The sequence below is a fragment of the Jatrophihabitans sp. YIM 134969 genome, from assembly GCF_054456675.1.
Genome location: NZ_JBTJEQ010000013.1, coordinates 1 through 57,671 on the forward strand (window position 1 = coordinate 1; position 57,671 = coordinate 57,671).

Here is a 57,671-nt window from a genome sequence, read left to right on the forward strand (position 1 = left end):
GCGCAGGCGCGACGGCTGCGGGCCGTGCTCGACCTCGCGGTCGCCGACCCGGCCGGCGGCGCCGTCGACCGGCTCGGGATGGCCACGCGGCAGGCCGCGCTGCGACCCCTGCTCACGGCGGTCCGGCGCGCGCGGATGGCCGCCTGCAACGCGCTCGTCGAACCGGCGCCGGACGCCTGACGGCTGCGGGACCGACCCCGGACAGAGAGGAGAGGTGTCGCCAGATCCACGGGGGAAGACCAGGCGACACCTCTCACCCCGGACCCTGACAGGTCCGTGGTCCCCGTGCAAGCCGGACCCACCACACCACCCCACGATCGCTCGCGATTTCGTCAGGAACCGGACAAACTCGCGCACGGGTGTGACGAGACCGTCCGGGCGCGCGGAGTGGTCGGCGCCGAACGGCGTCGGTCAGACCGGTCGCAACGGCCGGGCGGAGCCCACCCGCGTGGCGTCGAACCGCCGACGGGTCGACGCCAACCGCAGCGCGACCAGCGTGCGGTCGTCCCGCGCGCGGCGCTCGAAACCGGCGACGTCGGAGAACACCGCGTCGACCGCGGCCGCCAGCGTGTCGCCCTCCCGCAGGCGCGCGCCGACCCGGCCGACGATGCGGCCGGTCCCGAACTCGAGGTCGTCAGCAGGGTCGCGGGCCTCGATGACACCGTCGGTTGCGGCGATCAGCAGGTCGTTCGGGGCGAACCGGTGCCGTCGTTCGGTCCAGATCCGGTCGGCGAGCAGCGCCGACAGCATCGGACCGGTCGGCGGGAGGTCGACGCTGTCCCACTGGTACGGCGGCACCGGGTCGGAGCCGGCCGCTGCGACCGCCCGCATGACGACGGCGTCGAGGTGGCCCGCGCTCGCGTAGACCAGCGACCCCACCTCGCGGTCGGCCACCGCGAGGAACACGGTGGCGAACAGCTCGCCGCTTGCCACCCGCGCGTTGTCGGGGAACTCGGCGATGATCGCGGCGACGGTGGACAGCGCGGTCGCGGGCGACTGGCCCGCGAGCAGGGCGCCGCGCAGCATCCCCTTCAGCCGCAGGGCGTACACGCCCGACGCCGCGCCGTGCCCGGCGACGTCGCCGAGCACGATGCCGACCCGGTGGTCGCCGAGGGTGACGACGTCGTACCAGTCGCCCGCGAGCAGGCCCTCGACCGGGTCGAGCCGCCCCGCTCCCTCGAAGCCGTCCTGCTGCCAGGGTGCCGGCGCGAGTGCGTCGCGCAGGGCGAGCACCGCGGGACCCTGCTGGTCGAGCGCCTCGGCCGCCCGGCGTTCGGCCTCGAGCGCGTGGACCAGCGCCCGCCGCATCCGGTCGACGTCGGCGGCGACCGCCACCACCTCGGCCGGGCCGTGCACGTGGACGGAGTCGTCCCAGGCACCGTCGGCCACCCGCCGCGACGCCACCTGCACCCGGCGCAGCGGGACGATCACCGAACGCCGGAGGATGAGAGCTGCGCCCAGCAGCGACAGCAGCAGCACCACCAGGACCCCGATGATCAGGCCGGTGAGGCGCGCGCGCAGGTCCAGCGAGGCCGCCACGGACGTGCGGTACGCGGCGTCGAGGTGCGCCCACAGCGCCCGGGCGCTGGCCCCGACCGCGAGCTGGGTCGTCCGGGAGGCCGGGGACGCGACGATCGCCTCCGCCGCCTCGTCGCGGCCGTCGGCGGCCGCGGCCGTCGCGGGCACCGCGACCGTCGCGTTCCACCGGTCGGCCGCACCGACCAGGTCCGCGACCAGGGGTTCGGCCGTCGTGCCGGCGAGTTCGGCGCGCAGGGTCGCGACCCCCGACCCGAACGCGGCCCGCGCGCCGTCCGCGCCGGCGCGCTCAGCGGGATCGGCCGTGACGACGAACGAGAGCACGGCGTTCTGCTGCTGCAACACCGACGCCACGGTGGTCGCGGCGTCCGCCCGGGCCTTGCTGGCGGCACGCGTGGCGACGCCCTGGTGGTTCCACTGCACGAGGGTCACCACGAGGACGATCGCCGCGGCCACGACGATCACGCCCTGCACCGCGACAAGCGTCAGCAGCTGCCCGGTGACGGAGCGGAGGACAGCGCGCTGCCGCCTCATGTCGGGGGACATGACCGGACCGTAGTGCAGTGGGACCGCCGACGCGCGGCGGCGGACCGTGGTCCCTCAGGCGGCGCGGCGCCGCGGCGCCGGGCAGCAGCCCGCCGGACAGTCGATGCCGGTGCGGCCCAACGGGCTGCAGCCGACCGCGGGCACCTCGCCGGTGCGCTCGGTCACGAGCTCGCGCACCATCGTCACGAACTCGGGGTGCACGCCCGGTGTGGCCGCGCGGGCGAACGCGAGCCCGAGCTCGGCGGCGGTCTCGCGGGCCTCCTCGTCGAGGTCCCAGAGCACCTCGAGGTGGTCGGAGACGAACCCCGTGGGGGCGACGACAACCGCCGTCGCGCCCTCGGCGGCGAGGGCGCGCAGGTGGTCGCTGATGTCGGGTTCGAGCCACGGCACCTGCGGCGGGCCGGAGCGCGACTGCCACACCAGGTCGAACGGGGCACCCTCCCCGCGGACGGTCTCGGCGACCAACCGGGCGGTCTCGTGCTGCTGGCGCGAGTAGAGGTGGCCCGCGTCGGTCCAGGCCAGACCGGCCTGCTCGTCCATCGACGACGGGATCGAGTGGGCGGTGAACACCAGCCGGGCGGCGTCGCGCCGGTCTTCCGGCAGCTCGGCCAGCGCGGCCCGCAGGCCGTCGGCGTGCGCCGCGACGTAGCGGGGGTGGTCGTAGAAGTGCCGCAGCTTGACCAGCTCCGGTGCGGTCTCCCCCACCTCGGCCCGGGCACCCGCGAGGTCCTCGCGGTACTGCCGGCAGCCCGAGTAGGAGCCGGTGGCGCTGGTCGCGAGCACCAGGGCGCGCCGCACGCCGTCGTCGCGCATCCGGCGCACGGTGTCGGCCACGAGCGGGTCCCAGTTGCGGTTGCCCCAGTACAGCGGCAGGTCGATGCCGTGCGCGGCGAACTCGGTGCGCAGCGCGTCGAGCAGGGCGCGGTTCTGGTCGTTGATCGGCGAGACCCCGCCGAAGTGGTGGTAGTGCTCGGCGACGTCGGCGAGCCGCTCGTCGGGCACACCGCGTCCCGCGGTCACGCGGCGCAGGAACGGCATGACGTCGTCGGGGCCTTCAGGACCGCCGAACGACAGCAGCAGGAAGGCGTCGTAGGCGTGGTGCGGGGAGGTCACCCCTCCTGTCTACACACCCGGTTCCCTCACACGCCCATGGCGTGGAAGCCGCCGTCGACGTGGACGACCTCGCCGGTGGTGGCGGGCAGCCAGTCCGACATCAACGCGGCGATGCTGCGCCCGACCGGCAGGGCGTCGGCGATGTCCCAGCCGAGCGGTGCGCGGGGCCCCCACGCGTCCTCGAAGGCGGCGAAGCCGGGGATCGACCGCGCGGCCATCGTGCGGACCGGCCCGGCGGAGACGAGGTTGACGCGGATGCCACGGGGACCGAGTTCGCGCGCGAGGTACCGGTTGGTCGACTCCAGCCCCGCCTTGGCCACGCCCATCCAGTCGTAGGCCGGCCACGCGACGGTGGCGTCGAAGGTCAGCCCGACGATCGACCCCCCGCTGTCGGGGAACAGCGGGAGCGTTGCCTTGGCCAACGATGCGTACGAGTACGCCGAGACCTGCACCGCGGTCGCGACGTCGGACCACGGCGCCTCGAGGAAGTCGCCGCCGAGGCAGCTCGCGGGCGCGAAGCCGATGGAGTGCAGCACACCGTCGACGTGGTCGACGTGCTCGCGGACCCGATCGGCGAGGCTCGCGAGGTGTTCGTCGTTCTGGACGTCGAGCTCCACCACCGGCGCCGGCTGCGGCAGCTTCCGCGCGACGCGTTCCACCAGCGACATCCGCCCGAAGCCGGTGAGCACGACCGTCGCGCCCTGTTCCTGCGCGACCTGCGCCGCCGCGAACGCGATGGACGCGTCGGTGATCACCCCGGTGAGGAGGAGGGTCTTGCCGTCGAGCAGTCCCATGTCGAGAGCCTTTCTCTAGATGCCCATGCTGACGCCGCCGTCGACCGGCAGCACCACACCGGTGACGTACGAGGCGCCCGGGGACGCCAGGAACACCGCGGCGGCCGCGATGTCGTCGACCTGACCCATGCGCGCGAGCGGGACCGAGCCGAGGACCTCGCGGGTGCGGTCCTCGGTCATGGCGGCGGTCATGGCCGTCTCGACGAAGCCGGGGGCGATGACGTTCGCGGTGATCGAGCGGCTGCCGAGTTCGCGGGCGATCGAACGGGCGAAGCCGACCAAGCCGGCCTTGCTGGCGGCGTAGTTGGCCTGACCGGGCGCGCCCATGAGACCGACGACGCTCGAGACGTAGATGAGCCGTCCGCGGCGCAGCCGCAGCATCTTCGACGCGGCCCGCTTGGTCACCCGGTAGGCGCCGGTGAGGTTCGCGTCGACGACCTTCGTGAAGCTCGCCTCGTCCATGCGCAACAGCAGGGTGTCGTCGGTGATCCCGGCGTTGCTGACGAGGATCTCCACCGGGCCCTGCTCGGCCTCGACCGCGGTGAACGCGGCGTCGACCTGCTCGGTGTCGGTGACGTCGCAGCTGACCGCGAACGCACCCTCGGGGCCCCCGGAGCCGCGGTGGGTGACGGCCACCTTGTCGCCCTGCGCGAGGAAGGCCTGGGCGATCGCGAGCCCGATCCCCCGGTTGCCACCGGTGACCAGGACCGACCGCGGTTCAGCTTCGCTCACGGCCCCGAACCTAGCCGATCTGCCGGGCGCGACCCCACACGCACGGTCGGCTACGTTCGGCGGCGTGCGAGGCGTCCAGATCACCGAGTTCGGCGGCCCCGAGGTCGTCACCGTGGCCGAGTTGCCCGAACCCGAGGCCGGTGCGGGCGAGCACGTGCTCGACGTCCTCGCGTCCGGTGTCAACTACGCCGACACCCACCAGACCGAGGACAGCTACCTCGCCAAGCAGCAGTTGCCGTTGATCCCCGGCAGCGAGGTGGTGGTGCGCGGTGCCGACGGCCGCCGGCTGCTGGGCTTCGTGTCCGGCGGCGGGTACGCGGAGCGCATCGCGGTCGACCCCCGCCGGTTGTTCCCGATCCCCGACCCGGTCGACGACGCCGCGGCGCTGACGACACTGGTGCAGGGTGCAACGGCGTGGCACCTGCTGCGGACCTCGTCGCATCTCGCCCCGGGTGAGAGCGTGGTCGTGCACGCCGGCGCGGGCGGTGTCGGCACGGTGGCGATCCAGCTGGCCAAGGCCTGGGGTGCGGGGCGGGTCATCGCGACCGTGTCGTCGGACGCCAAGGCCGAGCTCGCCACCTCGCTCGGCGCGGACGCCGTGGTCGACTCCCGCTCGAGCGACCTCACCGCCGCGTTGCGCGAGGCCAACGGTGGCAAGCGGGTGGACATCGTGCTGGAGATGACGGGCGGGCCGGTGTTCGACGCCTCGCTCGCGGCCCTCGCGCCGCTCGGTCGGCTGGTCGCGTACGGCCAGGCGTCGCGGCAGCAGCCCACGCCCGTGGCGCCCGGTGCGCTCATGGCCCGGAGCCACGCCGTCATCGGGTTCTGGTTGGTGCACGTCAAGCCGCCAGCGATGGCCGAGGCCGTCACCGGGTTGCTGGACATGATCGCGGCGGGCGAGCTGCGGCCGGTCATCGGCGCGACCTACCCGTTGGCCGAGGCCGCCGCGGCCCACCGCGCGCTGCTCGACCGCAGCTCGGTCGGCAAGCTCGTGCTCGACCCGGCGCGGTAGGGCGTCCTAGTCGAGGTCGAAGACGGCCACGACCGGCCGGTGGTCGGACGGTGCGGGCGTGACGCGCGGCGCCACCCGCGGGCGCACCCCCACGCTCGGGACCTCGAGCGGGACCGTCCGTGCACTCTGCAACGATCCGACCAGGGCGTGCGAGACCAGCACGTGGTCGATGAGTTCCTTCCGGCCCTCGTTGACACGGGAGAAGTCGTCGGGCGGGGTCATGGCGTAGCCGGTGTCCCAGAGCCGCTGGGTGTCACCCCGGTCGGGGTGGTCGAACCCGCCGGTGCCGATCTGCGAACCGGGCGGGCCGAAGATCAGCTGGGTGGTGGCCGCCTCGGAGGTGTCGTTGAGGTCGCCGCACACGACGACGCGACCGCCGGCGTCGCCGGCCTCCAGGGTGGCTGTCGTCCAGGCCCGCAGGGTGGCGGCCTCCGCGGCTCGACGGTCCAGGGCGTACACCGCGTACCGGGCCCGTTCGCCTTCGTCGCGCGTGTCGAACCGCCCGCCGGGGAAGCTCAGCAGCTTGGACTTCAGGTGCGCGGTGAGCGCGCGGACCGGCGTGCCGCCCGTGGTGGTGGCGGTGACGGCGAGCGCGCCGCGGGGCATGGCGTCGATGCGGGTGCCGTCGTCGTCGACCTGCACGTTCCGCAGGTGCACGGGCAGACGGGCGACCTGCTCGACGTCGGAGAGAGCCCGCGGCGACAGCCACCCGACCCGGATGGCGTGGTCGGCCTCGAAACGGGTCGAGAGCGTGCCGTGCCAGTCGTCGCCCGATCCACCCGCGGCCAGCGCCGCCCGGAGCGCCTCGAAGCTCTCCGGGTCGCCGATCTCCTGCACGCCGAGCAGATCCGGCGCGGCGTCGTGCACGACCGCCGCCAGCGCCGCGATCTTGGCCTCGTACGCCTCGCGTTCGTCCGCCTGGGGCACGAAGAGGTTCTCGACGTTCCACGACATCACGGTGAACATGCGTCGAGCGTGGCACCGGGGTGTGACAGTTCCGGGTCCTCCGGGTGGACCGTGCCCCAACAGGCGGATCAGGAGGCGAGCGAGGCGCCCGACGTGTCGGCGGGGTCCGCGATCTCGGCCCAGACGGCGTCGAGCGAGAGCCCGACGACCCCGGCGACCGCGGCGATGGTGGAGAAGGCCGGCGTGGCGACACGGCCCGACTCGATCTTGCGCAGGGTCTCGGGCGAGATGCCGGCGTCGAGGGCGGTCTGGAGCATCGACCGATCACCACGCGCGCGGCGCAGCGCGGCACCGAGCCGTCGGCCGCGTTCGACCTCGGCGACGGTGAGGGGCAACCGGACCATGCACCGATACTAATACCGGGATAACCTGGCCGGGACAACAATCCCGAACGGAGATCCGATGATCGAGGTCCTCAGCCCGACCGCCCTGCCGCGGGCCCGCGCGGTCGGTGCACTGGTCGGTCGCATCCTGCAGACGGTCCGCGACCGCACCGTCGTCGGCACGAACCTGCTCGAGATCGACGCCTGGACCCGCGCCATGATCGACGACGCCGGAGCGGAGTCCTGCTACGTCGACTACGCGCCGTCCTTCGGCCGGGGACCGTTCGCCCACCACATCTGCACCTCGGTCAACGACGCCGTCCTGCACGGCCTGCCCCACGACCAGACCCTCGCCGACGGCGACCTGCTCACCCTCGACCTCGCCGTCTCCCTCGACGGCGTGGTGGCCGACTCGGCGCTGAGCTTCGTGGTCGGCGACACCGCACGGCCCGAGGACCTGACGATGATCGCGGCCACCGAACGCGCGCTGGCCGCAGGCATCGCCGCGGCCGTCCCGGGCGCGCACGTCGGCGACATCTCCCACGCGATCGGGACCTCCCTGCGCGCGGCGGGCTACCGGGTCAACACCGAGTTCGGCGGCCACGGGGTCGGCTCGACCATGCACCAGGACCCGCACGTCTCCAACGACGGCCGTCCGGGCCGCGGCTACCGGCTGCGCCCGGGCTTGCTGCTCGCCCTCGAACCGTGGGTCATGGCGGGCACCGACCGTCTGGTCACCGACCCCGATGGCTGGACCCTCCGCAGCGCCGACGGCTCCCGCACCGCGCACAGCGAGCACACGGTCGCGATCACCGAGCACGGCGCGGAGATCATGACGGTGCGCCCCTAGGCGACCGCGGCGAGCGGGGTTTCTCTTCGCCGGGACGGGCTCCTGTCAGATGCGCGGTGGGTTCTCGTCCGGGGTTGGTTGGCGCTTGCGGGTGGCGATTGCCCTCGACAAGGACTGGCTCCTAGGAGATGCGCGGTGGGTTCTCGTTCGGGGTGCTCGCGCTTGCGGGCGGCGGTTGCCCTCGGCAAGAACTGGCTCCTAGGAGATGCGCGGTGGGTTCTCGTTCGGGGGGCTCGCGCTTGCGGGTGGCGGTTCTCGCTTCGCAAGGACGGGCTCCTACGTGATGCGCGGAGGGTGCTCGTCCGGAGCCGGTTGCGCTCGCGGGTGGCGGTTGTTCTCGGCAAGAACGGGCTCCTAGGAGAAGCGCGTGCCGTCGCCGTCCGGAGCCGGTTGCGCTCGCGGGTGGCGGTTGTTCTCGGCAAGAACGGGCTCCTCGGAGAAGCGCGTACCGTCGCCGTCCGGACCGACTTCCGCTCGCGGGTCGCAGCTGCGCTTGTTCGAGAAAAGCTCGTGCTCGTCGAGTGATTCTCTTGTCTCGCCCGCTTGTTCGATATAGACTGAGGGCATGGTCGCGGTCGACGAGATGGTTCCCTCGCCCGACCTGCTGCGTGAACTCCTCGCCTTGGATCCCGCTGCTCTGGACGACGAGGAACGGGTCGCGTCGGTGGCCGGGTGGGAGCGGATGATCGCGTTCTGCACCGCCCACCAGAACGACGTCATGGTCGCCGCCTACCGCGACCACGCCGCCCCCGCCGACGGCGGTGAGCCTGACGGTGACGCCGGCAAGTGGTGGGCCGAGCAGCTCGGACTGGCTTTGGGCGTTTCGGGGACGTCGGCCTATCACCGGATGATGCAGGCGGTGACCCTGGTCGAGGTCGCGCCGGCGATCTCCGCGCAGTTGCGGATCGGGGCGATCGGGGTGCACCACGCGCGGGTCGCGGCCAACACGTTGCGCGTGGTGGAACCTGAGGTGGCGCGCACCGTCGAGCGGGAGGTTGTCGACGACCCGGGCTGGCGCACCCCGTCCCAACTGGAGCGGACGTTGCAGGCCGCGATCATCAAGCACGACCCCGAAGGGGCGAAGGCCCGCAACCGGGAACGGCGTCGCGAACGGGACGTGCGGGTGCGGGCCGAGGCGGACGGGATGTGCTCACTGTGGGCTCTGCTCCCCGCCGAGCAGGGTCATGCGGTGGCGAAGACGATCGACGCGCACGCTCGTTCGTCGAAGGCCCGCAACGCCCCCGGCGACGACCGCACCTTGGCCAACTGTCGCGCCGACGCCTTGGTGGAGCTCACGCTGCGGCCGGTGCGCCCCGCCACCGTCGAACCCGACACCGGACCCAGCACCGAACCCGGCACTGACCTCGCGACCGCACCGCGTATGCACGGGCAGCGCCCGGAGATCCAGGTCGTCGTCGGCTGGACCACCCTGATGGGGTTGGACGACCTGCCCGGCTTCCTGCACGGCCACGGCGTGATCGACGCCGCCACCGTCCGCCGCATCGCCTACGACGAGTGCGCGACCTGGCGACGCATCCTCACCGACCCGGCTAGCGGCCAACTGCTGGACTACGGGCGGAAGACCTACAGCCCGCCGCGGAACCTCGAAGACTTCGTCATCGCCCGCGACCAGTACTGCCGCTTCCCCACCTGCGACCGACCCGCTGTGACCTGCGACCTCGACCACCGCCACGACTGGAACAACGGCTGCCAGACCCGCCAGCAGTGCCTCGACGCCCTGTGCCGCCGTCACCACCGCCTCAAGCACGAAGGCGGTTGGGTTCACGAGCGGGATCCCGAGGACAACTCCAGCATCTGGACCGACCCCGTCGGAAAACAGCACCGCAAACCGGCGGGGAAACTGCCGACCCCCGAACCCGAGCTCGGCGACCCACCCTTCTAGGTCTCTCCCGCGACTCGACGTCCGGGCTACATCTCGACGCGGAGCCGCGGTGCACGGTGCACGGTGCACGGTGCACGGTGCAACGATGGGATGTCCGCTGGAACAGCCTCGTCGGTCGTGTGGTGCATTCGCCGACGTGATCAGGCCTCCGTGGCCGCGTTCCCCGATGGTGGGGACGTGCCGGTCGAGATCCGCCGATCCGCATCCGCCGCGAGGGGCGTGCCGCCGCCTGTCCACGGGTGACCGCACGCGGTCATCCGTGCGCGCCGCAGCGGACACCACGATCCGGTCGACCCGGGCGCGTCCCGTGGGTTGCCCGTCGCGGTCTGGCTAGGTCAGGCGTCCGGACCAGAGCAGCGAGAGTCCGGCGCCGACGATCGCCACCAGTAGGCCGGCGAGCAGGAACCGCCAGCTGATCTCGCGTTCGGCGGTGGTGTAGCCGATCTGCGAGCCGATGTCCTGGTAGACCTGCCGCAGTTCCTCGGCCGAGGTCGCGGTGTGGAACGTGCCGCCGGTGTCGTCGGCGAGGCGGGAGAGGGTCGTCTTGTCGGCCGGGACCGAGACCACCTGGCCGTCGAGGTCGAGGGTGCCGTCGTCGGTGCCGAACGCGATCGTCGACACCGGGACCTTCGCCTTCTCGGCCGCGGCGGCGGCGGAGCTGACCTTGCGGCCGCGGTTGTTGTAGCCGTCGGAGAGCAGCACGATCCGGGCTGGTGCCGGCTGGTCGTCCTTCGCGGTCGTCGCCTTGCTGAACGTCGCGACGGCGTCGAGGGAGGTGAACACCGCCTCGCCGATGCCGGTGGAGTCGGCCAGCTCGAGGTTGTCGACCGCGACCTTGAGGCTGTCGCGGTCGATGGTCGGCGGCACCACGACGCTCGCGCTGCCGGCGAACTTCACCAGGCCGACGTTGATGCGCGGGGGCAACAGGTCGACGAAGTCCTTCGCCGCCTGCTTGGCCGCGGTGATCCGGTCGGGCAGGACGTCGTTCGCGCGCATCGACTGCGAGACGTCGAGCGCGATGATCACCGTGGCCCGCTCACGCGGCACGCGGACCTTCCCGGTCGGCTGCGCGACGCCGACGGTCAGCACGATGAGCGCGACCATGAGCGCGGCGAACGTCGTGTGCCGCCGCCAGCCCGGCCGCCTCGGGACCACGGTCGCGAGCAGGTCCACGTTGCTGAACCGGGCGACGTAGCGCTTGCGCCGCAGCTGCTGCCAGACGTAGACGCCGAGGATCGCAGCGATCGGCACCAGCAGCCACAGCCAGACCGGTGACTGGAAGTTCACGGTCGAGTCCCTCCGACGGGCGTGACGGTCTCCGTGCTCATCGCACGGCCTCGGCCCGGACGACGCCCGGCGCCGGGGTGGTGCCCGCGCCGGCGTGACGCTGGGCGAGGACGAAGCGGACGGTGTCCGCGACCCAGTCGCGGTCGGTGCGCAGCTGCAGGTGGGCCGCGCCGCCCCGGCGGATCGCGGTGGTGATGGCCCGACGCTGCTCGGCCGCGGCAGCGGCGTAACGCACGCGCACCTCGGGGTCGGAGGTCTGCACCTCGAGCTGCTGTCCGGACTCGGGGTCGACGAACGTCACCAGCCCGGTGGCGGCCAGTTCGAGCTCGCGCGGGTCGACGATCTCGACGGCGAGCAGTTGGTGCCGCGCCCCCAAACCACGCAGCGGCCGCATCCAGTCCGGTCCGACGGCCGGGTCGACCGGGTCGAGGAAGTCGGAGATGACCGCGACCAGCCCGCGCCGACGCGGCGGCCGGCGCAGCGAGTCGACGGCGGCCGCGAGGTCACCGCGCCGGCCGGTGGTGGCGCGCGGGGTCGCGGCGATGGTCTCCAACAGGTGACGCGCGTGGGCGCGTCCACCGCGGGCGGGAACCCGGATCACCTGCTCGCCGGTGGTGATGACGGCGCCGACGCGGTTGCCCGTCCCGGCGGTCAGGTGCACGAGGGCGGTGGCGGCGGCCAGGACCAGCTCGCGCTTCTCCGACCGGCCGGTGCCGAAGTCGAGGCTCGGCGACAGGTCGACGACCAGCCAGGTCTCGAGCTCACGGTCGGCGACGGTCTCGCGCACGTGGGCCTGACTGGTGCGCGCGGTGACCGACCAGTCCATCCGGCGGACGTCGTCACCGGGGACGTAGGGGCGCGACTCCCCCGCCTCGCTGCCCGGACCGGGGACCAGGCCGAGGTGGTTGCCCTGCAGCAGGCCGTCCAGCCGGTGCCGGACGACCAGCTCCAGCCGGGCGAGCAGTGGTTCAGCCGACTCGACGTCGAGCACCTGTTCGAACAGCGGCGCGGCGGGCGCGGCCGACGGGTCGGCGGTGCCGCTGACACCTCCGCGGCGCGGGAATCGCAGAGCCATGGGTGCGGCCTAGGCCGAGCGCTCGCCCCAGCGCGGCTGGCCACCGGACGGCGCACCCTGGGCCGGGCCGGGCTGTCCCGGACCGGACGGCCCGGGACCGACCTGCGGTACCTGACCGCTGCCGGGCTGACCTGCGGGCCCGCCGTAGGGCCGTGGCGGCGGAGCGGGCGGGCCGCCCGCGCGCTGGCGCGGAGCGACCTGCGGCAGCGGGACGCTCTGCAGCACCCGCCGCACGGCCTGCAGGGCGCCGACGCCGTCGGCGATCGCGTCGTAGCTCATGACCATGCGGTGCGGCAGCACGTCGGTGGCGATGTCGAGGACGTCCTGCGGCAGGACGTAGTCGCGCCCACGGAGCAGGGCGAGGGCGCGGCCGGCGGCGATGAGCCCCAGGCTCGCGCGCGGGGACGCGCCGTAGCTGACCCAGGCCGCGACATCGGGCATGCCGTGCTCGGCCGGCCGGCGGGTGGCCACGACGAGGCGCACCACGTAATCGACGATCGCGTGGTGCACGAAGACCTTCGAGGCCGTGCGCTGCAACCGGGCGAGGTCGTCGATGGAGATGACCCGCTGGGCGACCGGCGGCTCGACGCCCATCCGGTAGACGATCTCGCGTTCCTCCGCGGCCGACGGGTAGTCGACGGTGATCTTCATGAGGAAGCGGTCGCGCTGCGCCTCGGGCAGCGGGTACACGCCCTCGCTCTCGATGGGGTTCTGCGTGGCGAGGACGAGGAACGGCTTCGGGACCTGGAACCGCTCGCCGCCGATCGAGACGTGACCCTCGGCCATGACCTCCAGCAGCGCCGACTGCACCTTGGCGGGCGCGCGGTTGATCTCGTCGGCGAGCACGAAGTTCGCGAAGACCGGGCCGAGCTCGGTCGCGAACGCGTCGGCGCCGGGCTTGAAGATGCGGGTGCCGACGACGTCGGAGGGCACGAGGTCAGGCGTGAACTGCAACCGCGAGAACGTGCCGCCGACCGTGGCGGCCATCGTCTCGACCGCGAGGGTCTTGGCGACACCCGGGACACCCTCGAGCAGGCAGTGACCGCGCGCGAGCAGGGCGACGACCATCCGTTCGACCATGCGTTCCTGGCCGACGATGACCCGCTTGATCTCGAACAGCACGCGCTCGAGCGAGCCGGCGTCCGAAGCGGGCGTGGCGGGGCCGGGCTGCGACATCGAACTCCTCGAGGGACGCGACAAGGTCTGGCGGGCCCACCGTACGGGAGCCCGCGCCGCGCTGCCTGTGACGACGGGAGGAGCGCCGATCAGGTGAGCGGCCGCACCGCGCCGTAGTAGTCCGAGCCCATGTTCCAGATGGACGTGATGCGCACGTGGTCGCCGCTCTGGGGTGCCTGGATGACGTTGCCGTTGCCGATGTACATCGCGACGTGGTGGATCGTGCCCGCGCTGTAGCCGTAGTAGAGGAGGTCACCGGGCATGAGCTGGTTGGTCGTCGGGTGGAAGTTGCCCGACATCTGCGACCACATCGCCACGGTGTAGTGCGGCATGTAGGTCCACGGCGCCCAGGCGTAGAGCACCAGACCGGAGCAGTCGAAACCGTAGACGTGGCAGTCGTTCCAGGCCGCGCCGCTCTGGCACACGCCGTAGGTCGGGCCGTTGGTGTTGCCACCCGCGAACGCGTAGGGCTGGCCCAGCCACTTCATGGCCCGGTTCACCGCGGCCTGGCCCATGGCGGGCGTCCACGACCCGCCGGACGGTGACCCGCTGCTGGAGCCGCCACCGCCTCCGCTCGGCGCGCCGCCGCCACCGTTCGACGACCCCCCGCCGTCGTTGCCCGCCTGCTCCTGCTGTTGCTGCTGGGCGGCGGCGATGGCCGCCTGCCGCGCGGCTTCCGCCGCCGCGGCGCGCCGCTGCGCCTCCTGGCGGGCCCGTTCCTGCGCCGCGGCGATACGCGCCTGCTCCGCCTTCCAGGCGTTGTACTTCGTCCGCTGGTCCTGGAGCCCGAGCAGCGCGGCCTGGGCGGTGTCGAGCTTGGTCTGCACCGCGGCGGCCTGGGACTCGGTCGAGGCCTGCTCCTGCTGGGCGACGGACTCGGCCGCGCGCGCGTCGGTGTAGGCCTGCTCGGCGGCCGTGGTGAGCCGGGTCTGGGTGTCGACGGCCTGCCGGGCCGCCGCGTCGGCGTTGGCCTTCGCGACCTTGGCGCGGTTCAGCCGGCCGATGCCGTCGGCCTGGTGCGAGGTCACGTACGACTGGAACGCGGACGACTGCAACAGTTCGGTCGGGTCGTCGGCCGCGAACAGGGCCCCGGTCCCGCCCTGGGTGGCCGCACCGGCGAGGTAGCCCGCCTTGACCGAGGCGTTGAACGCCGTCTGGGCGGCGGCGACGTCCTTCTGGGCGGTCGTGACGGCCGCCTTCGCCGCGGTCGCCTTCGTCTTGGCCTCGGCCAGCTGGCTGACCGCGTAGGCGTACTTCTGCTCGGCGAGTTCCGCCGCGGCCTGCAACTGCTCCACCTTGAGCTTGAGCTGGCTCAGCTGGGCGGTGAGCGCACCGACCTCGGTCGCCAACTGGGTCTTGGTGGTCTGCGCCGCGCCGATCTGCGCGTCGCTGGGGTTCGGCGGCGGCGTGGGGGTGGCGAGGGCGGACGAGGCGGACCCGACCACCAGGCTCGCGCCCACCACGACCGCCGCGAACACCGCTGCGAAGCGGGGGCTGCGAGGTCGACGGCGGGACGTCCGCCGGGGGTCCGGACGTCGGGAGACGGGAGTCGGCACGGGGTCAGACTGCCACTCCTGCCCCATCCGTGCCAGACGACCCTCCATTATCACGAGTCACACGCGCCCCAGACGCGACACGCTGACCCGATCCGGACGTGGCGGCGACCCCGTCCGAACCCCCGTCGGCGGAGCCCCGGCGGCGCTCCCGCCGCTGCTCCCACCACCGCGCGGCGAGGTGGACCCCGAGGGCGTAGACGACGCCCGCGGCGAGGTCGACCACGTAGTGCTCGCCCAGGTACACCAGCGACAAGCCCATGAGCACGGGGTAGAGCAGCACCAGCCACCGGGCCCGCCGGACCCACGGCCGTGCCGACCGCCCGAGCAGCATGAGCACGAACAGCGAGATGACCGTGGCGTAGGCCGTGTGGAGCGAGGGCATCGCCGCGACGGGGTTGCTCGCCACCTGCCCCTCCTGCAGCAGGTTCCCGGCCTTGTCGACGTGCAACCAGAGCCAGCCGCGCGAGGTCGCCCGCAGCACCGGGCCGATCACGCCCTGCTCCGAGGCGTACCAGGGCGGGGCCGCCGGGAAGAGGACGTAGGTGACCACGCCCGCGGCCGCGAGGCCGATGACCCGGGTGATGAACTGCAGCCACACCTGCCGCGAGCGCAGCCACAGGACCACCGCCACGACGGGCGTGGCGAGGAAGTGCGTGGTGTAGACGAGCGTGGCCACGGCGTCGTACCAGTGCGGCACCCCCGGGTCCAGCAGGTGCTCCTGGATCCACACGGTGGGCACCACGCCGAAGATCGCGCGGTCGGCGGCGGCGACGTCCGACATGTGCAACGGGAGCCCGATGATCCGAGCGAGCCCCCGGGAGTAGTCGTAGACGACCAGGGCGGCGGTGAAGGGCAACCAGTCGAACAGGACCTGCCGGAAGGCCCGCCAGCCCCGGCCGAGGCACCGGATGCCGAGCCCGGAGAGGATCAGCAGCAGCAGCGTGCCGCGGTCGGTGGGCACCCCGACGGTGACGACCAGGACCACCACCGCGGCGATCCAGCCGATCAGCACCCGGATCCGGATGCGGTGCCAGCGGGCGTCCTCCCCCGCGGGCTCCACCTCCGCGTCCGTGGCGTCCGTCATGTGGCAGAGCGTACGAACGTCGGGTGGGCGGCGGGTGGAAGGATGGACCCGACGATCCCAGCGCTCGCGCCACCGGAGGTAACCGACGTGCCCGTCACCACCCAGGACAGCTTCACGAGTCGCAAGACCCTGACGGTGGGTGAGGACAGCGTCGACTACTTCGACATCACCGGCATCGAGGGCGCGGCCGACCTGCCGTTCAGCCTGAAGGTCCTGCTGGAGAACCTGCTCCGCAACGAGGACGGCCTGAACGTCACCCCCGACCAGGTCCGCGCGCTGGCCGCGTGGGATCCCGACGCCGAGCCGGACACCGAGATCCAGTTCACGCCCGCGCGTGTCGTGATGCAGGACTTCACCGGCGTGCCGGCCATCGTCGACCTCGCGACCATGCGCGAGGCCATGCGTGACCTCGGCGGCGACGCCACCAAGATCAACCCGCTCGCGCCCGCCGAGCTCGTCATCGACCACTCGGTGATCGCGGACCTGTTCGGCACCCCCGACGCCTTCGAGCGCAACGTCGAGCTGGAGTACGAGCGCAACCGCGAGCGCTACCAGTTCCTGCGGTGGGGCCAGACCGCCTTCGACGGCTTCAAGGTCGTCCCGCCGGGCACCGGCATCGTGCACCAGGTCAACATCGAGTACCTCGCACGCGTGGTCTTCGGCGGCGAGGAGGGCGGCGGCGTCGCCTACCCCGACACTCTCGTGGGCACCGACTCCCACACGACGATGGTCAACGGCCTCGGCGTGCTCGGCTGGGGCGTCGGCGGCATCGAGGCCGAGGCGGCGATGCTCGGCCAGCCCGTCAGCATGCTCATCCCCCGCGTGGTCGGCTTCAAGCTGACCGGCGAACTGCCCGACGGCGCCACCGCGACCGACCTGGTCCTCGTCATCACCGAACTGCTGCGCAAGCACGGCGTGGTCGGCAAGTTCGTCGAGTTCTACGGCGACGGCGTGCCGGCGGTGCCGCTCGCGAACCGCGCCACGATCGGCAACATGAGCCCCGAGTACGGCTCGACCTGCGCGATCTTCCCGATCGACGACCAGACCCTGGACTACCTGCGCTTCACCGGCCGGTCCGAGCAGCAGGTCGCGCTCGTCGAGGCCTACGCGAAGGCCAACCTGCTCTGGCACGACCCCACGCACGAGCCGAAGTTCTCCGAGCGGCTCGAGCTCGACCTCTCGACCGTCGAGCCCTCGCTCGCCGGCCCGAAGCGCCCGCAGGACCGGGTCCCGCTGGCCTCGGCCAAGAACATGTTCCGCGCGGCGCTCGGCGACTACGCCGACGACGGCACCAGCGGCTCGGTCGACGAATCGCTCGAGGAGACGTTCCCGGCGTCGGACCCTGTTGCACCGGGCAACGATGTCGGCGACTCCCCCGCCCCGCAGCCGCTCTCGGCCGCGGACGGCGGCGACGGCCGGGTGACCAAGCCGGTCGAGGTCACCCTGGCCGACGGCACCTCGATGGTCCTCGACCACGGCGCGGTGGCGATCGCCGCGATCACGTCGTGCACGAACACGTCGAACCCGTCGGTGATGGTCGCGGCGGCGTTGCTGGCCAAGAACGCGGTCGAGAAGGGGCTGTCGTCCAAGCCCTGGGTGAAGACCACCCTGGCGCCGGGCTCGAAGGTCGTCACCGACTACTACGACCGCTCGGGACTGACCCCGTACCTCGACAAGCTCGGCTTCTCGTTGGTCGGGTACGGCTGCACCACGTGCATCGGCAACTCCGGCCCGCTGCTCGACGAGATCTCGGCCGCGGTCAACGACGCCGACCTCGCGGTGGTGTCGGTGCTGTCCGGCAACCGCAACTTCGAGGGCCGGATCAACCCGGACGTCAAGATGAACTACCTGGCGTCACCGCCGTTGGTGGTGGCCTACGCCCTGGCCGGCTCGATGGACGTCGACATCACCACCGACGCACTGGGCAACGATCTCGACGGGAACCCGGTGTACCTGCGTGACATCTGGCCCTCGCCCCAGGAGGTCCAGGACGTCATCGCCACGGCGATCACCGTCGAGCAGTACACCAGCGAGTACGGCGCCGTGTTCGAGGGCGACGAGCGCTGGCGCGGCCTGCCGACCCCCGAGGGCGACACCTTCGAGTGGGACACGGAGTCGACGTACGTGCGCAAGCCCCCGTACTTCGACGGCATGGCCACCGAGCCGTCGCCGGTCACCGACATCGAGGGCGCGCGCGTCCTGCTCAAGCTCGGCGACTCCGTCACCACCGACCACATCTCACCCGCGGGCTCGATCAAGGCCGACTCCCCCGCCGGTGACTACCTGCGCGAGCACGGCGTGGAGCGGCGCGACTTCAACTCGTACGGCTCGCGCCGCGGCAACCACGAGGTGATGATCCGCGGGACGTTCGCCAACATCCGGCTGCGCAACCAGATCGCGTCGGGCACCGAGGGCGGGTTCACCCGCGACTTCACCCAGGACGACGCCCCGGTCACCTCGGTCTACGAGGCCTCGGAGCACTACCAGGCCGCCGGCACGCCGCTGGTCATCCTGGCGGGCGCCGAGTACGGCTCGGGTTCCTCGCGCGACTGGGCGGCCAAGGGGACGGCGTTGCTCGGGGTGAAGGCGGTCATCGCCGAGAGCTACGAGCGCATCCACCGCTCCAACCTCATCGGGATGGGTGTGCTGCCGCTGCAGTTCGCGGAGAAGAACGCCGACGCCTACGGGCTCGACGGCTCGGAGACGTTCACGATCACCGGCGTCACCGAACTCAACGAGGGCCGGGTTCCGCGGACCGTGCACGTGGTCGCCACGCCGTCCGACGGCCGTTCGCCGATCGAGTTCGACGCGCGGGTCCGCATCGACACCCCCGGCGAGGCGGAGTACTACCGCCACGGCGGGATCATGCCGTACGTGCTGCGTTCGCTGCTCTGATCCGCCGGCCCGCCGAGCGGGCCCACCGCACCACCCACGCCGGCCGGCGACCCCCGGGTCGCCGGCCGTGCCCTTGTTCACACCTGTCCCGAGATGTCCCGATCGTCGGGTGTGATGGAAGGGTTTGCAGTGTGTCGACTGCGTGAGCGGTAGATGACACGCCGGATAACGATGAGGTTGCGGGTGCTGGCGCTGGGCCTCACGGAGGCATATGTTCGCCGCCGCAACATAATTCGGTGGCACCGTCGCGACCAGACGTCAGTCGGTGCGGCAAGCCAGGACAGAGACGTCTGGAAGGCGGAATCAATGCGCAAGTCGGTCACCACCCTCGCGATCGCGGGCACCATCGCCGCGCTCGCACTCACGGCCTGTAGCTCGAGCGGGTCGGACGACACGTCCAACCCCGGCAGCGGCAGCAGCGCCAGCAGCAGCGGCGGTTCGGGCGCCGCGGACGGCAAGGGCACCAAGGTCGGGATCATCCTCCCCGACACCCAGTCCTCCCAGCGTTGGGTCACCGGTGACCCCGAGGCGCTGAAGTCCGGCTGCGAGGCGTCCAACCTGGACTGCGACATCCAGAACGCCAACGGCGACGCCGCGAACATGAAGACCATCGCGTCGAGCATGCTCGCCGACGGTGTCAAGATCCTCATGATCGTGAACCTCGACTCCGCCTCCGGTGCGGCCATCGAGGCCGACGCCAAGAGCAAGGGCGTCACCACGATCGACTACGACCGCCTGACCCTCGGTGGCAGCGCGGCGGCGTACATCTCGTTCGACAACGTCAAGGTCGGCGAGCTCCAGGGCCAGGCCCTGACCCAGTGCTCGCAGGTGCAGGGCAAGTCCGCGGTCAAGTACGTGGACATCAACGGCTCGCCCACCGACAACAACGCCACGCTGTTCAAGCAGGGCTACGACAGCGTGCTCAGCAAGACCTCCGGCTGGACCAAGGTCGCGGACCAGTCGATCGCCGACTGGGACAACACCACCGCCGGAACGACCTTCGCCTCGATCCTGCAGGCCAACCAGGACATCAACGCGGTCATGGTCGCCAACGACGGCATGGCCAACTCGGTCATCGGCCAGCTGAAGACCCAGGGCCTCAACGGCAAGGTCGCGGTCTCTGGTCAGGACGCCACGGCCCAGGGCCTGCAGCACATCCTCGACGGCGACCAGTGCTTCTCGATCTACAAGCCGTACAAGCTCGAGGCTGACGCGGCCATCAAGGCCATGGTCGAGATCGCCAACGGCAACGCTCCCACGACGACGGGTACCGTCAAGGACACGCAGACCAACCAGGACGTGCCTGCGATCCTCGAGACCCCGATCACGATCACCAAGGACAACGTCGGCGACCCGATCAAGGGTGGCGACGTCGCCAAGGACGAGGTGTGCAGCGGCGCGTACGCGGCCAAGTGCACCGCGGCCGGGATCAGCTGACGCCCTGACGGGCTGACGCACCACCGCACCACCACTCCGGGGCGGTCGGGCACGAGCAACCCTCGCGCCCGACCGCCCCGAGTGCTGTCTCACCCGCACCATTTCTGATTGAGGAGACCCACCATGGCCGGCGACCCGGTCCTGCGCCTGCGCGGCGTGAACAAGAGTTTCGGCCCCGTCGACGTTCTCAAGAGCGTCGACTTCGAGGCCTATGCGGGCGAGGTCATCTCGCTCGTCGGTGACAACGGCGCCGGCAAGTCGACGCTCGTCAAGTGCATCGGCGGCACGTACCAGATCGACTCCGGCGAGTACCTGTTCGAGGGCAAGCCGGTGACGGTGCACAGCCCCCGGGACGCCTCGGCGCTCGGCATCGAGATCGTCTACCAGGACCTCGCGCTGGCGGACAACCTGGACATCGTCCAGAACATGTTCCTCGGCCGGGAGCGCCACCGCGGCCTGATCCTCGACGAGATCGCGATGGAGAAGGCCGCCCAGGACGCCCTGAAGTCACTGTCGGTGCGCACGGTGAAGTCCGTGCGCCAGCGGGTCTCCAGCCTGTCCGGTGGTCAGCGACAGACGGTCGCCATCGCCAAGTCCGTGCTCTGGCAGAGCAAGGTCGTCCTGCTCGACGAGCCGACCGCGGCGCTCGGCGTCGCCCAGACCGCCGAGGTCCTCGGGCTCGTCCGGCGGCTCGCCGACCAGGGTGTCGCCGTCGTGCTGATCAGCCACAACATGAACGACGTCCTGCAGGTCAGCGACCGCATCGCCGCGCTGTACCTCGGTCGCATGGCGGCCATCGTCAAGCGTGAGGAGGTCGACCAGCGTCAGCTCGTCGAGCTCATCACCACCGGCCGGACCGGCAACATCGGCATCCCGGCCGCGCACATCGAGGGAGTCGTGGCATGACCCAGCCTCCCGACATGAACAAGGGCGGCGCCTCGGAGGCGCCCCAGCCGAACGCGGCCGAGCTGTCCCGCGCGGCGGCGGCCGCCGAGGCGACCGCTCCGATGGAGAGCACGCTCTCGTCCTACTTCCACACCTGGACCCAGCGCATCCGCGGCGGCGACATCGGCTCGTTGCCGGCCGTCGGCGGTCTGGTCGTGCTGGTGATCCTGTTCGGCCTGCTGCAGTCGTCGTTCCGCTCGCTCGGATCGCTGGCGAACATCACCAACCAGAGCTCGTACACGATCATCCTGGCGATGGGCCTGGTCTTCGTGCTGCTGCTCGGTGAGATCGACCTGGGCGCCGGTACCAGTGCCGGCTTCTGCGCGGCGATCATGACCCGCATCACGATCGGCTACACCAACAACTGGTTCATCGCGATCGCGGCGGCGCTGGTCGCCGGTGTCCTGCTCGGTATCGCCACCGGCTGGCTGGTCGCCAAGCTGCGCATCCCGTCGTTCGTGGTCACCCTGGCGCTGTTCCTCGCCTACCAGGGTCTGACCCTGCTGGTAGTCAACAACTTCAAGGGCCAGCACGGCAACCTGACGGTCAACAACGACTTCATCGCCGCCCTCAACGGTGGCCAGATGACGCCGGCTCTCGGGTGGGTCATGGCCGCGGTCGTGGTCATCGGCTACGCGCTGGTCAAGATCTCGGACAGCACGCGTCGTCGCAAGGCCGGACTCATCGCCGAGCCGATCGCGCTGGTCGCGATCAAGGTCGGCGCGATGGCCGTCTTCTTCATCGTCCTGGTGCTGCTGTTCAACGCCAACCGGGCGCTGAAGACCGCGGGCGGCGGCGTCATCGTCCGTGGTCAGCGGCAGGCCGAGCAGGTCCTCGAGGGCGTGCCGTGGGTCGTCCCGATCATCATCTTCTTCGCGGTGGTCTGGACCCTCGTGCTCACCCGCACCCGCTACGGCCGGCACGTCTTCGCGGTCGGCGGCAACGCCGAGGCCGCTCGCCGGGCCGGCATCGCGGTCGACCGGATCCGCATCTCGGTGTTCGCCATCAACACGTTCATGGCGGCTGTCGCGGGTGTCCTGCTGGCCTCGTACACCGACGGTTTCGACGCCTCGATCGGTGGCCGCAACACGCTGCTGCTCGCCGTCGGTGCGGCCGTCATCGGTGGCACCAGCCTCTTCGGTGGCAAGGGCCGTCCGCTCGACGCGATCATCGGTGGCCTCGTGCTGGCCGTCATCACCTACGGCATGGCCAACGCCATCAAGGGCGTCAACGGTGCCGCGGTGCAGCTGATCATCACCGGTGCCGTGCTGGTCCTCGCCGCCGCGGTCGACGCCCTGGCGAGGCGCCGCGCCGGCTCTCGCGGGCTCTAGCGCGAAGCGCCCCGGCGATGACCACGATCGCCGGCGGCGGCGCGGTTCCGGCGCGGGCAGGGGGCCACACTCCCCCTGCCCGCCCGGACGCCGTCCGCCGCCACAACCTCGCCCGGCTGCTGGCCGAGGTCCACAGCCACGGCGAACTGTCGCGGGCGGACCTCACCACCCGCCTCGGGCTCAACCGCTCGACGATCGGCACCCTGGTCGGCGAGCTGGTGAACCTCGGCCTGCTCGAGGGTTCGGCCCCTGACGTCGCCGAACGCTCCGACCTCTCGGCCGGGCGCCCGTCGCACGTCGTGCGACCACGCTCGGACGGTCCGTTCGTCCTCGCGGTCGACGTCGAGGTGGACCGGGTGGCCGTCGCCGCCGTCGGCATCGGCGGCGTCGTCCTGCAGCGTGAGGACCGGGCCACCCGCAGCCGTCGCCCCGGACCCGTCGCCGCCGCGGTGGCCCGCTCCATCGAGCGGGTCGTCGCGTCCTCCCCCGGGTTCCCCGTCGGGATCGGCATCTCCGTGCCCGGTTCGGTCGAGCGGCGTACGGGCGCGGTCGCGCTCGCGCCGAACCTCGAGTGGCACGACGTCGAGTTCGCCGCGCTCGTCCACGACGCCCTCGTCACGCCGATGCTCTCCGGCCTGCCCGTGCACGTCGGCAACGACGCCAACCTCGGCGCCGTCGCCGAGCAGGTCCGTGGCCGCGCTCGCGGTCACGAGGACGTCGTGTTCCTGCTCGGTCGCATCGGCGTGGGTGCCGGGATCATCGCCGGCTCGTACCTGCTCACCGGCCACGCCGGTGCCGCGGGCGAGGTCGGCCACCTCTGTCTCGACGCCAGCGGCCCGCCCTGCCACTGCGGCAGCCGTGGGTGCGCCGAGGTCTACATCGGCGACGCCGCGCTGCTCGCCGCCGCGGGACGGCCCGACCAGCTGAACCGGGAGGCGGTGCGCGAGGTCCTCGACGCCGCCGAAGCCGGCGCGCCCGTCGAGCTGGGCGCCGTCCGCGAGGTCGCGCGTCAGCTCGGACGCACGGTCGCCGCGCTGCTCAACCTCGTCAACCCGTCGGTGGTCGTGGCGGGCGGGAGCCTCGCCCGCGTCGTGGAGATCGCCGGTGACGACACCCGCGCCGAACTCGCCCGCTTCGCCTTCGGCCGCGCCGGTGAGCTCGTCGAACTCTGCGCCTCGTCCTCACGCGCTGGCGACGCCTGCCTGCTCGGCGCCGCCGAACTGGCCTTCACGCCCCTGCTGCAGGACCCCTCCGGCTTCGCCCCCGTCGCCCTCAGCATCGCCCACTGACCCGCACGACCGACCCGCGCCGAACGGGTGAGTGGTCACGAAACCCCGCGAGTGGCGACCTTTTCCCGCCCACTCGAAGGGGGAAGTGCCCACTCGCCCGGGTTCGGGGGTGGACCTACGGGGTGGCGGCGGTGACAGCGAACTGGGTGCGGTACAGATCGGCGTAGAGACCGTCGCGGGCGAGCAGGTCGGCGTGGGTGCCGGTCTCGACCACGCGGCCCCCGTCGACCACGACGATCCGGTCGGCGCCGACGATCGTCGACAGGCGGTGGGCGATGACCAGCGACGTGCGGCCGGCCAGTGCGGCGTCCAGGGCCTGCGCCACCGCGTGCTCGCTCTCGCTGTCCAGGTGCGCCGTGGCCTCGTCGAGGATGACGACCGGCGGCGCCTTGACCAGCAGCCGCGCGATCGCGAGGCGGGCCTTCTCGCCGCCGGAGAACCGGTAGCCGCGGTCGCCGACCACGGTGGCGAGGCCGTCGGGCAGGCTCGCGACCAGGTCGCCGATCTGCGCCGCCTCGAGGGCGGCCCACAGCTGCTCGTCGGTGGCGTCGGCCCGCGCGTACCGCAGGTTGGCCGCCACCGTGTCGTGGAACAGGTGCGGGTCCTGGCTGACGACGCCGACGTGGGCGCGCAGCGAGTCGAGGGTGACGTCGCGGACGTCGTGCCCGCCGATGCGCACCGCGCCGGCCGTGACGTCGTAGAGCCGCGGGACGAGTTGGCTGATGGTCGTCTTGCCCGCACCCGACGGCCCCACGAGGGCGACCAACTCCCCCGGCGCGGCCGTGAAGCTCACCCCGTGCAGGACGGGCTCGTTGCGGCGGTCGTCCAGCACGGCGACCTGTTCCAGCGACGCCAGCGACACCTCGTCCGCGGCCGGGTAGCGGAAGTCGACGTCGTCGAACTCGACCCCGCGGGCGTCGGCCGGCAGTTGGACGGCGTCCGGGCGGTCGACGATGCCCGGGTCGAGGTCCAGCACCTCGAAGACCCGGTCGAAGCTGACCAACGCGCTCATGACGTCGACCCGCGCGTTCGACAGCGCGGTGAGCGGGCCGTAGAGCCGCGACAACAACAGCGCGAGGGTGACGACCGTCCCGGTCGAGAGGCTCCCGTTCAGTGCGTAGTAGCCACCCAGGCCGTAGACCAGCGCCTGCGCCAGCGCCGCGACCAGGGCGAGCGCGACGAAGAACGCCCGTGCGTACATGGCCGATCGCACACCGATCTCGCGGACGCGGTCGGCCCGCTCGCGGAAGTACGCGCTGTCGTCAGCGGGGCGACCGAACAGCTTGACCAGCAGCGCGCCGCTGACGGTGAACCGTTCGGTGACGGTCGAGTTCATCGACGCGTTGAGGTCGTAGGACTCGCGGGTGATGGCCTGCAGACGGCGGCCGATCCGCTTCGCGGGCAGGACGAACACCGGCAGCATCACCAAGGCGATCAGGGTGATCTGCCACGACAACGTGAACATGACCGCCGCGGTGAGCACCAGGCTCACGATGTTGGAGAGCAGGCCCGACAACGTCGACGTGAACGCCTGTTGGGCGCCGAGCACGTCGCTGTTGAGGCGGTTGGTCAACGCACCGGTCTGCGTGCGGGTGAAGAACGCGATGGGCATCCGCTGCACGTGGTCGAACACCCGCGTGCGCATGTCGAAGATCAACGCCTCGCCGATGCGGGCCGAGAACCAGCGGCTGGCGAACGAGAGCAGGGCGTCGACGACGGCCAGCGCGGCGATGAACCCCGAGGTCCACGCGACGGCCGACACCGGCGCGTGCGAGGAGATGTCGTTGACCACCCGACCGGCGAGCACCGGCGTGGCGACACCGACGAGCGAGCCCCCGGTGATGACGACGGCGAAGACCGCGATGGCCGGCCAGTACGGTCGCGCGAACCCCAGGACGCGGCGCCACGTCCCCTTCGGTACGTCGCGGCTGGAGTCCTGCTTGCTGCGGCTGATGGTCGACCAGACCATGCCGTGGGCGGATGTCACCGCATCATGGTGCGACCTCCACCGCACCTGAGGTCAACCGGCACGCTGCGCTGAGGGCGAACCGCCCGCCGAGGTGGGCGGACCCGCGGCGCGGTCTAACCCCGGTGTGGTGGTCGCGCGCCACGCCGATCGAGCAACCACAGCTCCTTGATCAACTTCGGCGGGGGGCGGTCAGCCGGTGCCGGCGGCGAGCGAGCGCAGGCGGGCCAGTTGGGCCGTCCGTTCGCGCTGCTCCTGCGCCGTGTTCCGTTCCCCGTTGGCCGCGAGCAGCAGAGCCTTGGTCGCGACGGCCGCGCCGCGCGGGACGGCGAGCAGCGCGTCGAGCAGCGGTTCGACGGCCGCGTCGAGCCCGCCCGCCGGCACGACCGCGGTGGCGAGGCCGATGCGCAACGCCTCCTCGGCGCCGACCCGGCGCACGGTGAGGCAGAGGTCCACCGCACGGGAGTAGCCGACCAGGTCGACCAGCCGCTGCGTCCCGCCCAGGTCCGGCACGATGCCCAGGCCCGCCTCGGCCATGCAGAACGAGACGTCGTCGGCCACGAGGCGCATATCGCACGCCAGGGCCAACTGGAACCCACCGCCGATTGCGTGACCCTGCACCAGCGCGATCGTGGTGATCGGTGCAGTCTGCAACCATCCGAACGCCGCCTGGTACTCGGCGATCTGCGCCTGGCCCTCGTCCGGCGTCATCGTGGCCAGCGCGACGATGCCGGGTTGACCGGGGACACCCTCGGGCTGGAACAGACGCTTGTCGAGGCCCGCGGAGAACGCCCGACCCTCACCCCGCAGCACGAGCACCCGCACCGATTCGGGCAGGCCGTCGCGGACCCGACGCAGTGCGGTCCAGGTGAGGGGTGTCTGGGCGTTGAGTGCGTCGGGCCGGTCGAGGCCGACCACCGCGACCGCGCCGTCGCGGGCGAGTCGCAGGGTCACGCCGGAGCCGTCGGGGTCGACGGGCACGGGGCCCGCCAGCAGCGCGTCGGTGTCGAACAGGGGCGGCGGAGCGTCGGTCACGCCGCCGTGTCTACCCGTTCGGGGTCAGCGGGAGCGGGCCGGGGTGCGCTTGCGGGTGGCGCCGCCACGGCCGCGCAACTCCACGCCGGACTCGGACAGCACGCGGTGCACGAACCCGTAGGAGCGGCCGTGGGTCTCGGCGAGCTCGCGGATGCTGCGGCCCTTGTCGTACGCCTTGCGCAGGTCCGCAGCGAGCTTGGTCCGGGCCTGTCCGGTGATCCGGGCGCCCTTCTTCAGCTCGATCTTGGATCTCGTGTCCGCCATGTCGTCCCATCTCTCCCGGGCCGAGGCCCCTCCAGCGGCCCCTCCCCTCCGGGCGGCCGTGTCGGCGGCCGGCCCCCTGACGGGGGTGCCTTCCGCGTGGCGAATGGTCGCAAGCGCGACACCCGCCCGCAACACGAAGCGTCAAACTCCTGTGAGGCAGATATCTCAGCTCATGGGAACGCGTGAGGGCGTCACGCCAGGGTGACGAGGTCGGCGAGATCGGGGCTCCACTGGTCCTCGACGCCGTCGGGCAACAGGATGACCTTCTCCGGCGCGAGCGCCTCGACGGCCCCCTCGTCGTGGGTGACGAGCACGATCGCGCCTTCGTACCGGTGCAACGCGTCGAGGACCTGGTCGCGGCTCACCGGGTCCAGGTTGTTCGTCGGCTCGTCGAGCAGGAGCACGTTCGCGGCGCTGGTCACGAGCATCGCCAACGCCAGCCGGGTCTTCTCACCGCCCGAGAGCACCCCCGCGGGCTTGTCGACGTCGTCGCCGGTGAACAGGAACGCACCCAGCACCTTGCGCAGTTCGGTGTCCGACGGCTCCGGCGCCGAAGAGCGCATGTTCTCCAGCACCGACCGGTCACGGTCGATCGTCTCGTGCTCCTGCGCGAAGTAGCCCAGCCGCAACCCGTGGCCCGGCTCGACCGTGCCGGTGTCGGCGGGTTCCACACCGGCGAGCAGGCGCAGCAGCGTGGTCTTGCCGGCGCCGTTGAGGCCCAGCACGACGACCCGGGCGCCCTTGTCGATCGCGAGGTCGACCCCGGCGAAGATCTCGAGCGAGCCGTAGCTCTTCGACAGGCCGGTGGCGGTGAGAGGCGTACGGCCGCACGGCGCGGGGGTGGGGAACCGCAGCCGGGCGACCCGGTCGCCGACGCGCACCTCCTCGAGGCCCGCGGCGAGCGCCGCCGCGCGACGGTCCATCTGGTGCGCGGCCTTGGCCTTGGTGGCCTTGGCCCGCATCTTGTCGGCCTGCTTGGACAGCGTCTCGATCTTGCGTTCGGCGTTGGCCCGTTCCCGCGTGCGGCGACGCTCGTCGGTCTCGCGCTGCTGCAGGTAGGCCTTCCAGCCCACGTTGTAGACGTCGATGACCGACCGGTTCGCGTCGAGGTACCAGACCTTGTTGACGACGGCTGCGAGCAGGTCGACGTCGTGGCTGACCACGACGAACCCGCCCTGCTGTCGGGGCAGGAACTCCCGCAGCCACTGGATCGAGTCGGCGTCGAGGTGGTTGGTCGGCTCGTCGAGCAGCAAGGTGGTGGGCTCGCCGGTGTCGGCGAACAGGATGCGGGCGAGCTCGACCCGGCGGCGTTGACCACCGGAGAGGGTCTCCAACGGTTGCACGAGAACACGGTCGGGCAACCCGAGGTTGGAGCTGATGCGTGCGGCCTCGCTCTCGGCCGCGTACCCGCCGAGCGCCGAGAAGCGGTCCTCGAGTTTGCCGTAGCGGGCGAGCAGGTCCGCGTCGTCCGGCCGTTCGGCGAGCTCGACCTGGGCCTTGTCGATCTTGGTGCGCAGCACGTCGAGACCGCGCGCCGAGAGGATCCGGTCGTTGGCCGTGACCGACAGGTCACCGCTGGCCGGGTCCTGCGGGAGGTAGCCGATCGGGGTGTTCGCCGCGATCGACCCCGCGGTCGGCAGCCCCGTACCGGACAGTGTCTTGAGCAGCGTGGTCTTGCCGGCGCCGTTGCGGCCGACGAGGCCGATGCGGTCGCCCGCCTGGATGCGGAGCTGGGGGGCGTCGAGCAGCAGGCGCGCACCCGCGCGCAGCTCGAGGCCGGTGGCCGTGATCATGGAGGTGACTTCCCTGGAGGTGTGGACGGTCCGAACAGGCGGACAGGTCTCATTCGCGCAGGATGGTCACGCTCGCAGTCTACCGGCGCGGTTGGGCCGGACCCTCGTTCTCGATGTAGCGCGCGCCACTCCCCTCCCGCCCGGCGAGATCGCCCGGGTTGTAGAGGACGCAGCTCTTCAGCGACAGGCACCCGCACCCGATGCAGCCGTCCAGGCCGTCGCGCAGGCGCCGCAACTCGGCGATCCGCTCGTCGAGGCGCGGGCGCCAGGACCTGGAGAGCCGGGCCCAGTCGGCCCGGGTCGGCACCCGACCGTCGGGCAGGGCCGCCATCGCCTGCTCGATCTCGCCCAGGCTCAGCCCCACGTGCTGGGCCGCCTTGACGAAGGCCACCCGCCGGAGTTCGGCACGGAGGTAGCGACGTTGGTTGCCGGCGGTGCGGGTCGAGTGGACGAGCCCGCGCTCCTCGTAGAACCGCAGGGTCGGCACGCTCACGCCGGAGCGCGCGGCGAACTCCCCGATCGTCAGGTGCCCGTTGCCCACCCCACGAAGGTAGTGGCCGACGGGCCTTGACCTCAAGCGCACCTGAGGTTGAACAGTGGTCGGCGTGAACCCGTTGACGCGCACCTACATGGACCGGCAGACCGGCGACGAGAAGCACGATGCCAGCGCGAGTTCCGTGGCCGAGGTGCTCGACGCGCTCTACGACGACGTCCTCGACGTGTCCCCCGACCGGGCCGCGGATCCCGACCGCGACCGGTTCCACCTCTCCAAGGGCCACGGCCCGCAGGCCTACCACGCGGTCCTCGCCCGGCACGGGTTCTTCGACCCGGCTCTGCTGGCGGGCTTCGGCTCGGTCGAGTCGCCCCTCGGCCACCACCCCGACCGGCGCCAGCTGCCCGGCGTGGAGATCTCCAGCGGCTCGCTCGGGCACGGGCTCGCGTTGGCGGTCGGGTCCGCCCTCGCCCTGCGCTGGCAGGGACGGTCGTCACGGGTCGTGGTGCTGGTGGGTGACGCCGAACTCGACGAGGGCAGCAACCACGAAGCCATCGCGGTGGCGGGCCGGTTCGGGCTGGCCCGCCTGACCGCGGTCGTGGTGGACAACGCCTCCGCCTCACTGGGCTGGCCGGGCGGCATCGCGACGCGGTTCGAGACGGAGGGCTGGGTGACCCGCGAGGTCACGGCGGCCGACCGGCCGGCGCTGGTCGCGGCCCTCCGGGCCACCGACGACGCCGCACCGACGGTCGTCGTGGCCCACACCGACCCGAAGGGAGCCTGACCATGACCGGGGCACGGCCGGACACCATGCGCGACGCCTTCGTCGAGGAGATGCGGACGTTGCTCGGTGCAACGGACGATCTCGCCCTCGTCCTGGCCGACATCTCCGCGGACCGGTTCACCGACGCCGGCCCGCACGTGGTCAACGTCGGCATCCGCGAGCAGGCCATGGTCGGCGTGGCGGGCGGGTTGGCCCTCGCCGGGGTCCACCCGGTCGTCCACACCTACGCGCCGTTCCTCGTCGAGCGGGCGTGGGAGCAGGTCAAGCTCGACCTGTCGCACCAGGACGTCGGGGCCACGCTCGTCTCGATCGGCGCCTCCCACGACGCCGCGGGCGCGGGGCGGACCCACCAGTCCCCCGGCGACGTCGCGTTGCTCGACACGCTCGGACGTCCGGGGGTCGACGGCGCCTGGCGGGTCGAGGTGCCGGCCCACCCGGACGACGTCGCGCCGCTGCTGCGCCAGGCGGTCGCGTCCCGGCGACGTACCTACCTGCGCCTGGCCGAGGACGTCGCCCACGGTCCCGGCCCGACCGACGGGTCGCTGCGGGTCGTGCGCCGCGGCCGACGCGGGGTGGTGCTCGCGGTCGGTCCCCTGGTCGACCGGGTCCGCGAGGCGACCGCCGGGCTCGACGTCACCGTGCTCCACGCGGTCACGGTGCGCCCGCTCGACGTGGTGACGTTGCGACGCGAGGTGGGCCTCACCGACGTCGCCGACGTCGTCCTCGTCGAGCCGTACCTGGCGGGCACGTCGACGCCCCTGGTCACCGACGCGCTGTCGGACCGCCCGCACCGGCTGTTCGCCCACGGCGTCACCCGCCCGGACCTGCACCGGTTCGGCACCCGCGCCGACCACGACCGCGCCCACCGCCTCGACATCCGTTCGCTGCGTGAGGACATCGGCGCGGAACTCGGCCTGGCCGGGTTCGCGTCGGCACCCTGGAACGGCGCGGTGGGCGCCGGCGCGCATGTCGGTTGAGCGCCGTGATCTGGTGAGGGTGTGACCGTTCCGTCCGCGCCCCCCGGCGCCGTCCCGCCGCCGACCGGCGTGCTGCGACGGGCACTGCGGTCCCGGGTCGGCGGGCTGCCGACGGCGTTCTGGTGGTTGTGGGTCGGCACGCTGGTCAACCGGGCCGGCGGGTTCGTCCAGCCGTTCCTCGTGCTGTACCTCACCGGGCCTCGAGATCTGACCGTGCCGCAGTCGGGTCTGGTGCTGGCGGCTTTCGGCGCCGGCGTCCTGGTGTCACAGCCGGTCGGGGGCGTCCTCACCGACCGGGTCGGGCGCCGCGCGACGATGGTCGGCGGGCTCGCCGCGACCGGTGTCCTGCTCGGTGCCCTCGGCGCCGCGCGCGGCTTCGGGCCCATCACCGTCGCCGCCCTGCTGCTCGGCTGCGTCAGCGACGTCTACCGGCCGGCGTCCACCGCGGTCATCGCCGACGTGCTCGAGGAGCAGGCCCGGCCACGCGCGTACGCGTTGCAGTTCTGGGCCGTCAACCTCGGGTTCTCGGTCGCGAGCGTGCTCGGCGGTCTGCTCGCCGCCCACGGCTACACGCTGCTGTTCGTCGTCGACGCCCTGACCTGCCTGGTGTTCGCCGCCCTGGTCGGGTGGCGGGTGCCCGAGACTCGGCCCGTCCGCGACCCCGACCTGCCGCGGCCCCGGTTCGAGGGCGTCCGCGCGGTGGGTCACGACCGGTTGCTCCAGGCCGCGATCGCGCTGATCTTCCTGTACGCGGTGCTCTACAACCAGGTCTACACGGTGCTGCCCCTCTACACCCGCGACATCGGGCTCGGCACCTCGGCGTACGGCCTCGCGGTCGCGCTGAACGGCGTGGCCATCATCGTGCTGCAACCGCTGCTGCTGCCGGTGTTCGACCGCGTCCCCCGCACCTGGCTGCTGCCGGCCAGCCTGACCCTGGTCGGCGGCGGGATCGCGCTGACCGGGCTGGTGTCGAACCTATCGTTGCTCATGGCAACGGTCGTGGTGTGGAGCATCGGGGAGATCGGGTTCAGCGGGTCGATCCAGGCCCTCGTCACCACGCTCGCCCCGGAACACCTGCGGGGCCGCTACGTCGGGGCGACCGGACTCGCCTGGGGTGGGTCGGTCCTGCTCGGGCCGCTCGCGGGCACCGCCGTCTACGCCCACCACCCGGCCGTCCTCTGGTGGGGGTGCCTCGGCACCGGCGTGGTGGCGGCCGTCGGCTACGCGTTCCTCGGCCGGGCGGTCGAGCGTCGACAGCTGACCACCGCGGCACCGGACGGGGACGTGGCCGCCACGGGGCCGGCTGTGCCCGATCGGCTCTCGCGCGGGGAGCCCGATCGGGCTTGACTCCCCCACGTGACCCGTCGACCCGAACTCGCCTCCCGGCCCGCCGACACCACCATGATGGGCGTGGTCCACGACGCGTTGCGGCGTGACCTCCGCCGGTTGCAGGCGGTCCTCGCGGCGCCGGTCGAGTCCGACGTCCGCCGGGTGGCGGTGGCGGACCACGCGCTGTGGATCATGGACTTCCTGCACCACCACCACGAGGGCGAGGACTCCGGCCTGTGGCCGGTCGTCCGCAGCCGTTCCGCGACGGGCGCCGAGGTGCTCGACCGCATGGAGGCCGACCACGCCGTCGTCGTGCCGCGTATGGCCGAGGTCGAGCGGGCCGCGGCGGCGTACCGCCGGTCGGCGGACGCGCAGGAGGACCTGCTCGGCGCGGTCGACGCCCTCGCCGAGTCGCTGCTGCCCCACCTGCGCGCCGAGGAGGACGAGGCCATGCCGCTGGTGTCGGAGACGTTGTCGGCAGCCGACTGGTCGTCGTGGGACCAACGGACGAACGTCAAGGGCAAGTCGCTCCCCGTCCTGGCGATCCAGGGCCACTTCCTCGCCGACCGTCTGGACCCCGAGCGCTACGACCTGCTGATCCACCTCATCCCGGCGGTGCCGCGGTTCGTGGTGCTGAAGGGTTTCGCCCGGACGTACCGGCGGGCCCGTGCGGCGCGGTGGGGCTCCGAGGTCCCGTGCGGGCCCGCCTGACCCACCCTCGCCGGGCGCTGCCACGCTGCCACCATGACGACGATCGTGCTGCGGCCGAGGGGTCGGTTCTCCCTCGGCGAGGCGTTGGACTTCGGGTTCGGCCCCCACCGGTCGCACCCGGGCGAGCCGATGATGCGGATGGCCTTCACCGTCGACGGCTACACCACGCAGGCCGCGGTGGCCGTGCGTCAAGCCGACGACGACGGCGATGTGAGCGTCGAGGTGTTCGGCGCGGCCGACCCCGAGGTCGTCACCGACCAGGTGACGCGGGTCCTCTCCCTCGACGTCGACGCGACCGGGTGGGACGCGCTCGGCGGCCGTGACCCGTTCATCGGGCGGCTACAGAGCGCCCGTCCGGGCCTGCGCCCCCCGCTGTTCCACTCCGCCTACGAGGCCGCGGCGTGGGCCGTGCTGTCAGCCCGTCGGCCGGCCCGGCAGATGGCGGTGCTGCGCGAGCGGTTGTCGTCGGTGCACGGAGCGACGTTCGAGGTCGCGGGAGAGACGCGGTACGCGTTCCCCACCCCCGAGCAGCTGCTCGCGGTGCGGGAGTTCGACGGCCTGCCGCTGGTGAAGCTGCAGCGGCTGCACGGGGTGGCTCGGGTCGCCGCCGAGGGCGGGCTCGACACCGCCACCCTGCGCGCCGCCGATCCCGCCGCCGTCGACGCGCAGCTGCGCACGCTCGACGGGATCGGACCGTTCTCCGCGTTGCTGGTGACCGTGCGGGCGCTCGGTCACACCGACGTGCTCCCCGAGGGCGAGCCGCTGGTGCTCGAGGTGCTCGGCGAACTGCTCGGACGCGGCGGACCCGTGGCGCCCGGCGACTTCGCCGAGTTGGCCGCAGCGTGGTCGCCGTGGCGGACCTGGGCCGGGGTCTTCATCCGCTCGGCCGGCCCGCGCCTGCTGCCGCCCGACTCCGAGGTCGGACGGCGCAGCACGTCCCGCTAACTCTTGACGGTCGAGGCGCGGTAGATCTGCTCGACGGAGTCCTCGAGCTGGGCGTGGAACTGCTCGTCGGTCTGGCCGTCGGACAGGTCGTCGAGCAACGCCCGGGAGAAGCTCGCGATCATGGTCTGGTCGTGGCTGAGCAGCTCGCACGCCCGGGTGCGGTCGTAGCCGCCGGAGAGCGCGAGGACCCGCAGCACGCGCGGGTCGGCCGCGAGGTCGGCGTAGAGGTCGGGCTCGGTGGGCAGCGTCAGCTTCAACATGATCGAGGCGTCCTCGGGCAGCCCCGCGACGTGCGCGACCAGTGCATCGTGCAACAGTGCCTCGGCCTCGGCCTTGTCGGGTGCGTCGATGCTGACCTCGGGCTCGAGGATCGGCACCAGGCCGGCCGCGCGGATGTGCTCGCCGACCTCGCCCTGCTGCGCCACGATGTCGCCGATCCCCTGCTCGTTCGCGGACTTGATGACCGAGCGCATCTTGGTGCCGAAGATCCGGTGGTACTGCGCCCGCTCGAGCAGGTCGGGCAGCGTGGTCAGCGGCTTCATGAGCTGGACGCCGTTCTCCTCCTCGGCGAGCCCGAGGTCGACCTTGAGGAACGGGACGACCTGCTTGACCTCCCACAGGTACCCCGCGGTCGGCAGCCCGGCGACCTCACGCTCCATGGTCTGCTCGAACAGGATCGCTGCGAGCACGCGGGCACCGTCGAAGGCCGGGTCGGTCATCACCCGCGTGCGCATGGCGTGGACGAGGTCGAACATCTGGTCGTCGCCGTCGTACCGGTCGGCACCGACGCCGTACGCGGCGAGCGCCTTCGGGGTGCTGCCACCGCTCTGGTCCAGGGCGGCGAAGAACCCGGCTCCGGTGCTGACCTTGTCGTACTGCGCGGCGTCCATGTCCTCATCCTGCCCGCCCCGGCGCTCCCCCGGCAGATCCGGGTGGTGACCCGGCCCTGACACACGGGAGGACGGCCGCGCCGGTGGGCACGATCCGTGTCGTGACCACCAGGAGCACCCACTTCGACTTCGACGACGCGGTCGTCCTCGTGACCGGGGGCGGCACCGGCATCGGGCGGGCCATCGTGCTGGCGTTCGCCGCGGCGGGCGCGACGGTCGTCGTCACCGGCCGGCGCCGTGAGCCCCTCGAGGAGGTCGCGGCCGCCGCCGACGGCACCGTGGTGCCGCTGGTCGCCGACATGACCGACGCCGCCGCCGTGCGCGCCATGGTGGACCAGGTGCTTGCCGACCACGGGCACCTCGACGTCGTCGTCAGCAACGCCGCCGCCTACGAGCACGGCGACATCACCGAGCTCGCCGAGGACGACTGGGCGGCGTTGCGGGCCACGAACGTCGACGGGTTCTTCCACCTGGCCAAGGCCGCGCTGCCGCGTCTGGAGGAGTCCGGCGGCAACCTGGTCGCGGTGTCGAGCGTGTCCGGCCTCGCGGGTGACTGGGGTCAGTCCGCCTACAACGCGTCGAAGGCGGCCGTGACGAACTTCGTACGGTCGCTCGCCCTGGACTGGGGTGGGCGCGGGGTGCGGCTCAACGCCGTCGCCCCGGCGATGACCGACACCCCGATCACGCACCCGATCATCGAGGCCGGCGGCGGACCGCTCGCCAAGGCGGTCGACCGGGTCGCGTTGGGCCGGGTCGGACAGCCGGACGACGTCGCGCCGGCCGTGCTGTTCCTCGCCAGCGACGCCGCCCGCTACGTCACCGGCGCGGTGCTCGCGGTCGACGGCGGCACGTCGGCCTCGACCGGCCAGGCCGCGCCCTGACCTGCTCCCCCGCGCTGCGGCGTCAGGACGCCCGGCCGCTGCCGCGGACCGACGCGACGTAGGCGGCGTAGGCCGGGACGGCGTGCTCGCGGTAGGCGTCCTGGACCGGCGGCGGGAGGTGCACGAAGAAGCCGTTCCACTGCTCCTCGGGGCAGTCCTCGCCCATCTGGGCCAGGACGATCATCGCGTCGGGCGGCGCGAGGGCCGCCATGCCGCGCTCCCCGAGTTCGCCCCACTCGGCCGGTGACAGGGTGCGCTCGACGATCGGCAGGACCTCGGCCTCCTCCCGGTCGAGGTGCGCCAGCAGGGGCGGGGTCAGCCGTTCCACCGCGGTCGCGAGGACCTCGGCGTCGGCTCGCGACGCACTCGCCGACCACGTCGTGAGCGCGGCGTCCACCTCGTCGATCGCGGCGTGGATGCCGGCGTGGTCCGCGTCCATGTCCTCGAACAGCTGACGGTGCTCCGGCGCCCGTTCGTTCAGCTTGGGCCACAGCAGGACGTCCTCGCCCTCGTGGTGGTGTCCGAGCAGGCCGAGCAACCGCCGCAGGTGGGTTTCCAGGGTCGACACCCGCTTGGTGTCGCCCTCGGCCGTCTCCCGGACCAGGCCCGGCGCGAGGGTGAACTCGCGTCGGAAGACCCGGTGGATGATCGCCATGTCATCGGTCATCGCTGCCACGAGCGCATCCTGACAGCCGAACGGTGTCGGGGGAAGGCTCCGGCGTGAGGATTCAGCGGTGGAGGCCGCTGGCCCAGAGCGCGCGACCCGCGGGGTCTCGGAGCACGACGTTGCTGTCGGCCTGCAGCGTGAGCGTCGCGCCGGGGTGCCCGGCGGTGCCGGTGTTCCAGACGGCGCGGCCGGCAGCGTCCCGGATCACGACGTTGCCGTCGGACTGCAGGACCAGGTGCGCGCCCGGGTGGCCCGCGGTGCCCGTGGTCCACAACGCCCGGCCCTGACCGTTGCGCTCGACGACGTTGCCGTCGGTCTGCTGGGCCAACGAGAAGGCGTTGAGCCCGCTGGGGTCCGGGGGCGTGCGGGTCGCCTGCAGCGTGGACAACACCCGGCAGTCGGCGTCCGGACGAACCGCCCGGTACAGGTCTCCCGATGCCACGACCCGCCCGGACGAGTTCCGAACCTGGTACCTGGTGCCGACATCCGCGAGGGGACGGTCGAGCCGGACCGGGAGGTACCGCCGTTCGAGGGTCCCGTTGACGGCCGCGCCGTGCAGGGCGGTGGTCCGAGCGTCTGCGCCGGTGGGCCACGCCAGCGTGTACGTGTCGTGCTCGTCGAGCGGTGACAGGAGCACCGAGACGAAGACGTCGGTCTCCCGGCCGGTCACGAGGGCGCCTCGCCCCAGGGTGCTCGGCTGGCACCCGACGTCGACCGTGACCTGTTGCCTTCCGGCGTTCGCAGGCGGGGCCAGCGCCACCACCGCGCCCACCGACACGATCGCCGCTGCCCACCGCATCGAGGTCCTCATGGCACCACCGATCCGGTGAGCGGGGTGACAGGTTCCACCGCTCGGCCGGCCGTCGGCGTCACGCGGTCGGGCTGAGGGTCGGTCAGACGTTGAAGCCGAGGCTGCGCAGCTGCTCGCGACCCTCGTCGGTGATCTTGTCCGGGCCCCACGGCGGCAACCAGACCCAGTTGATCGCGACCCGGTTCGCCAGCGGGCGCGGGCCGGCGCAGAGCGCGTCGGTGGCCTGGTCCTCGATGACGTCGGTCAACGGGCAGGCCGCCGAGGTGAGCGTCATGTCCAGGGTGATGGTGGTGCCGGTCTCGTCGCTGTCGGCGGCGATGTCGTACACCAGGCCGAGGTCGACGACGTTGATCCCCAGCTCGGGGTCGACGACGTCGCGCATGGCCTCCTCGATGTCGTCCCGCGAGGGACTGACGGTCGCGGTCGTGCCGGAATCCGTGGTCATCGTGTTCTCCTTGCGTCCGAACATCACGCGTCGCTCCCGACGGCGTCGGCCACCGCGCTGCGCATCGCCATCCAGCCCAGCAGCGCGCACTTGACGCGTGCCGGGTACTTCGCGACCCCCTCGAACGCGACCGCGTCGTCGAGGGCCTCCTCCTGCTCGTCGGTGAGGACGTCCTCGCCCTTGCTCTGCATGAGCGCGAGGAAGGTCTCGCCGAGCGCCAGGGCGTCGTCGATCGGCTTGCCGACGACCAGTCCGCTCATCACGCTGGTCGACGCCTGCGAGATCGAGCAGCCCTCGCCGGTCCAGCCGAGGTCGGTCACCGCGCCGTCACGGACCGCCACGCGCAGGGTCACCTCGTCACCGCAGGTCGGGTTGACGTGGTGCACCTCGGCGTCGAAGTCCGCGGGCAGCTCGCGGTGCTGCGGGTGCTTGTAGTGGTCCAGGATGATCTCCTGGTACATCGAGTCGCTCGCCGTCACGGTGCTCACCCCACCCCGAACATCTTCTGCACGTCGGACAATCCCGCGACCAGCGCGTCGACCTCGGACAGCGTCGAGTACACGCCGAACGACGCCCGGGTGGTGGCCGGCACGCCGAACCGCACGCACACCGGCCGCGCGCAGTGGTGCCCCGCGCGCACGGCCACGCCGTGCTCGTCGAGCAGTTGGGCGACGTCGTGCGGGTGGATGCCCTCGACCGTGAACGAGATGGTCGCGCCGTGGTCCTCGACCTCGCGCGGGCCGAGCAGTCGCACCCCGGGGACACCCTCGAGCTCCTGCAGCGCGTAGCCGACCAGCTCACGTTCGTGGGCGCGCACGGCGTCCATGCCGAGTCCGGTGAGGTAATCGACCGCCACGCCGAGACCCACGGCCTCGGCGATCATCGGCGTGCCGGCCTCGAACCGGTGCGGCGGCGCGGCGTAGGTGGTGCCCTCCATCGCGACGGTCTCGATCATCTCGCCGCCACCCATGAAGGGCGCCATCTCGGCCAGCAGGTCGTACCGGCCCCAGAGCACACCGATGCCGCTCGGGCCGTAGACCTTGTGGCCGGTGAAGGCCACGAAGTCCGCCCCGAGGTCACGCACCGACAGCGGCAGGTGCGGGGCCGACTGGGCGGCGTCGACGATCGAGAACGCGCCGACCGACCTCGCCTTCTCGACGATGCGGTGCACCGGGTTGATGGTGCCCAGCGCGTTCGAGACGTGGCCGAAGGCCACGATCTTGGTCTTCGAGTTGATGACCGACTCGATGTCGTCCTCGCGCAGGCGGCCGGAGTCGTCGATCCGCAGCCAGCGGAAGGTCGCGCCGGTGCGCTGCGCGAGCAGCTGCCAGGTGACGAGGTTGCTGTGGTGCTCCATCTCGGTCGCGACGATCTCGTCGCCGGGGCCGATGCGGAAGCGTTCGGCACCGGGGAAGGTCGCGGCGTTGGAGAACGAGTACGCCAACAGGTTCAGCGCCTCGGAGACGTTCTTGGTGAACACGATCTCGTCGCGCCGCGGGGCGTCGAGGAAGGCCGCCACCTTGTCGCGACCCGCCTCGAACGCGTGGGTGGACTCCGAGCCCAGCGTGTGGACGGCGCGCGCCACGTTGGCGTAGTGGTGCGCGTAGAACTCGCTCATCGCGTCGATGACCTGCTGCGGCTTCTGCGACGAGTTCGCACTGTCGAGATAGACCAACGGGTGCCCGTTGATCTCCCGGCTCAGGATCGGGAAGTCCTTGCGGACGACCTCGACGTCGAGGGATCTCACGCCGTTCACCTCGCCGGTTCGGAGCGCAGTCATCGGTTCAGACCGAGGCCGGCTCGTGCGAGCCGAAGCGCGCGTACCCGTTGGCCTCGAGCTCGTCGGCGAGTTCGGCGGTGCCGGACTCGACGATGCGGCCGTCGTAGAACACGTGGACGAAATCGGGCTCGATGTACTTGAGGATGCGCGTGTAGTGGGTGATGAGCAGCGTGCCCACACCCTGCTCGCGGACCCGGTTCACGCCCTCGGACACCACGCGCAGCGCGTCGACGTCGAGGCCGGAGTCGGTTTCGTCGAGGACGGCGATCAGCGGCTTGAGCAGCTCGAGCTGGAGGATCTCATGGCGCTTCTTCTCGCCGCCGGAGAAGCCCTCGTTGACGCTGCGCTCGGAGAAGGACTTGTCCATCTCCAGCGTGCTCATCGCCTCGTTGACCTCCTTGACCCAGGTCCGCAGCTTCGGGGCCTCGCCGCGCACGGCGGTGGCCGCGGTGCGCAGGAAGTTCGACACCGAGACACCGGGGACCTCGACCGGGTACTGCATGGCGAGGAACAGGCCGGCGCGGGCGCGCTGGTCGACGGTCATGGCGAGCACGTCCTCGCCGTCGAGGGTGATCGTCCCGCCGGTCACGGTGTACTTCGGGTGCCCGGCGATCGAGTAGGCGAGCGTCGACTTGCCGGACCCGTTGGGGCCCATGATCGCGTGGGTCTCACCGGACTTCACGGTGAGGTCGACGCCCTTGAGGATCTCGGTCGCGTCGTCGCCGTCGCCGACGTTCACACGCAGGTCGCGGATCTCCAGAACAGCCATGTCAGTTGTCGCTCGCAATCAGGTCGATGTCGTTCGTGAGGCGCTCTTCGATGGTCGCCATGAGGCGGTCCTCCAGCTCGGGCAGGCCGATGCGGTGCACGACGTCGGCGAAGAAGCCGCGCACGACGAGTCGGCGGGCCTCCTTCTCCGGGATGCCGCGCGACCGTAGGTAGAACAGCTGCAGGTCGTCGAAGCGACCGGTGGCCGAGGCGTGGCCGGCTCCGGCGATCTCGCCGGTCTCGATCTCGAGGTTCGGGACCGAGTCGGCGCGGGCGCCGTCGGACAGCAGCAGGTTGCGGTTGAGCTCGTAGGTCGACGTGCCGATCGCCGCCGGCCGGATGCGGACGTCGCCGATCCACACGGTGCGGGCGGTCTCGCCGAGCAACGCGTTCTTGTACAACACGTTCGAGGTGCAGCGCTCGACGTTGTGGTCGACGAACAGTCGGGTCTCGAAGTGCTGGCCGGAGCCGGCGAACGCCAGACCGAGCAGCTCGGCGCGGCCGCCGGGGCCGGCGTAGCGCACGGTCGGCACGCTGCGGAGCACGCCACCGCCGAGGCTGATGTTGACGTGCCGGAACGACGCGTCACGCCCGACCTGCGCCGCGTACGAGGCGAGCACGACGGCGTCGGGCTCGCAGTCGTACAACGCGATGACGTCGAGCTGGGCGCCGTCGCCGACGACGAACTCGAGGTTCGCTGCCACCTGCAACGGTCCGCGGTGGTCGATCACGAGCGTGGCCCGGGAGTTGGCCCCCGCCTCGATCACGTGGTGCGCGTAGCTGCGGCCGGTGACACCGATCCGCTCGACGACGATCGGCGCCGTCAACTCGGCGTTCGCGTCGACCCGGATGTGCAGGCCGTTCTCGGCGTGCTTCATCGCGAGCGCGCTGACCCGGTCGGCCGGCGTGAGCACCGACCCGAACGCCGGTACGTCCTGCGGCACGACGGCCTCGACGTGGGCGCCGTCTGGCACTGAGTGCGTGCCCTCGATGACGCCGTCGGAGACGAACTGCTCGAAGTACGGGCGCAGCTTGGGCAGCGGCGAGAACCGCCAGTCCTCGTCGCGACCCGACGGCGTCTCGAACGCCTCGGGGTCACGCGAGGTGAAACGTTCGGCCGGCGAACCGGTCGTCGTGCGAGCCGAGGGCAGCGCGACCTCGCGCTCTTCTGTCGTGGCCGTCATCAGCCGACTGCACCTTCCATCTGCAACTCGATCAGGCGGTTGAGCTCGAGGGCGTACTCCATGGGCAGCTCCCGGGCGATGGGCTCGACGAAGCCGCGCACGACCATCGCCATGGCCTCGTCCTCGGTCATGCCGCGGCTCATGAGGTAGAACAGCTGGTCCTCCGACACCTTCGAGACCGTGGCCTCGTGGCCCATCGAGACGTCGTCCTCGCGGACGTCGACGTAGGGGTAGGTGTCGGACCGGCTGATGGCGTCGACGAGCAGGGCGTCGCACTTGACGGTCGAGGCGCTGTGGTGCGCGCCCTTGTTGACCTGCACCAGACCGCGGTACGAGGTCCGGCCGCCGCCACGCGCCACCGACTTGCTCACGATGGTCGACGACGTGTGCGGGGCCAGGTGCAACATCTTGGCGCCGGCGTCCTGGTGCTGACCCTCGCCCGCGAACGCGATCGAGAGGACCTCGCCCTTGGCGTACGGGCCGGTCATCCACACGGCCGGGTACTTCATCGTCACCTTGGAGCCGATGTTGCCGTCGACCCACTCCATGGTCGCGCCCTCTTCGGCGCGCGCCCGCTTGGTGACCAGGTTGTAGACGTTGTTGGACCAGTTCTGGATGGTCGTGTACCGGCAGCGGGCGTTCTTCTTGACGATGATCTCGACGACCGCGCTGTGCAGCGAGTCCGACTTGTAGATCGGCGCGGTGCAGCCCTCGACGTAGTGCACGTAGGCGCCCTCGTCGACGATGATCAGGGTCCGCTCGAACTGGCCCATGTTCTCGGTGTTGATGCGGAAGTAGGCCTGCAGCGGGATCTCGACGTGCACGCCCTTCGGCACGTAGATGAACGAGCCTCCGGACCACACGGCCGTGTTGAGCGCGGCGAACTTGTTGTCACCGGCCGGGATGACCGAGCCGAAGTACTCCTCGAACAGCTCCGGGTGCTCACGCAGACCGCTGTCGGTGTCGAGGAAGATGACGCCCTGCTCCTCGAGGTCCTCGCGGATCTTGTGGTAGACGACCTCAGACTCGTACTGCGCGGCGACACCCGAGACCAGGCGCTGCTTCTCCGCCTCCGGGATGCCGAGCTTGTCGTACGTGTTCTTGATGTCCTCGGGGAGGTCGTCCCAGCTCTCGGCCTGCTTCTCGGTCGAGCGCACGAAGTACTTGATGTTGTCGAAGTCGATGCCCGAGAGGTCGGAACCCCAGTTCGGCATGGGCTTCTTGCCGAAGGTGTCCAGCGCCTTGATGCGCTTGTCCAACATCCACTGCGGCTCGGACTTCTTGGACGAGATGTCGCGCACGACGGCCTCGGACAGGCCGCGCTGGGCAGCGGCACCGGCGACGTCGGAGTCCGCCCAGCCGTACCCGTAGGTCGACAACGCCTCGATCTGTTCATCCTGGGTCAGGACAGGGGTGGGTGTCGCGGGCGCGGACAGATCGGTGCTCATGGGGCCCTCTTCTCACGTGGCTGCGGAACATGGGTGGTGCAGACGCCATCACCGTGACCGATGGTGGCCAGACGCTGGACGTAGGTCCCCAGCACCCGTTCGAACATGCGGGTCTCGGCCGCGCACAACTGTGGGAACTCCGCCGCGACGTGCGCGACGGGGCAGTGGTGCTGACACAGTTGTGCTCCGACTGAAGGCCCTGCGGGCGTCGCGGATTCCCGGACGTCCGCGGGGTACCCCTCGGCGGAGAGCCGACCGGCCAACACCTGGAGCGTGGCGGGCGGACCCGCCGAGTCTCGCAGGCGGTGCTCGAGCTCACGGGCGCGGTGCTCGGCGAACGCCTCGACCGCGGTGTCGCCGCCCGCTTCACGCAGGTAGCGCAGGGCGGTGGTGGCGAGGTCGTCGTAGCCGTGCGGGAAGGCGGCGCGGCCGGCGTCGGTGATGGCGTAGGCCCGGGCGGGTCGGCCGCGACCGCGACCGAGCGCCGCCTTCGCGGGGTCGCGCTCCACCAGCAGGCCGTCGGCGACCAGGGCGTCGAGGTGACGACGGATCGCCGCGGGCGACAGGTTCAGGCGCTCACCGAGAGCGGCCGCGGTCTGCGGGCCGTTCTCCAGGACGATCCGGGCGACGGCGGTGCGGGTGTCACCCCGCTCCTGCACACCACCGTCGAATTTCACCACACCAGTATGACGTATTTCCGCGGACCGCCCACGGCAGGGGGTTGGGGCGTCGGTCACGTGAGGCCGTCACGGCACTCCGCTACGGTCGCGCGGTGCTGTACCGGGCGTTGGAGCTGACGGTCGCGCCCGCGCTGCGGGTCGTCCACCGTCCGCAGGTCACGGGCCTCGCGCACGTGCCCCGCACCGGTCCGGTCATCCTCGCCGGCAACCACATCTCCTTCGCCGACGAGATCTTCACCCCGCTCGCGGCCCGGCGGCAGGTGTTCTACCTGGCCAAGGCCGAGTACTTCACCACCCCCGGGATCAAGGGCCGCGCCATGGCCGCGGTGTTCGGCGGGCTCGGGCAGGTCCCGGTCGACCGCGACGCCACCGTGGCCGCCGCCCGGTCGATCGAGCAGTGCCTCGAACTGCTCGCCGAGGGCAAGGCGTTCGGCATCTACCCCGAGGGCACCCGCTCGCCCGACGGCCGCCTCTACAAGTTCCGTACCGGGGTCGCCCGGATCGCGTTGCGTTCGGGCGTGCCGGTCGTGCCGGTCGGCCTCGTCGACACCGACCGGGTCCAGCCGCCCGGGGCGCGCACCTGGCGACCGCTCTCCGTCAGGGTCAACTTCGGAGCGCCCCTCGACTTCTCCGGCCGGGAGGCCGACGAACGCAGCGCCCGCAAGCTGCGCGAGGTGACCGAGACGATCCGGTCGGCGGTCGAGCGGCTGTCCGGCCAGGAGTACGTCGACACCTACGCGTCGGCGGCGAAGGCCACGTCCGGTCACTGAGGCCCGTTCTCTCCGCGGGCGCTCTCTACACTCGCGAGCGTGACGGGATTGCGCGCGGTGGACCCGTCCGGCGCCGTCCCCGCGGGCGCCCCCGCCGGCCCGTCCGCCGAGACCGACTCCGCGCCCGCCGTCGAGATCCGCGGCCTGGTGAAGCGGTACGACGACGTCACGGCCGTCGACGGCCTGGACCTCACCGTCCGGCGCGGCCGGCTGCTCGCCCTGCTCGGGCCCAACGGAGCCGGCAAGACCACCACGGTCGAGATCTGCGAGGGGTACCGGACCGCCGACAGCGGCTCGGTCCGCGTCCTCGGCCTGGACCCCGCGACCGAGGCACGCGCGTTGAAGCCCGCTGTCGGCGTCATGCCGCAGGACGGTGTCGGCGCCTACACCGGCGCCCGGGTCGGCGAGCTGGTCCGACTGTTCGCCTCGTACGCCGCGCACCCGCTGCCCTGGCGTCCGCTGCTCGAGCGCGTGGGGCTCGCCGGCGCCGAACGCACCGTGACCAAACGGCTCTCGGGTGGGCAGAAGCAACGGCTGTCGCTCGCGCTGGCGGTGGTCGGACGCCCCGAACTGCTGTTCCTCGACGAACCGACCGCCGGCATGGACCCGGGCGCCCGCCGCGACGCCTGGGAGCTCGTGGCCGACCTGCGCGCCGCGGGCGTCACCATCGTGCTCACCACCCACCTGCTCGACGAGGCCGAGCGCCTGGCCGACGACGTCGTGGTCGTCGACCACGGCCGGGTCGTCGCCGCCGGCACCCCCGCCGAGCTCACCCGCGCCGGTGCCGAGGGTCAGGTCAGCTTCCGGGCCACGCCGGGCCTGCGCCTCGACGCCCTCGTGACGGCCCTGCCCGCCGGATCCGCGGCCACCGAGGAGTCGACCGGTCGCTACGTCGTACGCGGCGAGGTCGACCCGCAGCTGCTCGCGACCGTGACGGCCTGGTGCGCCGCCGAGGGCGTGATGGCCGAGGGTCTCGCGGTCGAACGCCGGTCCCTCGAGGACGTCTACTTCGAGCTCACCGGCCGCGTGGCGTCGTGACCGCCACCGCGACGCTCGACGTCTCCCCCGCCCCCGGCGCCTCCACCACCGGCCGGATGCTGAAGGCGCAGACGGCCGTCGAGTTCAAGCTGCTGCTGCGCAACGGCGAGCAGGTCGGGCTCACGCTCGTGATCCCGCTGCTGCTGACGCTGTTCTTCAACCTGCCGCTGCTCTACGCCATCGAGGGTCGGCGCATCGACTTCGTGGTGCCGTCGATCCTCGCGCTGTCGGTGATGTCCGCGGCCTTCACGGGGCTCGCCATCGGCACCGGCTTCGAGCGCAAGTACGGCGTGCTGAAGCGGCTGGGCTCCACCGCGATGCCCCGCTCGGTGCTCATCACCGCCAAGACGATCGCGGTGCTGTGCCTCGAGGCCGTGCAGATCGTGCTGGTGTGCGGCCTGGGTTTCGCGCTCGGGTGGCATCCCGCGGGTGACGCCTACTGGGCCGTGCTGCTGGTCGTGCTCGGTACCCTCGCGTTCGGCGGTCTCGGGCTGCTGCTCGCCGGCACCCTGCGCGCCGAGGTCACCCTGGCCGCGGCCAACCTCATCTGGCTGGTCCTGCTGTTCTGCGGCGGGATCGCCATCCCGCTGGCGAAGTTCCCCGACGGCGTCGCGAACGCCCTGCGGGTCCTGCCGTCGGCCGCGCTGTCCGACGGCATGCACGCGGTCCTGCAGAACGACACCGGCTTCCCGGTGCGACCGGTGCTGACCTTGCTGGTCTGGGCCGCGCTCGCGATCCCGGCCGCGGCGCGGTGGTTCCGGTGGGAGTAGGCCTCGGCGCGACCGTGAGGCGGGCGGGAGCCCTGCGGCTGTTCGCGTTGCTGTCGGTGATCGCCAACTGCGCCATCGTCGTGACCGGCGGTGCGGTGCGGCTGTCGGGATCCGGCCTCGGCTGCCCGACCTGGCCCTCGTGCACCGACGACTCGTTGACCCCGGTGGCCGAGTACGCGTGGCACGGCGCGGTGGAGTTCGGCAACCGCATGCTCACCTTCGTGGTCGCGGTCATCGCGATCGTGACGCTGCTGCTGGCGCTGGCGCAGCGGGTGCAACGACGGCTCGCGCTCGTGGCGTTCCTCGGCATCCCGGCGCAGGCCGTGCTGGGCGGGATCACCGTCCTCACCGGGCTGAACCCGTGGACCGTCGCCGCCCACTTCCTGCTCTCGATGGCCATCATCGCCGTGACGATGGTGCTGCTGCGGCGGGTCCGGATCGCCACCGGCGCCGCGGAACCGCCGGTCGAGCGGGCCGCGCCGCCCGTGCGCTGGCTCGCGGGCGTCACCGTGGCGCTCGCCGCGGCCACGCTCGTCGTCGGCACGATCGTCACGGGCAGCGGGCCGCACGCGGGCGACCAGGGCGCGAAGCACCGCATCGGGTTCGACCCGGGCGCGGTCAGCCAGCTGCACGCCGACCTCGTGATGGTGCTGGTCGGCCTCGCCGTCGGCCTGGTGGTCACGCTGCGACTGACCCGCGCACCGCGCGGCGCCCGGCTGGCCGGGTGGTGGCTGGTCGCCGCCATCGCGGTCCAGGGCGTCATCGGCTACACGCAGTACTTCCTCGGCGTGCCCGCCGTGCTCGTGGTGTTCCACATGGCCGGCGCCTGCGCCGTCTGGGTCGCGGTCCTCGCCGTGCCGCTGCAACTCGGCGGTCGCCGGGCCGGGGTCCGGCCCGCGCCCGCCGGCGCGTCACGCTCCTCCGTCCCGGCGGCGTGAGCGACGAGATCGCCCAGGGCCGCGATCCCGCGCGCCCACCCTCGTACGCCCGGTACCGCCGCTCGCTGGTCGCGGGCGGGGCCGCCCTGGCCGTCCTCGTCGCGGTCGGCGTCATCAGCGGGGGGCGCGACCGTCACCCCGGTGGGCCGGCTCCCACGGCGTCGACGTCCGCCCCGACCCGGCTGACGTCGACCACGGCCCGGTGCGCCTCGCTCGACGGCCGCGTCCTCACCGTCGGCGTGGGGGTGCACGACGGCGGCCCCGCCTCGCTCACGGTGCGTCAGGTCGTCCCGTCGTTCCCGCTCGGCGGGTTCGAACCTGCCACGCGCACCGAGCCCGACCGCGGGGCCTGCCCCGGGGCCACCGCCCCGGCCACCCTGCGCAGCGGCGAGGACGCGACGCTGCTGGTGGTGCTCACGGTCCTGGACCCGCACTGCATCGGGCCCCTCGTCGTCGACGTCGGCTTCGACTACGTCGTGGCAGGCGGCGCTCCGGCCGTGCTCAGCGTGGCCGCGTTCCCCGACCTCGGCGGCTTCGACCTGCCGTCGGACTGCGGCTCCCCGCCCTCGTGACGGGCGGGCCCCCACGGGTCCCCACCGCCACCGCTCAGCCGCGGCGCCAGCGGAAGGTCCGGACGCTCACCACGACCGCCAGCACGATCCAGACGGCCAGCACCACCGCGGTCAGACCGTGCTCCCAGCTGCCGGCGACCTCCGCGGACTTCGCGGCGTCGGGCAGGGTCGCCGACCGCAGGCCCTGCGTCATCCACTTCAGCGGGAACAGCGCGGCGACCTGCTGCATCCAGCCCGGGAGCTCCGAGTACACGAAGAACACGCCGCTGAAGAACTGCAGGACCAGCGCGATCGCCGCGAAGACCACGCCGGCGGACGCCGGGCTCCCCGCCAGACGTGAGGCCGCGATCCCGGCCGTCGTCCCCGCGACCGCGCCGAGCAGCGCGACCCACGCGAACGTGAGCCAGTGCGCGGAGTCGACGGGCAGCGGGACGTCGAAGAGCAGCCGTGCGACGAGCAGCAGCAGCGCCAACTGGCCGACGGTGCTGACGACCACGAGACCGACCTTGCCGGCGAAGTAGCACCACGGCGGCATCGGCAGGGCCTGCAGCCGGGCGAGGGTGCCGTCGCGGCGCTCGGTCGCCACCGATGTGCCGATGCCCTGGAAGCTGGTCAGCATGATCCCGGTGGCGGCGATCCCCGGCAGGAAGTAGCTCGGGTACGTGATGCCGCCCGGCACGCTCTGCCCGTCGAAGACCGACCCGAAGATGACCATCATCAGCGCCGGGTACAGGAAGCCGAAGACGACCGCCTGGCGGTCACGGGCGAAGAGCCGGAGCTCGAGCCCGACCCTGGACCACGCGATCCCGGCCGCTGCCGGGACCGTTGCATGCTGCACCGGTGTGGTCACGGGGGCTCCTCCGTCTCGATGAGGGCGAGGTAGACGTCCTCGAGCGACGGCCGCACGACCGTCAACTCGGCCACCTCCCCGTCCGGGTGGTCGGCCAGGACCTCGCGCAGCACCGCCGTCGGCCGGAGGGTCACCTCCTGGTGACGCGCGCCGCCGGCGTCGCGCCAGGTCACCGTCGCGCCGAGCTCGAGACGGCCGCCCAGGGCATCCGGGGTCGCCACCGCGACCACCCGCCCCCGGGCGATGACGGCCACCCGGTCGGCGAGCCGCGCCGCCTCCTCCAGGTAGTGGGTGGTGAGCAGGATCGTCGTGCCCTCGGCCTGCAGCGTCTCGACCAACGTCCAGAACTGCCGCCGCGCCGCGGGGTCGAAACCGGTGGTCGGCTCGTCGAGGAACAGCAGCTCCGGACGGCCCTGCACCCCGAGTGCGACGTCGAGACGCCGTCGCTGCCCACCGGACAGGTCGGTCACCCGCGTCCGGACCTTCTCCTGCAGCCCGACCATCTCGACGAGCTCCCCCGCCGGGCGCGGGTCGACGTGGTAGTGCGCGAAGTGGCGGATCATCTCGCCGACCGTGAGGTCGACGGCCCCGAGGTCGTCCTGCGCCACGACGCCGATCCGCGCCCGCCACGCCCGGTCGGCCCGCCCCGGATCCTCACCGAGGACCTCGACGTCGCCGGCGTCGCGCGACCGGAAACCCTCGAGGATCTCGACGGTCGTGGTCTTGCCGGCCCCGTTCGGCCCGAGCAGCGCGACGCACTCGCCCGGCGCGACGTCGAGGTCGACGCCACGCAGCACCTCGGTGGTCCCGTAGTGCTTGCGCAGACCGCTGACGCGGACGACCGGAGCTGTCACGTCCCAGAGCCTGCCCGTGCCGGACCGGACACGGCACCGGTCACCGCACGTCGGTTCAGAGCAGTTGACCGACGGCGTGGATGGCCAGGCCGACGAGCGCGCCGACCACGGTGCCGTTGATCCGGATGAACTGCAGGTCGCGCCCGACCTGCAGCTCCAACCGTCGGCCGGTCTCCTGGGCGTCCCAGCGCGCGACGGTCGAGGAGATCAGCGACCCGGCCTCGGCGCCGTACCGGGTGACGACGTGGGCGACGCCACGCTGCACCAGGGCCTCGACCCGGGCCTGCAGCGCGGGGTCGTCGCGCAGGGCGCGACCGGCCGACACCACGAGCGACGTCGCGGACCGGCGGAGCTCGGAGTCGGGGTCGGCGGCGCTGCCGAGGACCGCGACCTTGACGTGGTCCCAGAGGGTCTCCAGCCAGGCACGGACGGCCGGGTGGTCGAGCAGCTGGTTCTTGGCCGCGTCGAGCTTCGCGATGGTGACGGGGTCTTCGCGCAGCCGGACGGCGTACTCGCGGAGGTAGGCGTCGAACCGCTTCCGCAGCTGGTGGTCGTCGCCGTCGACGACGTCACGCACGAAGGTCTGCAACCCGCGGAACAACCGGTCGAACACCCGGTCGTCGACCCACGACGGCACCCACTCCGGCGACTCCTGCGCCAGCCGCTCGCGGAACACCGTGCGGTTCTCGTCGAGGAAGTGCGACAACCCGCGCAGCGCACCGGTGAGTGCGACCTGGTGCTGGCCGCTCTCGACGACGGCATCGAGCACCCGTGAAGCCACGGGGGCGACGTCGAGTGCGCGCAGGCGCTCCTCGACCACCTTGGCCAGCGCCGGGGCGATGTCGTCGTCGCGGAGCACGCGCGAGACCCCCTGCAGGGTCACCGCGGCCTCGTCGACCAGGCGCCGGGCGTGCCCCGGGTCGGCGAGGAACTCCCCCGCGCGCCGCGACAGGTGCAACGAACCCAACCGCTCGCCGACGATGTCGGCGGTGAGGAAGTTCTCCTGCACGAAGCCCGCGAGGGACTCGCCGATCTGGTCCTTCTTGCGCGGGATGATCGCGGTGTGCGGGATCGGGATCCCCAGCGGGTGGCGGAACAGGGCGGTGACGGCGAACCAGTCGGCGAGGCCACCGACCATCGCGGCCTCGGCCGTGGTCTCGAGGTAGCCCCAGAACGCGGGATCGCCGTCGTCACCACCGAACACGCGGGCGACCACGAACAGCGCGGCGGCGACCAGCAGCAGGGCGCCGGCGATGACCTTCATCCGCCGCAGCGCCGCGAGGCGGGCCGGGTCGGGGACCGGGAGCGTCACGGCCGGCCTACAGCAGGGCCGCGACGGCCGCGACCAACCGGCCAGCGGCGGCCGCCGGGTCGGGGGCGTAGCCCAGGAACAGCGACGGTTCGACCAGCTCGGCCTCGACCACGACCGGGCCGTCCACAGCCGGCAGGAGGTCGACACGGGCGTAGACCGGCGTGACGCCGAAGCGTGCGGTGACGTAGTCGAGCACCTGCCGGGCGACGGCCTGCTCGGCCTCGGTCGGGGTGACCGCCGACATCGACTCGACGAGGAACAGCCCGTGGTCGTCGGACTGCGCCGGGGCGACCAGGTCCCGGACCGTGCCGGAGGGCAGCAACGCCGCCTTGCGGGCCGCGTGGGACACGACACCGCCCAGGCACACGACGGCCGTCTCACCGGTGGTGTCGACATCGGCCACGTAGGGCTGCACCAGCGCGGTGCGGCCGGCGGCGTGCAGGGCTCCGAGGTGTTCACGGGCCTCGTCGAGCCCGCTGGGCAGGGCGAAGCGTCCGGCGCCGCGCGACCCGGCGCCGACCGAGGGCTTGACGACGTATTCGCCGACGAGGCCCTCGGGCAGCGGCTCACCCGGTGGGACGAACGTGGTGGGGACCGTCGGCACGTCGGCCGCGGCGAGGTCGCGCAGGTAGACCTTGTCCGAACTCCAGGACAGGACCGGGAACGGGTTCAGGACGAGCGGCAGGCCACCGGCCCAGGCGAGGAACTCCTCGCGACGCGGGGTGTAGTCCCACGTGGCCCGCACGACGGTGACGTCGAAGGCCTCCCAGTCGACGGCCGGGTCGTCCCAGAGCTCCCAGGACGCGTCGTGACCGGCGGCGCGGAAGGCCTCCAGCAGGTGACCGGCGTCCTCGTCACCCGCCGGGAAGGCGGAGCAGGACGCGAGCGCGACACGGGCCACGGGGCGGCTCAGCGGACGAGGACGTCGACGGCCAGGGCCACGAAGACGAATGCCAGGTAGGTGTTCGACAGGTGGAACAGCCGCATGGGCGCCGCTACCGACGCACCGGACAACGATCCGTCGGGGGCGGTGTCACGCTTGACGCCGGCGAGCACGCGGTGCGCGGCCACGACCAGGAGCAGGCCGGCGGCACCGGCGAGCACGCCGTAGAGCCACGAGACCGATGACGACAGCGGCCACACCGCGACGCTCGCCGCGACGGTCAGCCAGGTGTAGCCGACGATCTGACGCGCGACCGTGACCGGACCGGCGACCACCGGGAGCATCGGCACCCCGGCGCGGGCGTAGTCCTCGCGGTAGCGCATGGCGAGCGACCAGAAGTGCGGGGGCGTCCAGAAGAAGATGACCGCGAACAACGCGACCGATGCCCAGGACAACGATCCGGTGACAGCCGCCCAGCCGATGAGCACGGGCATGCACCCGGCGGCGCCGCCCCACACGATGTTCTGGGAGGTCCGCCGCTTGAGCAGCATCGTGTAGACGATGGCGTAGAAGGCGATCGCCGCGGCGGTGAGCACGGCCGCGAGCCAGGTCGTCAGGACGGCCATGGTCGTCACGGCGACCACGCCCAGCACCCAGCCGAACACCAGCGCCGCACGGGGGCTGACCACGGCGCCGCCCGGACCGCCGTTGACCAGCGGCCGGTGACCGGTGCGGCGCATGAGGGCGTCGATGTCGCGGTCGATGTAGCAGTTGAAGGCGTTCGCGCTGCCGGCGGCGAGCGTGCCGCCGACCAGCGTCGCGACCAGCACGACCCAGCCGGGCCAGCCGTCGGCGGCGAGGACCATGGTCGGGACGGTCGTGACGAGCAGCAGCTCGATGATGCGGGGCTTGGTGAGCGCGACGTAGGCCCGCACGGTCGCCCACACGTTGCTGCCGGCGGGCGTCGTCTCACGCGGGGGGCGGACCAGGTCGACCGCGGTCGAGACCGGCGCGGCAGCCACCTGGCCGGGGGTCGGGCGCGGTGTCGCCGGGAGGTCTCCACCGGCCTCCGGCAGCAGCGGAGCCACCGGCGTCTGCGTCACGAGTCCGAGGGTAACCGTCGGCTCCTGCGGCCCGATCGCGACCCGCGCACCCGTTGTTCACCGACGGGGTGGACGCTCCCGGGGGTTGCCGGGCATACCGGTGAAGAGAGCCGGGTTGTCGTGGATAGGCTGAACTCGGGCTTGCGAGTGTGCCGAGAGCGCGCCTCGCAACAACTGGAGACGTACGTCATAGCGCCGCGAAGGGGATCTTCAACCGTGACCGATACCGCCAACGAGACCGACACCACCGCCGCCGAAGCCGAGTACGGCTCGCCGAAGGACGCTCCGATCGTCCAGAACCACCCGGACTGGTGGACCGATCTCGACACCAAGGCGGTGGACACGGCCCGGTTGCTCGCGGCCGACGCCGTGGAGAAGGCCGGCAGCGGCCACCCCGGGACGGCGATGAGCCTCGCGCCGCTCGCCTACCTGCTCTACCAGCGCGTCATGAAGGGCGACCCGGCCGACCCGCAGTGGCCGGGCCGCGACCGCTTCATCATGAGCAACGGCCACTCCGTGCTGACCCAGTACACCGAACTGTTCCTCGCGGGCTACGGCCTCGAGGTCGACGACCTCAAGGCGCTGCGCACGTGGGGCTCGCTCACCCCGGGCCACCCGGAGTACAGCCACACCGCGGGCGTCGAGATCACCACCGGCCCGTTGGGCCAGGGCGTGGCGAACGGCGTCGGCATGGCCATGGCCGCCCGCCGTGAGCGCGGCCTGTTCGACCCCGACGCCGAGCCCGGCACCTCGCCGTTCGACCACTTCGTCTACGTCATCGCCGGTGACGGTTGCATGCAGGAGGGTGTCGCCTCCGAGGCGAGCTCGCTCGCGGCGACCCAGCACCTCGGCAACCTCATCCTGTTCTGGGACGACAACCGCATCTCGATCGAGGACGACGTCACGATCGCGTTCACCGAGGACGTCGCCGCCCGCTACGAGGCCTACGGCTGGCACGTGCAGTACGTCGAGTCCGGTGAGGACGTCGCGGCCCTCGAGGCGGCGATCGAGGCGGCCAAGGCCGTCACCGACAAGCCGAGCTTCATCGCGGTCCGCACGATCATCGGCTGGCCCGCCCCCACCCTGCAGGGCACCGGCAAGGCGCACGGAGCCGCGCTCGGTGACGCCGAGATCGCCGCCACGAAGGAGATCCTGGGCTTCGACCCGGCCAAGACCTTCGAGGTCGACCCCGAGGTCCTCGCGCACACCCGCAAGGCGATCGACCGCGGCCGCGAGGCCAAGGCCGAGTGGCAGCAGGGCTACGACGCCTGGGCGGGCAAGAACCGGGCGGGCAAGGCGCTCCACGACCGCCTCTCGACCCGCACGCTGGCCGACGGCTGGACCGACGCCCTGCCGACCTTCCCGACCGAGAAGGACGGCAAGCCCGCCACCCTCTCCACCCGCAAGGCCAGCGAAGCCGTCCTCACCGCCCTCGCCGACCCGCTGCCGGAACTGTGGGGCGGTTCGGCCGACCTCGCGGAGTCGAACAACACCACGATGAAGGGGCAGCCGAGCTTCCTGCCCTCGGACCGGCAGTCGAAGATGTTCCCCGGCGGCCCCTACGGCCGGACCCTGCACTTCGGCATCCGTGAGCACGCCATGGGCGCGATCATGAACGGCATCAGCGTGCACGGCGGCACCCGCGTGTACGGCGGCACGTTCCTCGTGTTCAGCGACTACATGCGCCCGCCGGTCCGGCTCGCGGCGATGATGCACCAGCCGACGATCTACGTCTGGACCCACGACTCCATCGGCCTGGGCGGCGACGGCCCGACCCACCAGCCGATCGAGCAGATCGCGGCGCTCCGCGCGATCCCGGGCCTGAACGTGGCCCGCCCGGCCGACGCGAACGAGACCGCCGCGGTGTGGCGTCGCGCCCTGGAGATCACCGACGCCCCGACCGCCCTGGCGTTGTCGCGGCAGAATCTGCCGGTGCTCGACCCGACCGCGGCCGCCGAGGCCGGCAAGGGCGCCTACGTCCTCGCCGACGCCTCCGAGGGCCTGCCGCAGGTCATCATCATCGCGACCGGTTCCGAGGTGGCGCTCGCACTCTCCGCCCGTGAGCGCCTCGAGGCCGAGGGCACGGCGACCCGCGTCGTCTCCATGCCGTGCCAGGAGTGGTTCAAGGCCCAGCCGCAGAGCTACCAGCAGCAGGTGCTGCCGCCGGCGGTCCGGGCGCGCGTGAGCGTCGAGGCCGCGATCGCCATGGGCTGGCGCGACTGGGTCGGCGACTCCGGCGAGAGCGTGTCGATCGAGCACTTCGGCGCGAGCGCCGACGGTGAGGTCCTCATGGAGCAGTTCGGCTTCACCACCGACGCCGTGGTCGCCGCCGCCCACACCTCCCTGCAGCGGGCGACCGAGGTCAGCGCGCCGGTCACCTCCTGACACCCACGCCAGCAACGAGAGAAGGAATCCACATGTCCCACGACGGTATGGACCCGCTCGCCCACCTGGTCGAGCACGGCACCTCGCCTTGGCTCGACGACATCAGCCGCGAGCGACTGCGCTCGGGCAACCTGCAGGAGCTCATCGACACCAAGCACGTGCTCGGTGTGACGAGCAACCCGTCGATCTTCCAGAAGGCGATGGAGAAGGGCGACGCCTACGACGACCAGATCCGGGCGCTCGCTCGCCGCGGGGTCTCGGTCGAGGAGGCCGTGCGCCTGCTGACCGCCTACGACATCCGCTGGGCCGCCGACGTCCTGCGGCCGGTCTACGACGCGACCGACGGCCAGGACGGCCGGGTCTCGCTCGAGGTCGACCCCCGCATCGCCCACGACACCGGCAAGACCACCGCCGAGGCCGAGGCCCTGTGGTGGCTCGTCGACCGTCCCAACACCATGATCAAGATCCCCGCCACCGAGGAGGGGATCGACGCGATCGAGACCACGATCGGGCAGGGCATCAGCGTCAACGTCACGCTGATCTTCGCGATCGACCGCTACGAGCGCGTCATGGGCGCCTACCTCAACGGTCTGGAACTGGCCAAGGAACGCGGCATCGACCTGTCGACGATCCGCTCGGTCGGCTCGTTCTTCGTGTCGCGGGTCGACACCGAGGTCGACAACCGCCTCGAGAAGATCGGGACCGACGAGGCGCTCGCGCTCAAGAGCAAGGCCGCGATCGCCAACGCCCGACTCGCCTACGAGGCGTACGAGAAGACGTTCTCGGGTGAGCGTTGGGAGGCCCTCGCGGCCGCCGGCGCCCACGTCCAGCGCCCGCTGTGGGCCTCGACCTCGGTCAAGGACCCGTCGCTGCCCGACACGCTGTACGTCAGCGAGCTGGTCGCGCCGAACACCGTCAACACCATGCCCGAGGCCACGCTGAACGCCTTCGCCGACCACGGCGAGGTCGGCGGCGACACCGCGGCGCAGGGGTACGACGAGGCCCGCGAGGTCTTCAGCAAGCTCGACGCCCTCGGCATCCCGATGTCGGACGTCGTGCAGGTCCTCGAGAGCGAGGGTGTGCAGAAGTTCGAGGACTCGTGGGCGCAACTGCTCGAAGGCGTGCAGAAGCAGCTCGAGGCGCAGGTCTGACCGACCCGTCCCCCGCCGACGCATCGAAGAAGGAACCCTGGTGAGCGAAACTGACACCCCCGTCGAGGACGTCGAACAACCTCGTCCCGACACGACGTCGGCGTCGCCGCCGTCGACCGGGCCCGCCAACGCGGGCCCGGTCGCCATGGGGGCCATGACCGAGGCCGCGCAGGCCAACCCGCTGCGTGACCCGTCCGACCGCCGCCTGCCGCGGGTTCCCGAGCCGTGTGCGCTCGTGGTCTTCGGCGTCACCGGCGACCTGTCGCGCAAGAAGCTGCTGCCGGCGATCTACGACCTCGCCAACCGCGGCTTGCTGCCGACCGACTTCGTCCTGCTCGGGTTCGCCCGACGTGACTGGGGAGACGGCGACTTCGAGACCCTGGCCCGCAAGGCGGCCCAGGCCGGTGCTCGCACCGCGTGGAACGAGGAGGTGTGGGCCCGGCTCTCGGGCAACATCAAGTTCGTCCCCGGCTCCTTCGACGACGACGCCGCGTTCGACGAGTTGTCGCAGACCCTCACCGATCTCGAGGACTCGCACGGCATCAAGGGCAACGCCGCGTTCTACCTGTCGATCCCGCCCGCGCTGTTCCCGACCGTGCTCGGTCAGATGCACCGCACCGGCATGGCCGACAACCAGCAGGCGGGTGGCTGGCGGCGGGTCGTGGTCGAGAAGCCGTTCGGGCACGACCTGGCCAGCGCGCTGGAGCTGAACAACCTGGTCGACTCGGTGTTCACGCCGGGCGACGTCTACCGGATCGACCACTACCTGGGCAAGGAGACCGTCCAGAACATCATGGCGCTCCGGTTCGCCAACCAGTTGTTCGAGCCGGTCTGGAACGCCAACTACGTCGACTCCGTGCAGATCACCATGGCCGAGGACATCGGCACCGGTGGCCGGGCGGCGTTCTACGACGCCACCGGCGCCGCGCGTGACGTCCTGCAGAACCACCTCCTGCAACTGCTCGCGCTCGTCGCGATGGAGGAGCCGGTCGAGTTCGCCGCCGAGGAGATCCGCACCGAGAAGATCAAGGTGTTGCGGGCGATCACGCTGCCCGAGGACCTCGCGGCCTACGCCATCCGCGGGCAGTACGACCAGGGCTGGCTCGCCGGCGAGCGGGTGAAGGCCTACCGGGCCGAGGACGGCGTGCCGCCGGAGTCCAACACCGAGACCTACGCCGCGGTGAAGCTCAACATCGAGACCCGCCGCTGGGCGGGTGTGCCGTGGTACCTGCGCACGGGCAAGCGACTCCCGCGCCGCGTCACCGAGATCGGCGTGCTGTTCAAGAAGGCGCCGCACCTGCCGTTCAACCGCACCGACACCAAGGAACTGGGCCACAACTCGCT

Annotated in this window: 53 protein-coding genes and 1 pseudogene (1 of these 54 running past the window's edge); 23 read left to right on the forward strand and 31 right to left on the reverse strand. The window is 72.0% G+C overall.

The window, feature by feature from the left end; genetic code table 11:
• Positions 1-180: pseudogene (locus ACXR2U_RS08905) on the forward strand (hypothetical protein); the annotation flags it as partial.
• Between the two features lie 231 nt (positions 181-411).
• Here the strand turns inward: ACXR2U_RS08905 and ACXR2U_RS08910 are convergent.
• Genes ACXR2U_RS08910 through fabG form a run of 4 tightly spaced genes read right to left on the reverse strand, consistent with a single transcriptional unit; the run spans position 412 to position 4,721 of the window.
• On the reverse strand, positions 412-2,082 hold the full coding sequence (locus ACXR2U_RS08910) for a PP2C family protein-serine/threonine phosphatase (protein WP_458824622.1): 1,671 nt from the start codon (positions 2,080-2,082) through the stop codon (positions 412-414).
• Between the two features lie 54 nt (positions 2,083-2,136).
• Positions 2,137-3,195, reverse strand: a complete 1,059-nt coding sequence (locus ACXR2U_RS08915) for a ferrochelatase (RefSeq protein ID WP_458824623.1) — start codon at positions 3,193-3,195, stop codon at positions 2,137-2,139.
• 26 nt (positions 3,196-3,221) lie between these two features.
• Complete coding sequence (gene fabI, locus ACXR2U_RS08920; RefSeq protein ID WP_458824624.1) at positions 3,222-3,989, reverse strand: enoyl-ACP reductase FabI; 768 nt, start codon at positions 3,987-3,989, stop codon at positions 3,222-3,224.
• Between the two features lie 15 nt (positions 3,990-4,004).
• Entirely contained in the window at positions 4,005-4,721 is a 717-nt protein-coding gene (gene fabG, locus ACXR2U_RS08925) for a 3-oxoacyl-ACP reductase FabG (RefSeq protein WP_458824625.1), read from the reverse strand.
• A 64-nt stretch (positions 4,722-4,785) separates the two neighbouring features.
• Here fabG and ACXR2U_RS08930 point away from each other — a divergent pair, with 64 nt between their 5' ends.
• On the forward strand, positions 4,786-5,733 hold the full coding sequence (locus tag ACXR2U_RS08930; RefSeq protein WP_458824626.1) for a quinone oxidoreductase family protein: 948 nt from the start codon (positions 4,786-4,788) through the stop codon (positions 5,731-5,733).
• Positions 5,734-5,739: 6 nt separating this feature from the next.
• Here ACXR2U_RS08930 and ACXR2U_RS08935 read toward each other — a convergent pair whose 3' ends face one another.
• Together ACXR2U_RS08935 and ACXR2U_RS08940 are read right to left on the reverse strand one after the other, a co-directional pair.
• Positions 5,740-6,699: an endonuclease/exonuclease/phosphatase family protein gene (locus tag ACXR2U_RS08935; RefSeq protein ID WP_458824627.1), complete on the reverse strand. Its 960-nt coding sequence runs from the start codon at positions 6,697-6,699 to the stop codon at positions 5,740-5,742.
• Between the two features lie 68 nt (positions 6,700-6,767).
• Complete coding sequence (locus ACXR2U_RS08940; protein ID WP_458824628.1) at positions 6,768-7,043, reverse strand: helix-turn-helix transcriptional regulator; 276 nt, start codon at positions 7,041-7,043, stop codon at positions 6,768-6,770.
• A gap of 58 nt (positions 7,044-7,101) precedes the next feature.
• Between ACXR2U_RS08940 and map the strand changes: the two genes are divergently transcribed.
• Together map and ACXR2U_RS08950 are read left to right on the forward strand one after the other, a co-directional pair.
• Entirely contained in the window at positions 7,102-7,872 is a 771-nt protein-coding gene (map, locus tag ACXR2U_RS08945; protein ID WP_458824629.1) for a type I methionyl aminopeptidase, read from the forward strand.
• Positions 7,873-8,437: 565 nt separating this feature from the next.
• A complete protein-coding gene (locus ACXR2U_RS08950; protein WP_458824630.1) occupies positions 8,438-9,775 on the forward strand; it encodes an HNH endonuclease signature motif containing protein in 1,338 nt (445 codons plus the stop codon).
• Positions 9,776-10,105: 330 nt separating this feature from the next.
• On the opposite strand, the gene ACXR2U_RS08955 is transcribed toward ACXR2U_RS08950, so the two are convergent.
• The 5 genes from ACXR2U_RS08955 to ACXR2U_RS08975 all read right to left on the reverse strand — a co-directional run bounded on the left by ACXR2U_RS08955 (position 10,106) and on the right by ACXR2U_RS08975 (position 15,953).
• Positions 10,106-11,062 (reverse strand): VWA domain-containing protein, encoded by a 957-nt coding sequence (locus ACXR2U_RS08955; protein ID WP_458824631.1) that lies wholly within the window; start codon positions 11,060-11,062, stop codon positions 10,106-10,108.
• 37 nt (positions 11,063-11,099) lie between these two features.
• On the reverse strand, positions 11,100-12,137 hold the full coding sequence (locus ACXR2U_RS08960; RefSeq protein ID WP_458824632.1) for a DUF58 domain-containing protein: 1,038 nt from the start codon (positions 12,135-12,137) through the stop codon (positions 11,100-11,102).
• Positions 12,138-12,146: 9 nt separating this feature from the next.
• The gene (locus ACXR2U_RS08965) at positions 12,147-13,313 is read right to left on the reverse strand and encodes an AAA family ATPase (protein ID WP_458824633.1); all 1,167 of its coding nucleotides are present in this window, start codon (positions 13,311-13,313) and stop codon (positions 12,147-12,149) included.
• 89 nt (positions 13,314-13,402) lie between these two features.
• The gene (locus ACXR2U_RS08970) at positions 13,403-14,869 is read right to left on the reverse strand and encodes a C40 family peptidase (protein WP_458824634.1); all 1,467 of its coding nucleotides are present in this window, start codon (positions 14,867-14,869) and stop codon (positions 13,403-13,405) included.
• A gap of 4 nt (positions 14,870-14,873) precedes the next feature.
• A complete protein-coding gene (locus tag ACXR2U_RS08975) occupies positions 14,874-15,953 on the reverse strand; it encodes a phosphatase PAP2 family protein (protein WP_458824635.1) in 1,080 nt (359 codons plus the stop codon).
• Positions 15,954-16,040: 87 nt separating this feature from the next.
• On the opposite strand from ACXR2U_RS08975, the gene ACXR2U_RS08980 reads away from it, so the two are divergent.
• The 5 genes from ACXR2U_RS08980 (at position 16,041) to ACXR2U_RS09000 (ending at position 23,850) form a co-directional block, all read left to right on the forward strand.
• Positions 16,041-18,848, forward strand: coding sequence for an aconitate hydratase (locus ACXR2U_RS08980; RefSeq protein WP_458824636.1), 2,808 nt, complete (start codon positions 16,041-16,043; stop codon positions 18,846-18,848).
• Between the two features lie 306 nt (positions 18,849-19,154).
• On the forward strand, positions 19,155-20,285 hold the full coding sequence (locus ACXR2U_RS08985; RefSeq protein WP_458824637.1) for a sugar ABC transporter substrate-binding protein: 1,131 nt from the start codon (positions 19,155-19,157) through the stop codon (positions 20,283-20,285).
• Positions 20,286-20,408: 123 nt separating this feature from the next.
• Positions 20,409-21,191 carry an ATP-binding cassette domain-containing protein gene (locus ACXR2U_RS08990; RefSeq protein WP_458824638.1) on the forward strand — a complete coding sequence of 261 codons (783 nt, stop codon included), beginning with the start codon at positions 20,409-20,411 and terminating at the stop codon, positions 21,189-21,191.
• Positions 21,188-22,561 (forward strand): sugar ABC transporter permease, encoded by a 1,374-nt coding sequence (locus tag ACXR2U_RS08995; protein ID WP_458824639.1) that lies wholly within the window; start codon positions 21,188-21,190, stop codon positions 22,559-22,561. The genes ACXR2U_RS08990 and ACXR2U_RS08995 overlap by 4 nt, the downstream gene beginning before the upstream one ends.
• Positions 22,562-22,578: 17 nt before the next feature.
• Positions 22,579-23,850, forward strand: coding sequence for an ROK family transcriptional regulator (locus ACXR2U_RS09000; protein ID WP_458824640.1), 1,272 nt, complete (start codon positions 22,579-22,581; stop codon positions 23,848-23,850).
• A gap of 115 nt (positions 23,851-23,965) precedes the next feature.
• On the opposite strand, the gene ACXR2U_RS09005 is transcribed toward ACXR2U_RS09000, so the two are convergent.
• The 5 genes from ACXR2U_RS09005 to soxR form a co-directional block, all read right to left on the reverse strand.
• Entirely contained in the window at positions 23,966-25,819 is a 1,854-nt protein-coding gene (locus ACXR2U_RS09005; protein WP_458824701.1) for an ABC transporter ATP-binding protein, read from the reverse strand.
• Between the two features lie 189 nt (positions 25,820-26,008).
• Positions 26,009-26,809, reverse strand: a complete 801-nt coding sequence (locus ACXR2U_RS09010) for an enoyl-CoA hydratase/isomerase family protein (protein WP_458824702.1) — start codon at positions 26,807-26,809, stop codon at positions 26,009-26,011.
• A gap of 66 nt (positions 26,810-26,875) precedes the next feature.
• Positions 26,876-27,115, reverse strand: a complete 240-nt coding sequence (locus tag ACXR2U_RS09015; protein WP_458824641.1) for a helix-turn-helix domain-containing protein — start codon at positions 27,113-27,115, stop codon at positions 26,876-26,878.
• A 191-nt stretch (positions 27,116-27,306) separates the two neighbouring features.
• Complete coding sequence (locus ACXR2U_RS09020; RefSeq protein WP_458824642.1) at positions 27,307-28,908, reverse strand: ABC-F family ATP-binding cassette domain-containing protein; 1,602 nt, start codon at positions 28,906-28,908, stop codon at positions 27,307-27,309.
• 79 nt (positions 28,909-28,987) lie between these two features.
• Positions 28,988-29,449: a redox-sensitive transcriptional activator SoxR gene (soxR, locus tag ACXR2U_RS09025; RefSeq protein ID WP_458824643.1), complete on the reverse strand. Its 462-nt coding sequence runs from the start codon at positions 29,447-29,449 to the stop codon at positions 28,988-28,990.
• A gap of 88 nt (positions 29,450-29,537) precedes the next feature.
• On the opposite strand from soxR, the gene ACXR2U_RS09030 reads away from it, so the two are divergent.
• Genes ACXR2U_RS09030 through ACXR2U_RS09050 form a run of 5 tightly spaced genes read left to right on the forward strand, consistent with a single transcriptional unit; the run spans position 29,538 to position 34,147 of the window.
• Positions 29,538-30,185 carry a thiamine pyrophosphate-dependent enzyme gene (locus ACXR2U_RS09030; RefSeq protein WP_458824703.1) on the forward strand — a complete coding sequence of 216 codons (648 nt, stop codon included), beginning with the start codon at positions 29,538-29,540 and terminating at the stop codon, positions 30,183-30,185.
• Between the two features lie 2 nt (positions 30,186-30,187).
• Positions 30,188-31,162: a transketolase family protein gene (locus ACXR2U_RS09035; RefSeq protein WP_458824644.1), complete on the forward strand. Its 975-nt coding sequence runs from the start codon at positions 30,188-30,190 to the stop codon at positions 31,160-31,162.
• A 21-nt stretch (positions 31,163-31,183) separates the two neighbouring features.
• Positions 31,184-32,509: an MDR family MFS transporter gene (locus tag ACXR2U_RS09040; RefSeq protein WP_458824645.1), complete on the forward strand. Its 1,326-nt coding sequence runs from the start codon at positions 31,184-31,186 to the stop codon at positions 32,507-32,509.
• A gap of 9 nt (positions 32,510-32,518) precedes the next feature.
• The gene (locus tag ACXR2U_RS09045) at positions 32,519-33,202 is read left to right on the forward strand and encodes a hemerythrin domain-containing protein (protein ID WP_458824646.1); all 684 of its coding nucleotides are present in this window, start codon (positions 32,519-32,521) and stop codon (positions 33,200-33,202) included.
• Between the two features lie 33 nt (positions 33,203-33,235).
• Positions 33,236-34,147, forward strand: a complete 912-nt coding sequence (locus tag ACXR2U_RS09050; protein ID WP_458824647.1) for a DNA-3-methyladenine glycosylase family protein — start codon at positions 33,236-33,238, stop codon at positions 34,145-34,147.
• On the opposite strand, the gene ACXR2U_RS09055 is transcribed toward ACXR2U_RS09050, so the two are convergent.
• Positions 34,144-35,037, reverse strand: coding sequence for a fructose bisphosphate aldolase (locus ACXR2U_RS09055; RefSeq protein WP_458824648.1), 894 nt, complete (start codon positions 35,035-35,037; stop codon positions 34,144-34,146). The genes ACXR2U_RS09050 and ACXR2U_RS09055 overlap by 4 nt on opposite strands.
• 101 nt (positions 35,038-35,138) lie before the next feature.
• Here ACXR2U_RS09055 and budC point away from each other — a divergent pair, with 101 nt between their 5' ends.
• Positions 35,139-35,918 (forward strand): meso-2,3-butanediol dehydrogenase, encoded by a 780-nt coding sequence (budC, locus tag ACXR2U_RS09060; RefSeq protein WP_458824649.1) that lies wholly within the window; start codon positions 35,139-35,141, stop codon positions 35,916-35,918.
• 22 nt (positions 35,919-35,940) lie between these two features.
• Here budC and ACXR2U_RS09065 read toward each other — a convergent pair whose 3' ends face one another.
• From ACXR2U_RS09065 to ACXR2U_RS09105, 9 genes are all read right to left on the reverse strand, one after another.
• Entirely contained in the window at positions 35,941-36,585 is a 645-nt protein-coding gene (locus ACXR2U_RS09065; RefSeq protein ID WP_458824704.1) for a hemerythrin domain-containing protein, read from the reverse strand.
• Between the two features lie 61 nt (positions 36,586-36,646).
• Positions 36,647-37,396, reverse strand: coding sequence for a hypothetical protein (locus tag ACXR2U_RS09070; RefSeq protein WP_458824650.1), 750 nt, complete (start codon positions 37,394-37,396; stop codon positions 36,647-36,649).
• Between the two features lie 82 nt (positions 37,397-37,478).
• Positions 37,479-37,841, reverse strand: a complete 363-nt coding sequence (locus ACXR2U_RS09075; protein WP_458824651.1) for a metal-sulfur cluster assembly factor — start codon at positions 37,839-37,841, stop codon at positions 37,479-37,481.
• A 23-nt stretch (positions 37,842-37,864) separates the two neighbouring features.
• Positions 37,865-38,302, reverse strand: coding sequence for a Fe-S cluster assembly sulfur transfer protein SufU (gene sufU / locus ACXR2U_RS09080; RefSeq protein WP_458824705.1), 438 nt, complete (start codon positions 38,300-38,302; stop codon positions 37,865-37,867).
• Between the two features lie 23 nt (positions 38,303-38,325).
• Positions 38,326-39,621 carry a cysteine desulfurase gene (locus ACXR2U_RS09085; protein ID WP_458824652.1) on the reverse strand — a complete coding sequence of 432 codons (1,296 nt, stop codon included), beginning with the start codon at positions 39,619-39,621 and terminating at the stop codon, positions 38,326-38,328.
• 4 nt (positions 39,622-39,625) lie between these two features.
• Positions 39,626-40,390, reverse strand: a complete 765-nt coding sequence (gene sufC, locus ACXR2U_RS09090; protein WP_458824653.1) for a Fe-S cluster assembly ATPase SufC — start codon at positions 40,388-40,390, stop codon at positions 39,626-39,628.
• A gap of 1 nt (position 40,391) precedes the next feature.
• The gene (gene sufD, locus ACXR2U_RS09095; protein ID WP_458824654.1) at positions 40,392-41,573 is read right to left on the reverse strand and encodes a Fe-S cluster assembly protein SufD; all 1,182 of its coding nucleotides are present in this window, start codon (positions 41,571-41,573) and stop codon (positions 40,392-40,394) included.
• Positions 41,573-42,979 (reverse strand): Fe-S cluster assembly protein SufB, encoded by a 1,407-nt coding sequence (gene sufB, locus ACXR2U_RS09100; RefSeq protein WP_458824706.1) that lies wholly within the window; start codon positions 42,977-42,979, stop codon positions 41,573-41,575. Before sufB ends, sufD begins: the two co-directional genes overlap by 1 nt.
• A 38-nt stretch (positions 42,980-43,017) precedes the next feature.
• Entirely contained in the window at positions 43,018-43,698 is a 681-nt protein-coding gene (locus ACXR2U_RS09105) for a helix-turn-helix transcriptional regulator (RefSeq protein ID WP_458824655.1), read from the reverse strand.
• A gap of 95 nt (positions 43,699-43,793) precedes the next feature.
• Between ACXR2U_RS09105 and ACXR2U_RS09110 the strand changes: the two genes are divergently transcribed.
• The 5 genes from ACXR2U_RS09110 to ACXR2U_RS09130 are packed head-to-tail and all read left to right on the forward strand — an operon-like array spanning position 43,794 to position 47,789.
• Positions 43,794-44,471, forward strand: a complete 678-nt coding sequence (locus tag ACXR2U_RS09110) for a lysophospholipid acyltransferase family protein (RefSeq protein ID WP_458824656.1) — start codon at positions 43,794-43,796, stop codon at positions 44,469-44,471.
• Between the two features lie 48 nt (positions 44,472-44,519).
• Entirely contained in the window at positions 44,520-45,509 is a 990-nt protein-coding gene (locus ACXR2U_RS09115; protein ID WP_458824707.1) for an ABC transporter ATP-binding protein, read from the forward strand.
• A gap of 56 nt (positions 45,510-45,565) precedes the next feature.
• Positions 45,566-46,279 (forward strand): ABC transporter permease, encoded by a 714-nt coding sequence (locus tag ACXR2U_RS09120; protein ID WP_458824708.1) that lies wholly within the window; start codon positions 45,566-45,568, stop codon positions 46,277-46,279.
• 14 nt (positions 46,280-46,293) lie between these two features.
• The gene (locus ACXR2U_RS09125) at positions 46,294-47,217 is read left to right on the forward strand and encodes a COX15/CtaA family protein (protein ID WP_458824657.1); all 924 of its coding nucleotides are present in this window, start codon (positions 46,294-46,296) and stop codon (positions 47,215-47,217) included.
• Complete coding sequence (locus ACXR2U_RS09130) at positions 47,214-47,789, forward strand: hypothetical protein (RefSeq protein ID WP_458824658.1); 576 nt, start codon at positions 47,214-47,216, stop codon at positions 47,787-47,789. The genes ACXR2U_RS09125 and ACXR2U_RS09130 overlap by 4 nt, the downstream gene beginning before the upstream one ends.
• A 34-nt stretch (positions 47,790-47,823) precedes the next feature.
• On the opposite strand, the gene ACXR2U_RS09135 is transcribed toward ACXR2U_RS09130, so the two are convergent.
• Genes ACXR2U_RS09135 through ACXR2U_RS09155 form a run of 5 tightly spaced genes read right to left on the reverse strand, consistent with a single transcriptional unit; the run spans position 47,824 to position 52,791 of the window.
• Positions 47,824-48,639 carry an ABC transporter permease gene (locus ACXR2U_RS09135; RefSeq protein WP_458824659.1) on the reverse strand — a complete coding sequence of 272 codons (816 nt, stop codon included), beginning with the start codon at positions 48,637-48,639 and terminating at the stop codon, positions 47,824-47,826.
• Positions 48,636-49,493, reverse strand: coding sequence for an ABC transporter ATP-binding protein (locus ACXR2U_RS09140; RefSeq protein WP_458824660.1), 858 nt, complete (start codon positions 49,491-49,493; stop codon positions 48,636-48,638). Before ACXR2U_RS09140 ends, ACXR2U_RS09135 begins: the two co-directional genes overlap by 4 nt.
• Before the next feature lie 55 nt (positions 49,494-49,548).
• The gene (locus ACXR2U_RS09145; protein WP_458824661.1) at positions 49,549-50,805 is read right to left on the reverse strand and encodes a DUF445 domain-containing protein; all 1,257 of its coding nucleotides are present in this window, start codon (positions 50,803-50,805) and stop codon (positions 49,549-49,551) included.
• Positions 50,806-50,812: 7 nt separating this feature from the next.
• Positions 50,813-51,706 carry an ATP-grasp domain-containing protein gene (locus tag ACXR2U_RS09150; RefSeq protein WP_458824662.1) on the reverse strand — a complete coding sequence of 298 codons (894 nt, stop codon included), beginning with the start codon at positions 51,704-51,706 and terminating at the stop codon, positions 50,813-50,815.
• 8 nt (positions 51,707-51,714) lie between these two features.
• A complete protein-coding gene (locus ACXR2U_RS09155) occupies positions 51,715-52,791 on the reverse strand; it encodes a heme o synthase (protein WP_458824663.1) in 1,077 nt (358 codons plus the stop codon).
• Between the two features lie 288 nt (positions 52,792-53,079).
• Between ACXR2U_RS09155 and tkt the strand changes: the two genes are divergently transcribed.
• From tkt to zwf, 3 genes are all read left to right on the forward strand, one after another.
• Complete coding sequence (gene tkt / locus ACXR2U_RS09160) at positions 53,080-55,176, forward strand: transketolase (RefSeq protein ID WP_458824709.1); 2,097 nt, start codon at positions 53,080-53,082, stop codon at positions 55,174-55,176.
• Between the two features lie 32 nt (positions 55,177-55,208).
• Positions 55,209-56,327, forward strand: coding sequence for a transaldolase (tal, locus tag ACXR2U_RS09165; RefSeq protein ID WP_458824664.1), 1,119 nt, complete (start codon positions 55,209-55,211; stop codon positions 56,325-56,327).
• A 145-nt stretch (positions 56,328-56,472) separates the two neighbouring features.
• Positions 56,473-57,671: the 5' portion of a glucose-6-phosphate dehydrogenase gene (gene zwf / locus ACXR2U_RS09170; protein WP_458824710.1), read on the forward strand. The gene runs 343 nt beyond the window's last position; only the first 1,199 of its 1,542 coding nucleotides appear in the window; the start codon lies at positions 56,473-56,475; its stop codon lies beyond the right edge, outside the window.

Coding starts and splice junctions, on each gene's coding strand:
- ACXR2U_RS08910 (WP_458824622.1), bottom strand. CDS start 2,082: ATGTCCCCCGACATGAGGCGGCAGCGCGCTGTCCTCCGCTCCGTCACC.
- fabI (WP_458824624.1), bottom strand. CDS start 3,989: ATGGGACTGCTCGACGGCAAGACCCTCCTCCTCACCGGGGTGATCACC.
- ACXR2U_RS08935 (WP_458824627.1), bottom strand. CDS start 6,699: ATGTTCACCGTGATGTCGTGGAACGTCGAGAACCTCTTCGTGCCCCAG.
- ACXR2U_RS08940 (WP_458824628.1), bottom strand. CDS start 7,043: ATGGTCCGGTTGCCCCTCACCGTCGCCGAGGTCGAACGCGGCCGACGG.
- map (WP_458824629.1), top strand. CDS start 7,102: ATGATCGAGGTCCTCAGCCCGACCGCCCTGCCGCGGGCCCGCGCGGTC.
- ACXR2U_RS08950 (WP_458824630.1), top strand. CDS start 8,438: ATGGTCGCGGTCGACGAGATGGTTCCCTCGCCCGACCTGCTGCGTGAA.
- ACXR2U_RS08960 (WP_458824632.1), bottom strand. CDS start 12,137: ATGGCTCTGCGATTCCCGCGCCGCGGAGGTGTCAGCGGCACCGCCGAC.
- ACXR2U_RS08965 (WP_458824633.1), bottom strand. CDS start 13,313: ATGTCGCAGCCCGGCCCCGCCACGCCCGCTTCGGACGCCGGCTCGCTC.
- ACXR2U_RS08975 (WP_458824635.1), bottom strand. CDS start 15,953: ATGACGGACGCCACGGACGCGGAGGTGGAGCCCGCGGGGGAGGACGCC.
- ACXR2U_RS08985 (WP_458824637.1), top strand. CDS start 19,155: ATGCGCAAGTCGGTCACCACCCTCGCGATCGCGGGCACCATCGCCGCG.
- ACXR2U_RS08990 (WP_458824638.1), top strand. CDS start 20,409: ATGGCCGGCGACCCGGTCCTGCGCCTGCGCGGCGTGAACAAGAGTTTC.
- ACXR2U_RS08995 (WP_458824639.1), top strand. CDS start 21,188: ATGACCCAGCCTCCCGACATGAACAAGGGCGGCGCCTCGGAGGCGCCC.
- ACXR2U_RS09000 (WP_458824640.1), top strand. CDS start 22,579: ATGACCACGATCGCCGGCGGCGGCGCGGTTCCGGCGCGGGCAGGGGGC.
- ACXR2U_RS09005 (WP_458824701.1), bottom strand. CDS start 25,819: ATGGTCTGGTCGACCATCAGCCGCAGCAAGCAGGACTCCAGCCGCGAC.
- ACXR2U_RS09015 (WP_458824641.1), bottom strand. CDS start 27,115: ATGGCGGACACGAGATCCAAGATCGAGCTGAAGAAGGGCGCCCGGATC.
- ACXR2U_RS09020 (WP_458824642.1), bottom strand. CDS start 28,908: ATGATCACGGCCACCGGCCTCGAGCTGCGCGCGGGTGCGCGCCTGCTG.
- ACXR2U_RS09030 (WP_458824703.1), top strand. CDS start 29,538: ATGGACCGGCAGACCGGCGACGAGAAGCACGATGCCAGCGCGAGTTCC.
- ACXR2U_RS09035 (WP_458824644.1), top strand. CDS start 30,188: ATGACCGGGGCACGGCCGGACACCATGCGCGACGCCTTCGTCGAGGAG.
- ACXR2U_RS09050 (WP_458824647.1), top strand. CDS start 33,236: ATGACGACGATCGTGCTGCGGCCGAGGGGTCGGTTCTCCCTCGGCGAG.
- ACXR2U_RS09055 (WP_458824648.1), bottom strand. CDS start 35,037: ATGGACGCCGCGCAGTACGACAAGGTCAGCACCGGAGCCGGGTTCTTC.
- ACXR2U_RS09065 (WP_458824704.1), bottom strand. CDS start 36,585: ATGACCGATGACATGGCGATCATCCACCGGGTCTTCCGACGCGAGTTC.
- ACXR2U_RS09070 (WP_458824650.1), bottom strand. CDS start 37,396: ATGAGGACCTCGATGCGGTGGGCAGCGGCGATCGTGTCGGTGGGCGCG.
- ACXR2U_RS09075 (WP_458824651.1), bottom strand. CDS start 37,841: ATGACCACGGATTCCGGCACGACCGCGACCGTCAGTCCCTCGCGGGAC.
- sufU (WP_458824705.1), bottom strand. CDS start 38,302: ATGTACCAGGAGATCATCCTGGACCACTACAAGCACCCGCAGCACCGC.
- ACXR2U_RS09085 (WP_458824652.1), bottom strand. CDS start 39,621: ATGACTGCGCTCCGAACCGGCGAGGTGAACGGCGTGAGATCCCTCGAC.
- sufC (WP_458824653.1), bottom strand. CDS start 40,390: ATGGCTGTTCTGGAGATCCGCGACCTGCGTGTGAACGTCGGCGACGGC.
- sufD (WP_458824654.1), bottom strand. CDS start 41,573: ATGACGGCCACGACAGAAGAGCGCGAGGTCGCGCTGCCCTCGGCTCGC.
- ACXR2U_RS09120 (WP_458824708.1), top strand. CDS start 45,566: ATGCTGAAGGCGCAGACGGCCGTCGAGTTCAAGCTGCTGCTGCGCAAC.
- tal (WP_458824664.1), top strand. CDS start 55,209: ATGTCCCACGACGGTATGGACCCGCTCGCCCACCTGGTCGAGCACGGC.